This window comes from Acidisoma sp. S159 (genome assembly GCF_009766125.1).
Classification (GTDB): Bacteria; Pseudomonadota; Alphaproteobacteria; order Acetobacterales; family Acetobacteraceae; genus Acidisoma.
The window spans coordinates 195,124-252,514 of sequence record NZ_LMUG01000045.1; the positions used below are offsets into that span (position 1 = coordinate 195,124).

General features: G+C 65.5%; 49 protein-coding genes (2 of these 49 running past the window's edge). 21 read left to right on the forward strand and 28 right to left on the reverse strand.

Going from position 1 to position 57,391, the window contains the following annotated elements; genetic code table 11:
- The 17 genes from ispG to ftsE form a co-directional block, all read right to left on the reverse strand.
- On the reverse strand, positions 1-638 hold the 5' portion of the coding sequence (gene ispG / locus GSQ92_RS14095) for a flavodoxin-dependent (E)-4-hydroxy-3-methylbut-2-enyl-diphosphate synthase (protein WP_158803846.1). 487 nt of this gene lie to the left of the window's left edge; the window shows 638 of its 1,125 coding nt (coding positions 1-638); it begins with the start codon at positions 636-638; its stop codon lies beyond the left edge, outside the window.
- Positions 639-678: 40 nt separating this feature from the next.
- A complete protein-coding gene (locus GSQ92_RS14100) occupies positions 679-1,779 on the reverse strand; it encodes a RodZ domain-containing protein (RefSeq protein ID WP_158803801.1) in 1,101 nt (366 codons plus the stop codon).
- Positions 1,780-1,990: 211 nt separating this feature from the next.
- Positions 1,991-6,157, reverse strand: a complete 4,167-nt coding sequence (gene rpoC / locus GSQ92_RS14105; protein WP_158803802.1) for a DNA-directed RNA polymerase subunit beta' — start codon at positions 6,155-6,157, stop codon at positions 1,991-1,993.
- Between the two features lie 105 nt (positions 6,158-6,262).
- On the reverse strand, positions 6,263-10,471 hold the full coding sequence (gene rpoB / locus GSQ92_RS14110) for a DNA-directed RNA polymerase subunit beta (RefSeq protein WP_159013623.1): 4,209 nt from the start codon (positions 10,469-10,471) through the stop codon (positions 6,263-6,265).
- A 251-nt stretch (positions 10,472-10,722) separates the two neighbouring features.
- Positions 10,723-11,097, reverse strand: coding sequence for a 50S ribosomal protein L7/L12 (rplL, locus tag GSQ92_RS14115; RefSeq protein ID WP_158803804.1), 375 nt, complete (start codon positions 11,095-11,097; stop codon positions 10,723-10,725).
- Between the two features lie 92 nt (positions 11,098-11,189).
- Positions 11,190-11,708: a 50S ribosomal protein L10 gene (gene rplJ / locus GSQ92_RS14120; protein ID WP_158803805.1), complete on the reverse strand. Its 519-nt coding sequence runs from the start codon at positions 11,706-11,708 to the stop codon at positions 11,190-11,192.
- Positions 11,709-12,022: 314 nt separating this feature from the next.
- The gene (gene rplA / locus GSQ92_RS14125) at positions 12,023-12,718 is read right to left on the reverse strand and encodes a 50S ribosomal protein L1 (protein ID WP_158803806.1); all 696 of its coding nucleotides are present in this window, start codon (positions 12,716-12,718) and stop codon (positions 12,023-12,025) included.
- Positions 12,719-12,722: 4 nt separating this feature from the next.
- The gene (rplK, locus tag GSQ92_RS14130) at positions 12,723-13,157 is read right to left on the reverse strand and encodes a 50S ribosomal protein L11 (RefSeq protein ID WP_158803807.1); all 435 of its coding nucleotides are present in this window, start codon (positions 13,155-13,157) and stop codon (positions 12,723-12,725) included.
- A gap of 232 nt (positions 13,158-13,389) precedes the next feature.
- Positions 13,390-15,252, reverse strand: coding sequence for a phosphoenolpyruvate--protein phosphotransferase (ptsP, locus tag GSQ92_RS14135; RefSeq protein WP_158803808.1), 1,863 nt, complete (start codon positions 15,250-15,252; stop codon positions 13,390-13,392).
- Positions 15,239-15,553: an HPr family phosphocarrier protein gene (locus GSQ92_RS14140; protein ID WP_158803809.1), complete on the reverse strand. Its 315-nt coding sequence runs from the start codon at positions 15,551-15,553 to the stop codon at positions 15,239-15,241. The genes ptsP and GSQ92_RS14140 overlap by 14 nt, the downstream gene beginning before the upstream one ends.
- Positions 15,550-15,969 carry a PTS sugar transporter subunit IIA gene (locus GSQ92_RS14145; RefSeq protein WP_158803810.1) on the reverse strand — a complete coding sequence of 140 codons (420 nt, stop codon included), beginning with the start codon at positions 15,967-15,969 and terminating at the stop codon, positions 15,550-15,552. The genes GSQ92_RS14140 and GSQ92_RS14145 overlap by 4 nt, the downstream gene beginning before the upstream one ends.
- Before the next feature lie 99 nt (positions 15,970-16,068).
- Positions 16,069-16,956, reverse strand: coding sequence for an RNase adapter RapZ (gene rapZ, locus GSQ92_RS14150; RefSeq protein ID WP_158803811.1), 888 nt, complete (start codon positions 16,954-16,956; stop codon positions 16,069-16,071).
- The gene (locus tag GSQ92_RS14155; protein ID WP_158803812.1) at positions 16,953-17,378 is read right to left on the reverse strand and encodes a hypothetical protein; all 426 of its coding nucleotides are present in this window, start codon (positions 17,376-17,378) and stop codon (positions 16,953-16,955) included. Before GSQ92_RS14155 ends, rapZ begins: the two co-directional genes overlap by 4 nt.
- 176 nt (positions 17,379-17,554) lie before the next feature.
- Positions 17,555-18,313 (reverse strand): 1-acyl-sn-glycerol-3-phosphate acyltransferase, encoded by a 759-nt coding sequence (locus GSQ92_RS14160; protein ID WP_158803813.1) that lies wholly within the window; start codon positions 18,311-18,313, stop codon positions 17,555-17,557.
- A complete protein-coding gene (locus GSQ92_RS14165) occupies positions 18,310-19,017 on the reverse strand; it encodes a YdcF family protein (RefSeq protein WP_254065724.1) in 708 nt (235 codons plus the stop codon). Before GSQ92_RS14165 ends, GSQ92_RS14160 begins: the two co-directional genes overlap by 4 nt.
- Positions 19,018-19,019: 2 nt before the next feature.
- Complete coding sequence (locus tag GSQ92_RS14170; RefSeq protein WP_254065722.1) at positions 19,020-19,979, reverse strand: FtsX-like permease family protein; 960 nt, start codon at positions 19,977-19,979, stop codon at positions 19,020-19,022.
- Entirely contained in the window at positions 19,972-20,640 is a 669-nt protein-coding gene (ftsE, locus tag GSQ92_RS14175; RefSeq protein ID WP_158803815.1) for a cell division ATP-binding protein FtsE, read from the reverse strand. The genes GSQ92_RS14170 and ftsE overlap by 8 nt, the downstream gene beginning before the upstream one ends.
- Positions 20,641-20,741: 101 nt before the next feature.
- Between ftsE and GSQ92_RS14180 the strand changes: the two genes are divergently transcribed.
- Positions 20,742-21,662 (forward strand): MJ0042-type zinc finger domain-containing protein, encoded by a 921-nt coding sequence (locus tag GSQ92_RS14180; protein WP_158803816.1) that lies wholly within the window; start codon positions 20,742-20,744, stop codon positions 21,660-21,662.
- Between the two features lie 87 nt (positions 21,663-21,749).
- On the opposite strand, the gene GSQ92_RS14185 is transcribed toward GSQ92_RS14180, so the two are convergent.
- Both GSQ92_RS14185 and GSQ92_RS14190 read right to left on the reverse strand, forming a co-directional pair.
- Positions 21,750-22,634 (reverse strand): 3-hydroxybutyryl-CoA dehydrogenase, encoded by an 885-nt coding sequence (locus tag GSQ92_RS14185; RefSeq protein WP_158803817.1) that lies wholly within the window; start codon positions 22,632-22,634, stop codon positions 21,750-21,752.
- A 13-nt stretch (positions 22,635-22,647) separates the two neighbouring features.
- A complete protein-coding gene (locus GSQ92_RS14190; protein ID WP_158803818.1) occupies positions 22,648-22,836 on the reverse strand; it encodes a twin transmembrane helix small protein in 189 nt (62 codons plus the stop codon).
- 138 nt (positions 22,837-22,974) lie between these two features.
- Between GSQ92_RS14190 and GSQ92_RS31505 the strand changes: the two genes are divergently transcribed.
- From GSQ92_RS31505 to grxC, 4 genes are all read left to right on the forward strand, one after another.
- Positions 22,975-25,470, forward strand: a complete 2,496-nt coding sequence (locus GSQ92_RS31505; RefSeq protein WP_158803819.1) for a mechanosensitive ion channel domain-containing protein — start codon at positions 22,975-22,977, stop codon at positions 25,468-25,470.
- Between the two features lie 209 nt (positions 25,471-25,679).
- Complete coding sequence (locus GSQ92_RS14200) at positions 25,680-28,310, forward strand: MMPL family transporter (protein ID WP_158803820.1); 2,631 nt, start codon at positions 25,680-25,682, stop codon at positions 28,308-28,310.
- A 43-nt stretch (positions 28,311-28,353) separates the two neighbouring features.
- Entirely contained in the window at positions 28,354-29,136 is a 783-nt protein-coding gene (locus tag GSQ92_RS14205; RefSeq protein WP_158803821.1) for a double zinc ribbon domain-containing protein, read from the forward strand.
- An 80-nt stretch (positions 29,137-29,216) separates the two neighbouring features.
- Positions 29,217-29,483: a glutaredoxin 3 gene (gene grxC / locus GSQ92_RS14210; protein ID WP_158803822.1), complete on the forward strand. Its 267-nt coding sequence runs from the start codon at positions 29,217-29,219 to the stop codon at positions 29,481-29,483.
- A gap of 9 nt (positions 29,484-29,492) precedes the next feature.
- On the opposite strand, the gene GSQ92_RS14215 is transcribed toward grxC, so the two are convergent.
- The 4 genes from GSQ92_RS14215 to GSQ92_RS14230 form a co-directional block, all read right to left on the reverse strand.
- Positions 29,493-30,881, reverse strand: a complete 1,389-nt coding sequence (locus GSQ92_RS14215; protein ID WP_158803823.1) for an MFS transporter — start codon at positions 30,879-30,881, stop codon at positions 29,493-29,495.
- Positions 30,882-30,970: 89 nt separating this feature from the next.
- Positions 30,971-31,942, reverse strand: a complete 972-nt coding sequence (locus tag GSQ92_RS14220; RefSeq protein ID WP_158803824.1) for a quinone oxidoreductase — start codon at positions 31,940-31,942, stop codon at positions 30,971-30,973.
- On the reverse strand, positions 31,939-32,448 hold the full coding sequence (locus GSQ92_RS14225; protein WP_174246670.1) for a methylated-DNA--[protein]-cysteine S-methyltransferase: 510 nt from the start codon (positions 32,446-32,448) through the stop codon (positions 31,939-31,941). Before GSQ92_RS14225 ends, GSQ92_RS14220 begins: the two co-directional genes overlap by 4 nt.
- Positions 32,449-32,498: 50 nt before the next feature.
- Positions 32,499-34,568, reverse strand: a complete 2,070-nt coding sequence (locus tag GSQ92_RS14230) for a thioredoxin domain-containing protein (protein WP_158803826.1) — start codon at positions 34,566-34,568, stop codon at positions 32,499-32,501.
- Between the two features lie 91 nt (positions 34,569-34,659).
- Between GSQ92_RS14230 and GSQ92_RS14235 the strand changes: the two genes are divergently transcribed.
- From GSQ92_RS14235 to GSQ92_RS14265, 7 genes are read left to right on the forward strand one after another with little or no spacing between them, the layout of a single operon-like run.
- Positions 34,660-35,004: a ferredoxin gene (locus tag GSQ92_RS14235; RefSeq protein WP_158803827.1), complete on the forward strand. Its 345-nt coding sequence runs from the start codon at positions 34,660-34,662 to the stop codon at positions 35,002-35,004.
- Positions 35,005-35,017: 13 nt separating this feature from the next.
- A complete protein-coding gene (gene mnmE / locus GSQ92_RS14240) occupies positions 35,018-36,331 on the forward strand; it encodes a tRNA uridine-5-carboxymethylaminomethyl(34) synthesis GTPase MnmE (RefSeq protein ID WP_159013624.1) in 1,314 nt (437 codons plus the stop codon).
- Positions 36,332-36,363: 32 nt separating this feature from the next.
- Positions 36,364-38,283, forward strand: a complete 1,920-nt coding sequence (gene mnmG / locus GSQ92_RS14245) for a tRNA uridine-5-carboxymethylaminomethyl(34) synthesis enzyme MnmG (RefSeq protein ID WP_159013625.1) — start codon at positions 36,364-36,366, stop codon at positions 38,281-38,283.
- Entirely contained in the window at positions 38,273-38,884 is a 612-nt protein-coding gene (gene rsmG, locus GSQ92_RS14250) for a 16S rRNA (guanine(527)-N(7))-methyltransferase RsmG (RefSeq protein ID WP_254066625.1), read from the forward strand. The genes mnmG and rsmG overlap by 11 nt, the downstream gene beginning before the upstream one ends.
- On the forward strand, positions 38,881-39,777 hold the full coding sequence (locus tag GSQ92_RS14255; RefSeq protein ID WP_159013626.1) for a ParA family protein: 897 nt from the start codon (positions 38,881-38,883) through the stop codon (positions 39,775-39,777). The genes rsmG and GSQ92_RS14255 overlap by 4 nt, the downstream gene beginning before the upstream one ends.
- Complete coding sequence (locus GSQ92_RS14260; RefSeq protein ID WP_158803831.1) at positions 39,774-40,625, forward strand: ParB/RepB/Spo0J family partition protein; 852 nt, start codon at positions 39,774-39,776, stop codon at positions 40,623-40,625. Before GSQ92_RS14255 ends, GSQ92_RS14260 begins: the two co-directional genes overlap by 4 nt.
- Positions 40,626-40,641: 16 nt before the next feature.
- On the forward strand, positions 40,642-41,139 hold the full coding sequence (locus tag GSQ92_RS14265) for a DUF1178 family protein (RefSeq protein WP_158803832.1): 498 nt from the start codon (positions 40,642-40,644) through the stop codon (positions 41,137-41,139).
- Between the two features lie 106 nt (positions 41,140-41,245).
- Here GSQ92_RS14265 and GSQ92_RS14270 read toward each other — a convergent pair whose 3' ends face one another.
- Genes GSQ92_RS14270 through GSQ92_RS14280 form a run of 3 tightly spaced genes read right to left on the reverse strand, consistent with a single transcriptional unit; the run spans position 41,246 to position 45,825 of the window.
- On the reverse strand, positions 41,246-43,555 hold the full coding sequence (locus tag GSQ92_RS14270) for a putative PEP-binding protein (RefSeq protein ID WP_158803833.1): 2,310 nt from the start codon (positions 43,553-43,555) through the stop codon (positions 41,246-41,248).
- The gene (locus GSQ92_RS14275) at positions 43,533-44,618 is read right to left on the reverse strand and encodes a nitronate monooxygenase family protein (RefSeq protein WP_158803834.1); all 1,086 of its coding nucleotides are present in this window, start codon (positions 44,616-44,618) and stop codon (positions 43,533-43,535) included. Before GSQ92_RS14275 ends, GSQ92_RS14270 begins: the two co-directional genes overlap by 23 nt.
- Positions 44,608-45,825, reverse strand: coding sequence for an aspartate kinase (locus tag GSQ92_RS14280; RefSeq protein WP_158803835.1), 1,218 nt, complete (start codon positions 45,823-45,825; stop codon positions 44,608-44,610). The genes GSQ92_RS14275 and GSQ92_RS14280 overlap by 11 nt, the downstream gene beginning before the upstream one ends.
- Positions 45,826-45,975: 150 nt before the next feature.
- Between GSQ92_RS14280 and ubiG the strand changes: the two genes are divergently transcribed.
- From ubiG to GSQ92_RS14325, 9 genes are all read left to right on the forward strand, one after another.
- Entirely contained in the window at positions 45,976-46,683 is a 708-nt protein-coding gene (gene ubiG, locus GSQ92_RS14285) for a bifunctional 2-polyprenyl-6-hydroxyphenol methylase/3-demethylubiquinol 3-O-methyltransferase UbiG (RefSeq protein ID WP_159013627.1), read from the forward strand.
- A 175-nt stretch (positions 46,684-46,858) separates the two neighbouring features.
- A complete protein-coding gene (locus GSQ92_RS14290; RefSeq protein ID WP_158803837.1) occupies positions 46,859-47,860 on the forward strand; it encodes a dihydroxyacetone kinase subunit DhaK in 1,002 nt (333 codons plus the stop codon).
- Between the two features lie 5 nt (positions 47,861-47,865).
- On the forward strand, positions 47,866-48,525 hold the full coding sequence (gene dhaL / locus GSQ92_RS14295; RefSeq protein ID WP_158803838.1) for a dihydroxyacetone kinase subunit DhaL: 660 nt from the start codon (positions 47,866-47,868) through the stop codon (positions 48,523-48,525).
- Between the two features lie 12 nt (positions 48,526-48,537).
- On the forward strand, positions 48,538-49,644 hold the full coding sequence (locus GSQ92_RS14300; protein WP_216850226.1) for an alcohol dehydrogenase catalytic domain-containing protein: 1,107 nt from the start codon (positions 48,538-48,540) through the stop codon (positions 49,642-49,644).
- A gap of 116 nt (positions 49,645-49,760) precedes the next feature.
- Positions 49,761-51,200, forward strand: coding sequence for an extracellular solute-binding protein (locus GSQ92_RS14305; protein ID WP_158803839.1), 1,440 nt, complete (start codon positions 49,761-49,763; stop codon positions 51,198-51,200).
- Positions 51,201-51,260: 60 nt separating this feature from the next.
- Positions 51,261-52,193, forward strand: a complete 933-nt coding sequence (locus GSQ92_RS14310; protein ID WP_158806136.1) for a carbohydrate ABC transporter permease — start codon at positions 51,261-51,263, stop codon at positions 52,191-52,193.
- Positions 52,194-52,379: 186 nt separating this feature from the next.
- Complete coding sequence (locus tag GSQ92_RS14315) at positions 52,380-53,231, forward strand: carbohydrate ABC transporter permease (RefSeq protein ID WP_158806138.1); 852 nt, start codon at positions 52,380-52,382, stop codon at positions 53,229-53,231.
- 10 nt (positions 53,232-53,241) lie between these two features.
- Entirely contained in the window at positions 53,242-54,324 is a 1,083-nt protein-coding gene (locus GSQ92_RS14320; protein ID WP_158806140.1) for an ABC transporter ATP-binding protein, read from the forward strand.
- 25 nt (positions 54,325-54,349) lie between these two features.
- Entirely contained in the window at positions 54,350-55,465 is a 1,116-nt protein-coding gene (locus tag GSQ92_RS14325) for an ABC transporter ATP-binding protein (RefSeq protein WP_159013628.1), read from the forward strand.
- Positions 55,466-55,625: 160 nt separating this feature from the next.
- On the opposite strand, the gene GSQ92_RS14330 is transcribed toward GSQ92_RS14325, so the two are convergent.
- Both GSQ92_RS14330 and GSQ92_RS14335 read right to left on the reverse strand, forming a co-directional pair.
- Positions 55,626-56,657: an enoyl-CoA hydratase/isomerase family protein gene (locus GSQ92_RS14330; protein ID WP_158806143.1), complete on the reverse strand. Its 1,032-nt coding sequence runs from the start codon at positions 56,655-56,657 to the stop codon at positions 55,626-55,628.
- An 81-nt stretch (positions 56,658-56,738) separates the two neighbouring features.
- Positions 56,739-57,391: the 3' end of a Hint domain-containing protein gene (locus GSQ92_RS14335; RefSeq protein ID WP_159013629.1), read on the reverse strand. 1,297 nt of this gene lie beyond the right edge of the window; 653 of the gene's 1,950 nt are visible here — the last part of the coding sequence; its start codon lies off the right edge, out of view; the stop codon is at positions 56,739-56,741.

A 57,391-nucleotide genomic window follows, 5' to 3' on the forward strand; every position in this document is an offset into this window, starting at 1 on the left:
GCTTCGGTGATGCCGATATGCAGCGGATGGTCACAGACTTCCGAGAGTTGCTGATAGGCCGCGACCGCCAGGAAGACGTCCGACGCCTTCACGCTGATCTTGAACTCGTGGAAGTCGTGGTCTTGCAGAATCTTGGCGTGTTCCAGCGCGCTCTCGACCAGCGCCTCCGGATTGGGTTCGCCGTATTTTTCGAGCAGATGGCGCTCCAGCGAGCCGGCATTGACGCCGATGCGGATCGAGCAGCCATGGTCCCGCGCCGCCTTCACCACCTCGCGCACCCGTTCGGCGCTGCCGATATTGCCGGGGTTGATGCGCAGGCAGGCAGCGCCGGCGACCGCGGCTTCGATAGCGCGGCGATAGTGGAAATGGATGTCTGCGACGATCGGCACATCGACCTGCCGGACAATCTCGTGCAGCGCCTTGGTGCTTTCCTGATCCGGGCAGGACACGCGCACGATGTCCACGCCGGCCTTCTCGGAAAGCCGGATCTGGGCGACGGTGCCATCGACATCCGTCGTCAGCGTATTCGTCATGGTTTGCACGGTGATGGGCGCATCGCCCCCCACCTTCACGCGCCCAACGCTGATTTGCCGGGACTTACGACGCTGAATTTGCTGATAGGGGCGGTAGCTCATAATGCGCTCCGTTGCGGGCTTTGCGAGACGATGACCGCGATAGTCATCCGTTCGTATGTCCCGCTGAATTGGTAACCGAAGGATTAGCGTCAGGTTTCGCTGGCGTGACGTCCGGCGCGGCAGCCGCAGGGCCGAGCTTGGTCTTCAGGCTTGCGGCATCCAGCGGCAGATTGCGGACGACATGACCCTTCAATGGGCCAAGCGGCGTGCCGCCCAGCGCGATCGTCGTGACGGTCGCATTGCCGGTGGTGAGGGTCAGCTCCGGCTGATCCGGCACCGTGTAGCTTTCGCCGGAGTGCAGCACATGCTGATAGATCACTCGCCCCGTGCCGTTCTTGATTTCGATCCAGGCATCGCCGCTGGCCTCGATGACCAGTTGCCCCGCCGAGGCCGAGAGCGCCGCCGAACCATCAGGGGCGGCGGGCGGCGGTGTCGCCTCCGCCAACGCGCCAAGCGCGGTCGGTGGCGTTGAAAGCCGAGCCGCCGGTGGTGGCGCTGGCATAGGCACCGCGGCGGCGGCCGAGGAGGGCGACACATCCGCGTCATTCGGCAGAGGCGGCCCAGGATCCGGCGTGACAACGGGCTTCGGACGTACCGGTGCCGGCTTGACCAGAGCGAACTTCGGCGCCGGCGGTGGCGCCAGAGGCTCCAGATGGGCGGGCAGGGAGTCGATTGAGGAAGCCATGCGTTCGCTGCGGCCGGAGTAGTGATACCAGCCAATATACCCCGCGATCACGATCACGGCACCCACCAAGACGAGCGCCCCAGCAGGGACTCCGCGCTGTGGCGCGGGAGCCGGGAAAACCAGGTCGGTCTTATGAGTGACCTCCTCCCGCTCGGCCTTGAACCGCCGGATCGCCTCGTTGGCGTCGAGGCCCAGCGCGATCGCGTAGGTCCGCACGAAGCCGACCGCATAGGCCGTCCCCGGCAGGTCCTGCAAATCGCCACGTTCGATCGCGTGGATGAAGGCGGGCTTGATCCGCAGCGCGTTGGCGACCCACTCCACCTCATAGCCAAGGCGTTCGCGGGCTTCTCTCAGCTCTGTCCCGATACGGGAGGTGCCGGCGCCGGGGCCACGGAAATCGTCCTCAGATCTGCCCCGATCGTCTGGAACCGAGCGTTTGGGTCTCTGAAAGGCTGCCACTCTCTCTCATTCCGTGCAGCTGCACCAGGAAGCGGGACAACGCGCGCAGATCGGCGTCCCGGGTCAACAGGCAAGTTTCGAGGGTGAGAATGCCCCGTTTTGGCGAGCGCGTCGACTCGCCTCACGCTTATTCTACTGCCGGCCGACCGCGCCAGCGCAGGGTTAATGGGCAAGCCATTCTCCCGGCGCTGGTCTGGTCGTGTCTCCGCCGCTACTCCGCGGCGATTTCCTCGCCGGTGAGCGCGCCCGTGTCGGACCGCAGACTGCGGCCATCGGCACGTCCGGTCGCGATCGCGCGCAGCCGGTTCATCACGCTGCCCGTGCCCGCCGGGATCAGGCGGCCCACGATCACGTTCTCCTTGAGGCCCTGCAAGCTGTCGATCTTGCCGGCGGTCGCCGCCTCGGTCAGCACGCGCGTGGTCTCCTGGAAGGACGCGGCGCTGATGAAGCTGTGGGTCTGCAGGCTGGCCTTGGTGATGCCCTGAAGCACAGGCATCGCCGAAGCCACGCGCTCGCCCGCGGCGATCCGCTTGTTGTTCTCGGCATCGAACTCCGTCCGGTCGACCTGCTCTCCCGTGAGGAAGGTCGTGTCGCCCGGCTCGGTGATCTCAACCTTCTGCAGCATCTGGCGAACGATCACCTCGATGTGCTTGTCGTTGATCTTCACGCCCTGGAGCCGGTACACGTCCTGGATCTCGTTGACGAGATAGTCGGACAGTGCCTCGACACCCAGCACGCGCAGGATGTCATGCGGCACGCGCGGACCGTCGACCAGCGGGTCGCCGAGACGCACGAAGTCGCCTTCCTGCACCGAGACGTGCTTGCCCTTGGGAATGAGATACTCGCTCTCTTCCCCGGTCTCGTCGTTCTTCACGATGACCCGGCGCTTCGCCTTGTAGTCCTTGCCGAATTCCACGCGGCCGTCGTTCTCGGCGATGATCGCGTGATCCTTCGGGCGCCGCGCCTCGAACAGCTCCGCCACGCGCGGCAGGCCGCCCGTGATGTCGCGCGTCTTGCTGCCTTCGCGCGGGATACGCGCCAGCACGTCACCGGCCGCGACCGTCGCGCCATTCTCGATCGAGAGAATGGAGTCCGGCTGCAGGAAGTAGCGCGCCTCGCCACCATTCGGCAGCTTGATGACCTCGCCCTTGGCATCCTTCAGCTGGAGGCGCGGCCGCAGATCGACGTTCTTCGCCGCCTGCTTGTAATCGACCACGATCTTCGAGGTCAGGCCGGTGACTTCGTCCATCCGCTCGACCAGCGTGATACCCTCGATCAGATCGGCGAACTCAACCACGCCGTTCTTCTCGGTGATGATCGGCAGGGTGTAGGGGTCCCACTCCGCCAGCTTCTGGCCGCGCACCACCGGCTGGGTATCGTCCGTGAGCAGCCGCGCGCCGTAAGGCACGCGGAAGCGCGCACGCTCCCGTCCGTTGCTGTCGGCCAGCACGATTTCGCAATTGCGGCTCATCACCACGGGCACGCCCGAGCTGTTGATAACCACGTTGCGGTTACGCACCACAACCGAGCCTTCATGGCTCGCCTCCACGCTCGACTGCTCCGCGCCACGCTGCGCGGCACCGCCGATGTGGAAAGTGCGCATCGTGAGCTGCGTGCCAGGCTCGCCGATGGACTGCGCGGCGATGACGCCCACCGCCTCACCGGCATTGACCCGGGTGCCACGCGCAAGATCGCGCCCGTAGCAATGGCCGCAACAGCCGATCTCGGCCTCGCAGGTCAGCACCGAGCGGATCTTCACCGCCTCGACACCCGACTTTTCGATGAGGTCGGCTTCCTCTTCCTCGATCAGCGTATTGTTCGCCAGCAGCACCTTCGCCGTCACAGGGTCCAGCACATCCTCGCAGGAGAAGCGGCCGAGGATACGTTCGGAAAGCGACGACACCACCTCGCCGCCATCCATGACGGCGCGCACGGTGAGGCCCTTATCGGTACCGCAGTCTTCCTCGACGATGATGCTGTCCTGCGCGACGTCCACCAGACGGCGCGTGAGATAGCCGGAGTTCGCCGTCTTCAACGCGGTATCCGCGAGACCCTTACGGGCGCCGTGGGTCGAGTTGAAGTATTCGAGAACCGACAGGCCTTCCTTGAAGTTGGCGATAATCGGCTGCTCGATGATTTCGCCCGAGGGCTTCGCCATCAAGCCGCGCATGCCCGCGAGCTGGCGCATCTGCGCCGGCGATCCACGCGCGCCGGAATGGCTCATCATCCAGACCGAGTTGGTCGGCGTGCCGATCTCCTGCTTGGAGATCTCCTTCATCATGGCGCTGGCGACGAGGTCGGTGCAGCGCGACCAGGCGTCCACCACCTTGTTGTAGCGCTCGCCGGCCGTGATCAGACCGTCCTGATACTGCTGCTCGAATTCCTTCACCTCGCCCTGGGTGCTCAGGATCAGTTCCGGCTTCTCCTTCGGGATGATCAGGTCATCCTTGCCGAAGGACAGGCCCGCCTTGGCGGCGTTGCTGAAGCCCAGGCCCATCATGCGGTCGGCGAAGATCACGCATTCTTTCTGGCCGCAGTGGCGGTAGACCGCGTCGATCACGTCCGACACGTTCTTCTTCGTCAGCTGCTTGTTGATCAGCGTGAAGGGCACGTTCTGATGCAGCGGCAGGATCTGCTGGATCAGCATACGGCCCGGCGTGGTCACGACAACGCGGCGCACCGGCTCGCCGGGACCTTCCTGCACCAGGATCCGCGCGCGGATCTTGTCATGCATCTGCACGCGCTTGGCGGCCAGCGCATGCTCGATCTCGCCGATCGTCCCGAAAGCCGGGGCGTCGTTGTCCACCGCCACTCGGAATTCCGGCGTCTCCAGCGACAGATAGTACAGGCCGAGCACGATGTCCTGGCTCGGCACGATGATCGGCTTGCCGTTCGCGGGGCTCAGGATGTTGTTCGTCGACATCATAAGCACGCGGGCTTCGAGCTGCGCTTCCACGCTCAGCGGCACATGGACCGCCATCTGGTCGCCGTCGAAATCCGCGTTGAAGGCGGTGCAGACCAGCGGGTGAAGCTGGATCGCCTTGCCTTCGATCAGCACCGGCTCGAAAGCCTGGATGCCGAGGCGATGCAAGGTCGGCGCGCGGTTGAGCATCACGGGATGCTCGCGGATCACCTCTTCCAGAATGTCCCAGACCTCGGGACGCTCTTTCTCGACCATCCGCTTGGCGGCCTTGATGGTCGTCGCGTGACCGTATTTTTCGAGCTTGGCGTAGATGAAGGGCTTGAACAGCTCCAGCGCCATCTTCTTCGGCAGGCCGCACTGGTGCAGCTTCAGCTCCGGACCCACAACGATGACCGAGCGGCCCGAGTAATCGACGCGCTTGCCGAGCAGGTTCTGGCGGAAACGGCCTTGCTTGCCCTTCAGCATGTCGGACAGCGACTTCAGCGGACGCTTATTGGCGCCGGTAATGGCGCGGCCACGGCGGCCGTTGTCAAACAGCGCGTCAACGCTTTCCTGCAACATGCGCTTCTCGTTGCGCACGATGATATCGGGCGCGCGCAGCTCGATGAGGCGCTTCAACCGGTTGTTGCGGTTGATGACGCGGCGGTAGAGATCATTGAGATCCGAGGTTGCGAAGCGGCCGCCATCCAGCGGCACCAGAGGCCGCAGCTCGGGCGGAATCACCGGCACCACGTCGAGGATCATCCAGCCGGGCTTGCTGCCGCTCTCGGCGAAAGCCTCGATGAGCTTAAGACGCTTGACCAGCTTCTTGCGCTTGGCCTCGCTCGTCGTGGTCTTGAGATCGACGCGCAGCCGCGTCTTCTCGGCATCCAAGTCGATGTCGTTGAGAATGCGCTTCACCGCCTCGGCACCGATGCCGGCACGGAAAGCGTCCTCGCCAAACTCGTCCTGCTTCGACATCAGCTGATCTTCGTTCAGCATCTGGTGCAGCTTGAGATCGGTCAGGCCAGGTTCAAGAACGATATAGCTCTCGAAATACAGAACCTTTTCTAGGTCCTTCAGCGTCAGGTCGACCATCAGCCCGATGCGCGAGGGCAGAGACTTCAGGAACCAGATATGGGCGACGGGCGAGGCAAGCTCGATATGGCCCATGCGCTCGCGCCGGACCTTGGCGAGCGTGACTTCCACGCCGCATTTCTCGCAGATGATGCCGCGGAACTTCATGCGCTTGTACTTGCCGCACAGGCACTCGTAGTCCTTGATCGGTCCGAAAATCCGCGCGCAGAAAAGCCCGTCCCGCTCCGGCTTGAAGGTGCGGTAGTTGATGGTCTCGGGCTTCTTGATCTCGCCATAAGACCAGCTCCGCACCTGCTCGGGCGAAGCGATCTGGATCTTGATCTCGTCAAAGGTCATCGGCTGACCGGTTTGACCGAGAATCTTCATAAGTTCGTTCATGCAGATCCTACCTTCAGGCCGCGCCGCACGCCGGGATGAGCCGGCGGCAGGCGGAGTCCACGCATCCAGTCGTCACGGAATCGCGGCCGAAGCCGCGTCCCGTCATCAATTGGTCAGTTGCCCCGTGCGGGTGCGATGCTCTTCGGTGTCGAGTTCGACGTTCAGAACAAGGGATTTCAGCTCCTTGGTCAGCACGTTGAAGCTCTCTGGCACACCGGCCTCGAAGTTGTCCTGATCGCGGACAATCGCCTCGTAGACCTTGGTGCGCCCGGACACGTCGTCCGACTTCACCGTCAGCATCTCCTGCAGCGTATAGGCGGCGCCGTAAGCCTCGAGCGCCCAGACCTCCATCTCGCCGAAGCGCTGCCCGCCGAATTGCGCCTTGCCGCCCAGCGGCTGCTGGGTCACGAGGCTGTACGGGCCGATGGAACGCGCGTGGATCTTGTCGTCCACCAAGTGGTGAAGCTTGAGCATGTAGATGTAGCCGACAGTGACCTTGCGCTCGAAGGGCTCGCCCGTGCGGCCGTCGGTGAGAACCACCTGGCCGGAGGATTCGAGACCCGCGAGGCGCAGCATGTCCTCGATGTCGGCCATCCGCGCGCCGTCGAAAACCGGCGTCGCGATCGGAATGCCCTTCTTGAGGTTGTCGCCAAGCTCCGTCAGCTGCGCCGAGGACATATTCGCGATGTCGTCGCGGAACACCTTGTCGCCATAGATGTCCTTGAGGCGATCCAGCAGCTCCTGCTGATGCGCGCCCGTGCGGCGATACTGCTCAACGAGATCACCGACCTGCTTGCCCAGCGCCGCGCAGGCCCAGCCCAGATGCGTCTCCAGAATCTGGCCGACGTTCATGCGGCTCGGCACGCCCAGCGGATTGAGCACGAGATCGACATGCGTGCCGTCCTCGAGGAACGGCATGTCCTCGATCGGCGTCACGCGGCTGACCACGCCCTTATTGCCATGGCGGCCGGCCATCTTGTCGCCGGGCTGAAGCTTGCGCTTCACGGCCACGAAGACCTTGACCATCTTCATCACGCCGGGCAGCAGCTCGTCGCCGCGCTGCAGCTTGTCGACCTTATTCTCGAAGCGCTGCTGCAGGCGATGCACGCTGGCATCGAACTCCCGCTTCAGCGTCTCGATCTCGGCCATCACGGCGTCGTCCTGCACACCCATGTGGCGCATCGTGCCGCGCGGGTGTTCGGCCAGGACTTCCTCGGTCAGCACGGTGCCGGCCTTGATGCCCTTGAAGCCGCCGGACGCCTTACGCTCCAGCAGCTTCTCCTTCATGCGGTTGAGGAAGCTGCGCTCCTGAATCGCCTTCTCGTCGTCGCGATCCTTGGCCAGACGCTCGACCTCGGCGCGCTCGATCGCCATCGAACGCTCGTCCTTGTCCACGCCACGGCGGCTGAAGACGCGGACATCAACGATGGTGCCGGAAACGCCCGGCGGCAGGCGCAGCGAGGTGTCGCGCACGTCGGAAGCTTTCTCGCCGAAGATGGCGCGAAGCAGCTTCTCCTCCGGCGTCATCGGGCTCTCGCCCTTCGGCGTGACCTTGCCGACCAGGATATCGCCCGGGTTCACTTCCGCGCCGACATAAACGATGCCGGCCTCATCCATGTTCCGCAGCGCTTCCTCGCCGACATTCGGGATGTCGCGCGTGATCTCTTCCTGGCCGAGCTTCGTGTCGCGCGCCATCACTTCGAACTCTTCGATGTGGATGGAGGTGAACACGTCGTCGCGCGCGATGCGCTCCGAGATCAGGATGCTGTCTTCGAAGTTGTAACCATTCCACGGCATGAAGGCGCAGAGCACGTTGCGGCCCAGTGCGAGCTCACCGAGTTCGGTCGAGGGACCGTCCGCGATGATGTCGCCTTCCTGCACGCGGTCGCCCACGCGCACCAGCGGCCGCTGATTGATGCAGGTCGATTGGTTGGAGCGCATGAACTTGCGCAGCCGGTAGATATCGACGCCGCCGGTCGTGCCATCCACGGAAGCCGCCCGCACCACGATACGCGCGCCGTCGATCTGGTCGATCACGCCGCCACGCCGCGCGATGATGGTCGCACCCGAATCCCGCGCCACCGCCGCTTCCATGCCAGTGCCCACGAGCGGAGCATCGGCGCGGATGAGGGGCACGGCCTGCCGCTGCATGTTCGAGCCCATCAGCGCGCGGTTCGCGTCATCATTCTCAAGGAACGGAATGAGCGCGGCGGCCACGGACACGAGCTGGCGCGGTGATACGTCCACCGCCGTCACCTGATCCGGCGGAACCAGGCGGAAGTCGCCCTGATGACGAACGGAAACCAGATCCTCGGCGAAGCGGTTGCCATTCACCGGCACATCCGCCTGGGCGACGATCAGCTTCTCCTCCTCCATGGCAGAGAGGTATTTCCAGCCTTCGCTGATCTCGCCATCCTTCACCAGGCGATACGGCGTCTCGATGAAGCCGTATTTATTCACCTTGGCGTAGGTCGCCAGCGAGTTGATCAAGCCGATATTCGGGCCTTCCGGCGTCTCGATCGGGCAGATGCGGCCGTAATGCGTCGGATGCACGTCGCGCACCTCGAAGCCGGCGCGCTCGCGGGTCAGACCCCCCGGCCCGAGCGCGGAGAGGCGGCGCTTATGCGTCACTTCCGAGAGCGGGTTGGTCTGGTCCATGAATTGGCTGAGCTGCGAGGAGCCGAAGAACTCCCGCACGGCGGCCGCCGCCGGCTTGGCGTTGATCAGATCGTGCGGCATCACCGTGTCGATATCGACCGAACCCATGCGCTCGCGGATGGCGCGCTCCATGCGGAGCAGGCCGACGCGATACTGGTTCTCCATCAGCTCGCCGACGGAACGCACCCGGCGATTGCCGAGATTGTCGATGTCGTCGATCGAGCCGCGGCCGTCCTTCAGCTCGCAGAGGATCTGGACGGTCTTGAGCACGTCCTCCTTGCGCAGAATGCGGACGGTGTCTTCGGCATGCACGCCGAGACGCATGTTCATCTTCACGCGGCCGACGGCCGATAGGTCGTAGCGGTCGGGATCGAAGAACAAGCCACGGAACAGCGCTTCCGCCGTCTCGCTGGTCGGCGGCTCACCGGGGCGCATGACGCGGTAGATGTCGATCAGCGCGTCGTCGCGGTTGCTGTTCTTGTCCACCGAGAGCGTGTTGCGGATCCAGGGACCCTTGCTCTGATCGATCGCGAGGGTCGGCAGGCTTTTGACCCCGGCCTCCTCGAGCGCCGTAAGCTTCGCCTCGGTCAGCTCCTCGCCGGCCTCGACGAAAATCTCGCCGGTGTCGTCATTCACCAGGTCTATCGCCATGTAGCGGCCGAGCAGGTCGAGCCGGCTGGCCAGAACCTCCTTGGTCTTCTCGCCGATGCGGCGGGCGAGCCGCTGCGTCATCTTCTCTTCAGGCTTGGCGACGATCTCGCCGGTCTCGGCATCGACCAGGTTCTCGAACAGCTTCATGCCGCGAAACGCATCGGGGTCGAAGGGACGCGCCCAGCCCTTGGCGCCATGCGTATAGACGACCTGGCCGTAGAAGGTGCTGAGGATCTCCTCGGCGCCCATGCCCTCGATCTCGCCGATATCCACGGTCTCGCCCTTGGCGGCGCGGGCGGCGCGCAGCGCCACGGTCTTCTCGCTGTCGAGCGCATAGAGCAGCGTGCTGACCGGCAGCTTCCGCTTGCGGTCGATGCGGACGTAGACGAGGTCCTTGCTGTCGAACTCGAAGTCGAGCCAGGAGCCGCGATAGGGGATGACGCGCGAGGCGAACAGGAACTTGCCGCTGGAATGCGTCTTACCCTTGTCGTGGTCGAAGAACACGCCCGGGCTGCGATGCATCTGGCTGACGATGACGCGCTCCGTGCCGTTGATCACGAAGGTGCCGTTATCCGTCATCAGGGGCAGGTCGCCCATATAGACGGGCTGCTCCTTGATATCGCGGATCGAGCGGCTGCCGGTGTCCTCGTCCACATCCCAGACGATGAGGCGCAGCACCACCTTCAGCGGCGCGGCAAAGGTCATGCCGCGCTGAATGCATTCCTCGACGTCGTATTTCGGCTCTTCCAGCTCGTAATAGACGAATTCCAGCCGGCCGCGCCCCGCGAAGTCGTCTATCGGAAAGACGGACTTGAAGACCTCCTGCAACCCGGTCAGGGTGCGGCTGTCGGGCGGCACGTTCATCTGGAGAAAAGCTTCGTAGCTCGAACGCTGCACGTCGATGAGATTCGGCATCGGAGCGACTTCGGGAATCCGCCCGAAGCTCTTGCGAATCCGCTTGCGTCCGGTGAAGGAGTTGTTCAAGCCACCTGAAATCGCGTTCATGCCTGCCCTTAGCCCTCGATTTCCCAACCGCCCCGGACAAGTGCCGTGCGGTGTCCGTAGTCCTGCGGCGCCCAGTTTCGGTCTCGCGGGCGCCACGACCGGCCGCGTGCCCCATCGCCTGGCGCACCCTGCCGTCTCTCTCTCAGCTACGCGGTCCTAGAACCGCGGACGGGGTGGAAATCACGTTGATTCCCACCCCTCACGCTCAGTCTTGTGCCACCCGGCGCCCGTGAGGACCCCGGATGGGTCGATTACTTGACCTCGACAGAAGCCCCATTCTCTTCCAGAACCTTGCGGATCTTCTCGGCTTCGTCCTTGGTCACGCCTTCCTTGACGGGCTTCGGCGCGGCCTCGACGAGATCCTTCGCCTCCTTCAGGCCAAGGCCCGTGATGGTGCGAACTTCCTTAATCACGTTGATCTTCTTCTCGCCGACCTTGGCGAGGATCACGGTGAACTCGGTCTGCTCCTCGACCACCGCGGCAGCGGCGGCAGGGGCAGCGGCGGCGGCGGCCACCGGCGCGGCGGCGGAAACGCCCCACTTCTCCTCGAGCAGCTTCGACAGTTCGGCAGCCTCAAGCACAGTGAGGCTGGAGAGCTCGTCCACCAGCTTGGTCAGATCGGCCATGTTTATGTGTTCCTATTATGTAAACTTCGGTCGGTTCAATGCAAGCCGGTTCTTTACCGGCCTGGCATTCCAGAGGATCGGCACGCCTGTTGTCAGGCCGCCTCGTCCTTCCTGGCATAGGCCCCGAAGACCCGCGCGAGATTGCCGGCCGGCGCCTGAACGACGCTCGCGATCCGCGTGGCAGGGGTCTGAATCAGACCCACCAGCGAAGCACGTAGCGCATCAAGCGACGGCAGTTCAGCGAGCGCCTTCACCCCAGTCGCATCAAGCGCCTGGGTTCCGAGCGCGCCGCCGATGACGACGAACTTCTCGTTGGTCTTGGCGAACTCGACAGACACCTTCGCCGCCGCCACAGGGTCCTTTGACCACGCAAGCGCGATCGGTCCCTTCAGCAGGGTCTTGATGCTATCGAATCGGGTCCCATCCAGGGCGAGGTTGGCCAGACGGTTTTTGGTTACCCTGAAGGTCACCCCTTCCGCCCGCATGCGCCGACGCAGATCCGTCACTTCAGCAACCGTCAGCCCATTATTCCGGGTAACGACCACCATCGACGTTTCCGCGAAGACCGCCGCGAGGGAAGCGACGAACTCCTGCTTCTCCGTACGGTCCATACTAACTCCGCCACAAAATCCCTCAGGAACTTCCCGAGGGCCGGGTTACCCATGGGCAGACGGAGCCGAAACTCCGCACCTGCCCGGTTCGCCTGTCCGATCAGCCGGAACCGCCAAAGCCTCGCCTCGGGCGCCGCGCCTCGCGCCGCCCGTTGTGATCCCTGGCTTCCCCGTCTCCCATCCGCGAGCCCTGGCGGCTCCTTAAGCGCGCCGTCCCGTCACCGGGCAGCGAGCACGTCTGGTCTTGGACAGGTTCGGAGGGGTCCCCCCCTCCTGCCCGTCCGGGCCTCGCGACCCGGACGAATTTCTTGCCGCTAGCTGGCGGTGAGGCTTGCCACGTCCACGCTTATGCCGGGCCCCATCGAGGAGCTCAGCGCGGCCTTCTGGACATAGGTGCCCTTGGCGCCCGCAGGCTTCGCGCGCGTCACGGCATCGGCCAGCGCCCGGATATTCTCCAGCAGCTTTTGCTCGTCGAAGCTCGCCTTGCCGATGCCGGCATGGATGATGCCCGCCTTCTCGGCGCGGAACTCAACCTGGCCAGCCTTGGCGGCTGAAACGGCGCCCTTAACGTCCATCGTCACGGTGCCGAGCTTCGGGTTCGGCATCAGGCCACGCGGCCCGAGGATCTTACCGAGGCGGCCGACGAGGGCCATCATGTCCGGCGTCGCGATGCAGCGATCGAAGGCGATCTCGCCGGCCTGGACCTTCTCGGCCAGATCCTCGGCGCCGACGACATCGGCACCAGCGGCCAGTGCTTCCTCGGCCTTGGGGCCGCGCGCGAAGACGCCGATGCGCAGGGTTTTGCCGGTGCCGTTCGGCAGGCTGATGAGACCGCGCACCATCTGGTCCGCATGGCGCGGATCGATGCCGAGGTTCATCGAGAATTCAACCGTCTCGTCGAACTTGGCGCGGGCATTGCCCTTCACCAGCTTGACGGCCTCGGCGAGGGAATAGGTCTTCTCGCGGTCGAAAGCGGCGTAACCGGCGGCGAGGCGCTTGTTCTTGGCCATCGGATCAGCCCTCCACCACCGCAAGGCCCATCGATCGGGCGGAACCGGCGAGCATGCTCACGGCGCCTTCCACATCGTTGGCATTCATATGGATCATCTTCGTGGCCGCGATCTCGCGCAGCTGGCTCATGGTCACGCGGCCGACGGTCGCGCCCTTGCCGGTGGTCGTCGAGCCCTTCTTGATGCCCGCAGCCTTCATCAGGAAATAGGTATTGGGCGGGGTCTTGAGGATGAAGGTGAAGGTGCGGTCGCCATAGGCCGTGATGACGACGGGGATCGGCATGCCGGGCTCCATGCCCTGCGTCGCGGCGTTGAATTCCTTGCAGAACTGCATAATGTTCAGGCCGCGCTGACCGAGCGCTGGGCCGACGGGCGGAGACGGATTGGCCTTCCCGGCCGGTATCTGCAGCTTGACGTAGCCGACGACTTTTTTCGCCATGACCCTCGATCCTGTCTGTGGGACGGATTAAGGACCGCGGTACATGCGAAGCCGGTCGCCCGAGCTTCTCCCGCGTTCCGATGAGACGCGGCTGATAGAGGATCGCCCCGCGCGAGTCCAGCGACACCTCTTGACGAACGCAGGTGAGCAGCCATGCACGTTCCACCGCAATCCCGCCTTCGCCGAGCATGACGAGGCGCTCGGGGGCGCCGGGCAGCTAGGCTGAGGCCCGCTAAGCCGAACGCTCCGCAAAAGCCTCCACCAGCGCGCGGATCTCGGCGGCCTCGGTCTGCTCCATCACCTTCCGCGCCAGGCGGACACAATCGTCGATCGAGACCGTGCGCACGACCAGCTTCACCTTCGGCACCGAACTCGCATTCATGCTGAGGCAGCGGAGACCCAGGCCCATGAGCAGCGGTGCGAGCTTGGGGTTCCCCGCCATCTCGCCGCAGACCGAGACCGGCTTGCGCAGCCGCAGCCCTGCCTCCGCGGTGAACTGCACCAGGCGCAATACGCCCGGATGCAGCGGATCGTAGAGCGACGCCACCTCCGCCCCGGCGCGGTCGGCCGCCATCGCATACATGGTAAGGTCGTTGGTGCCGATCGCGAAGAAATCCGCCTCCAGCGCCAGGGCATCGGCCGAAAGCGCCGCCGCCGGCGTCTCGATCATAATCCCGAGGGGCGGCTGCCGCTCCGGCAGATCAACCTTGCGGCGCCGCAGCCGCTTCAGCACGCGCGTATAGATTTCGCGGGTCGCGCGGACCTCGGCGATATTGGTGACCATCGGCAACAGTATACGTACCGGTCCGACAGCCGCCGCGCGGATGATGGCGGCGAGTTGGGTCTCCAGCAGCTCAGGATGGCGCAGCAGCATGCGCAACCCGCGCAGGCCCAGCGCCGGGTTCAGCCGAGGCGGCCCGTCGCCAATGCCGATGGCGGCCAGCGCCTCGATCTCCTTCTCGCCACCCCAGTCGAGCACACGGATGGTCACCGGATCGCCACCCATCGCCTCGATTACCGCGACATAGGCTTCGGTCTGCTCGTCCTCGCTGGGGATCTTCTGCCGGTTCATGAACAGGAACTCGGTCCGCAGCAGCCCGATGCCATCGACTCCCGCTTGGGCGATGAGCGGCAGTTCCAGCGGCACTTCGAGATTGGCGTGCAGGTCGATGATCTGGCCGTCCGTGGTCTCGGCCGGCAGGCGGCGCAGTTGTGCCAGCTTCTGCCGTTCCCGCGCGAAAGCCGCCGAGGTCCGCCGCGCCGCCGCCATCGTCGCGGCCGACGGATGGATCACCACCTCCCCGTTATTGCCGTCTACCACGAGGGTATCGCCGATATGCACCATCGCCGTGACACCGGCCGCGCCGAGCACCGCGGGAATACCAAGCGCTCGCAGCATCACCCCCGTATGGCCGTCAGCACCGCCCTCCGCCGTCACCACTCCCGCCATCCGGGCCGGGCTGAGCAGAGCGGCATCGGCGGGGCGCAGGTGGTCCACCACCAGAACCGTGCCCTGGGCGAGTTTCGCGAAACTCTGGAAGGGCGTCTCGGTGAGGTTGCGGATGAGGCGGCGACCGATTTCGCGAATTTCGTCCGCCCGGCGCCGCAGCCCGTCGCGGTCTTCGTCGGTGCCTTGCAGCACGGCCTCCGCCAATGACTCAGTCTCGGCGGCGACGGCGGTTTCCGCGGAAAAGAGATGTTCCTGGATCAGGCGGCGCACGGCCCGCAGCAGGCGGGAGGGGCCGATCATGCGGAGATAGGCGTCGATCAGCGGCTCCAGCTCCGTCCTGCCCTCATCGGGCAAGACCGTAAGCTGAGCGCGAAGCTTGCCGAGCTGGCGGCGCGACCGGCTGACCGCATCGTCCAGCCGCGCGATTTCGCCGGCTGTCTCATCCTCCGCCACCATCCGGGGCGGCAGGTCGGGGGTGTGATCCTCGAAGAGATAAGCGGGGCCGATGGCGATGCCTGATCCGACCGCGATGCCGGTCAGGCGATGCTCGACCGACGACCGCTCGCTATGAGGCGCGCCATGATGAGGGGGGCTGGGTTCGGCGGTCCCGGAACCGGCCGGGCGCCGGCTGTCAGTCTTGCTCATGGAAGCCGGCCTCGATCAACGAGGCCACGGCATCCAGTGCTTCCTTGGCGTCCCAACCCTCGGCGGTCACCTCGATGATGCTGCCATGTCCGGCACCGAGCATCATGAGACCCATGATCGAGCGGGCCGCGACAGTCTGGCCGTCGCGCGACACCTCGACCACGGCGCCGAACTGCTCGGCCGTCGTCACCAGCTTGGCGGCGGCTCGGGCATGTAGTCCACGGCGGTTGGGAATGCGTATCTGGCGGCGCAGGATCGGCTCGCCACTTGGGCTCGTCTCCGGCGCGCCGGCCTCGCTCATTTGCCGCTGCCGGCCCGCAAGCCCTGCAGCACATTCGAGGCGCAAGCGATGTATTTTCGTCCCGCGTCCTGGGCACAGACGACGGCGCTGGCGAGGTTCCGCTCACCGCGAACCTTGGCGAGCTTGACCAACATCGGCAGATTCACGCCTGCAATAACTTCGACATCTCGGCGGTCCATAAGAGAGATCGCAAGGTTACTCGGAGTGCCGCCGAACATGTCGGTCAGCAACACGACGCCATCCCCGGCATCCACCCTGTCGATCGACGCCCTTATGTCGCGGCGCCGGTCCTCCATGTTGTCGTCGGGACCGATACACACGGTCTCCACGCCCCTTTGGGGGCCGACGACATGCTCCATGGCCAAACGCAACTCCTCGGCAAGATGGCCGTGAGTGACGAGCACGAGCCCGATCATGATGGTTTCAGTGGCCTCCCTTGGCCCCTAGAGCGTGACCAATATGGTCATGCTCTCCGTAAATGCGAAATGGATAAGCGAATGCTTCTCCAGCGGCGGTCATGCGGCGGCTGATCCGGCCATCTCTGACTTTTGTTCAAGGCGATCAAGCTCGCGATGCACAATGATGGGCTTCCAGCCGCTCTCCCTCAGAACCCTAGCAAGCGCTTCTATAAGGAATACGGAACGATGGCGGCCGCCGGAGCAGCCAATGGCCAAAGTCACGTATTTTTTGCCTTCCTGCACAAAACGCGGCAGCAGCAGTGAAGCCATGCCGTTAATCGCTTCCTGAAAGGCTGCACAGTCAGGATCCGAGGCTACATATGCTCCGACCGCTGCCTCAAGACCAGTGGAAGCGCGCAGCGTCGGGTCATAGTGAGGATTGCGCAGGAAGCGGGCGTCGAAGACCATATCGGCCTCGGCCGGCAAGCCGCCACGATAGGCGAAGGACATCAACGTCAGGTTAAGGCCCTCGGAGGCAGCCACCCCGAAACGCTCGCCGATGATCTGCCGCAACGCCTGCGGCGCCAGGTTGGAGGTGTCCAGCATCAGGTCCGCGCCGATCCGCAACGGCTCGGTCAGCGCACTTTCCGCCGCGATGCCATCTCGGACCTGGCCGCGTGGGGCCAGCGGATGCCGCCGCCGCGTCTCGGTATAGCGGCGCAGCAGCGCGCCCTCGTTGGCGGTAGCGAATACCAGTTCGGGGGCAAGCTCGGGATTCGCCCGCAGCCGGTCGAGCGCGGCGAGGATCGTTTCCGCCACGAAACCCCTGGTGCGGGCGTCGATGCCGATGGCCAGCGGCCGGTCGGTCTGGGACAGCAGTTCGTCGAGCAGCGAAACCGGGGGATTGTCGATCGTCTCGTAGCCAAGGTCCTCAAAGGCATGGAGGATCGAGGATTTGCCGGCGCCCGAAAGACCGGTCACCACGACGATGCGACGTCCGGTCATGCGGCGAAGGCGCCGACTGTCATGCTCGCACGGCCGAGCAGGCAATCGAAGGCGAGCGCGAGCCGGGCCGCTGCCGAAGCGCCGCGCGGATCGAGCCGGAGGCGCGGCAGGCCGAGCATAGTGTCGCGTTCCGGTCCGGGCAGCCGGGGGACAGACGGCCCGAGTTCAGCGACCAGAACCGGGCGAATTTCCTTGAGAAAGGGCAGGCGCATCAGGCCAAGCCCCGCGACCTCGAGAAGTCCCGCAAGTGTATCGGGTGCGCGGGCCAGACCATCAGCACCAATATCAACCTGATCGTCAGCAACGAGCATGAATCCACGGTCGAGGAGACGGAGGAGGAGGTCCGACTTGCCCGAGCCAGAGGGTCCTGTGAGCAAGATCCCCTTATCCTCGCGCCCGGCACAACTGGCATGCATCAGCATTAGTTACTGAATGTGACGGCTTCGGCTTCGGTTGTGAAGTGAAAAGCCCGGACTGCCAAAGACTTGGCGTTCGCACCGCGTTTCATCCCCATCGTCTCAAGCAGTGAAATGGACCACATTGGGGAGGAAATTTCCTCAAACAAATCAGCTATGTAGCGTGCCAGCCTAGACTCGAATCAGAAAATCTCGCGGCTGTGCTCCACAGGCTTATCCACAGCTTCGGCGAGTTTCGTTTCCAGCCTCTCCCAAGCCTCTTCGATGGCAGTGAGAAGGGCGGAGCGACCCAGATCCGGGGCAATCGGCGCGCCGATCTCGAGCCGGATCACGCCAGGGCGCTTGAGGAAAGACCGGCGGCCCCAATGGCTGCCCGAGTTGGTCGCGACCGGAATGATCGGCGCTTTCGTCGCCGCGGCCAGCGCGGCCACGCCCGGATGCAGCACCCTTGCTTCGCCCGGACGGCCCCGCGTGCCTTCCGGGAAGATGATGATCCGCCGTCCCTCGGCTGCTGCCGCGGCGCCGGCGCGCATGAGATGCCGGATGGCGGCGCCGCCGCCCGTGCGGTCCACCACGATCATGCCGGCTGGTGCCATAAGGGCGCCGAAACCGGGCAGGCTCAGCAACTCGCGCTTCAGCACGTAGCTCGGGCGCGGCAACAGCATCCAGACACAGGTATCGAAGGCGGATTGGTGGATTGATGCGATGACCGCCGGGCCGTCCTTCGGGATGTGCTCGATGCCGGAGACCACAACGCGGATGTCGCAGAGACCGCGGAGCAGCAGCAGGACACTGCGCGCCCAGGCGGCGCCGACGCCGACCAGCCGGTCGGGATGCCCGCGCCTTAGCAGCCAGATGCCCTGCACCGTGAAGGCGGCGGTGACCAGGAAGAACAGGAAGTTGAACAGCAACGACGCCGCCCAGAGGCGCACCTGCCTCATGCGTTTCCGGCCTGCCGCAGGATCTCAACCCCGCGCGACGCATCGAGCTGCGCCAGCAGCCACTTGGTGTATTCGCCGAGCAGCAGCCGCCAGATCTGGACTTTCGCGCCGTCATAGATCGCCGGCGGCTGCACGCGCATCGGGTAGAGCCTGACCCCCGGCATGACGCGTGACAACTCGAGCAGCGCGCGCGGCATGTGATAGCCGGCGGTCACCACGATCAACGAATGGATGCTGTGGCGCTGAGCCCAGGCCGCCGTTTCCTCGGCATTGCCGAGTGTCGTCAGCGCCTGATGGCCGACCGTGACGTGGGTTCCCTCGGGCGGCGGCGCCAGATGGGTGGACCGCGCGACATCGTTCAAACCGACGCCCTCCGGCACGCCGGAAATCAGCAGCCGGTCCGCGCGTTGCTCCGACAGAAGCTGAAACGCGGTCTTCAGCCGCTCCCCGCCGCCGGTCAGCACGACGATGCCGTCGGCATGCACCGGCGGCACCGAGGGCGAGTAGGTATTGAGCAGGAACCACAGGAAGCCGCCGCACCAGCACAGCACGATGGCGCCGAGCAGAACGCCGATCGCCCGCCACAGCAGGTTCCGCCGCCGGGGGGTCGCGGGTTTCGCGGGCTTTACGGGTGGCGGCCTGGCGGCCTTCGCGCGGCTGGGCGGTTTGGCCGAGGCACGCGTGGCTGCCTGACGGTGTGGCATCGTCAAGGCAGCCGCCTCAACCAGCGCCGCACCGTGCCCTCGGCCGTCACGAATCCGATCGCCGCCGCGGCGAAAGGCAGGGCCGGCAGCGCGATCCAGAGCGGCAAAGGCAAGGCAATCAGCGGCTGGTCGGCCGTCGGCACGCTGCCGCCCTCCGCGAAGGGTGCCGCGAGGAAGGCGAGCCACAGCAGAACGGGCAGCGCGGCGGCGGCGCCGCCCGCGCCTCCCAGTCCCGCCAGCCGCATCGCCCGCCGGGCAAAGCTGCGCGCGATATAGGAATCGGTGGCGCCGAGGCCATGGACGATCTCGATCGCCTCCCGCCGCGCCGACAGCCCCGCCCGCGTCGCGACCGCGACGACCGCGATGGCGACGGCCACCACCACCATCAGAGCCACCGCCGCGCAAGCCTGGAGGCTGCGCGCCAGGGCGGAAAGCCGCGTCGCCCAGACATCGGCGCTTTCCACCGCCGTATCGGGCGCGACGGCGGCGAGGCGCTCGTTCAAGGCGGGCGGCGTCGCGCCCGCCGCGACCAGCTGCACAGTGACCACCGCCGGCAAGGGCAGCGCCAGGCTATCGCCCTGCGCGCCGAGCCATGGCCGCAGCAAATCGCCGAGATCCGAAGCGCTCATCGGCGTGGCGTTGCTCACCCCGGCATCCGCGCGGAGAATGGCGAGGACGGCGTCTAGCCGCGTGCCCTTGCCGCCTTGGGCCGGTTCCGTCGGGCTGGGTACCTGCACCGTGAGTTCGGCGGCGGCACCCTGGCGCCAATGCTCGGCGAGCGTTGCCGTCGCCAGGGCGCCGGCGAAGGCGAGGGCGGCCAGGAAGGCCATGGCGGCGACCAGCAGCGGCAGCAGCCGGTCCGAGATCGCGCGGCGGAGCCCGAGATCGTCGAAGCCCGAAGGCCGCAGCCGGCGATCCTGCGCCGCTTGGCGCCTGGCGGAACCGCGCGGCGCCTTAGCCATCCGAGACCAGCCGGCCGTGATCGAGCCGCAGGGCCCGCTCGGGATGCCGGGCGACCAGCGCATCATTATGGGTCGCGACGATTGCCGTGGTGCCGAGGCGGTTGAGCTCATGGAAGAGCTGCATCAGCCGCTCCGCCTGCGCGTCGTCAAGGTTGCCGGTCGGTTCGTCGGCCAGCAGAAGCCGGGGCCGGCCGATCACCGCACGGGCGATCGCTACGCGCTGCTGCTCGCCGCCCGATAATTGATGCGGCCTCGAATCGAGCTTGCCGGCAAGCCCCACCCAGCGCAGCATCTCCGTGACATCGGCCCGGATCTGGCCCTCGGGCCGGCCGGCGATGCGCAATGGCAGGGCGACATTCTCGAAGGCGGTGAGATGGGGCAGCAAGCGGAAATCCTGAAAGACCACACCGATGCGGCGGCGCAGGCGCGGCAGCACGCGACGCTCCGCCCGGCCGATATCGACACCCTGGACAAAGAGCCGGCCACGGCTTGGCCGCACGGCCAGGTAGATCAGCCGGAGCAGGCTGGTCTTGCCCGCGCCGGAAGGTCCCATCAACCAGCGAAAGCCCCCTTCGGGCACCTGAAAGGTGAGGTCGTGCAGAACCTCGACCGGGGTTTGCCCGCGCCCGTATCGCAGCCCAACGTCTTCGAGCCGTATCATCGGGGCGGCCTAGGCATGGCGCGGCGCGGCCACTTTCAGCGAAAGGTTGCAGAACGACCCGGTAACCCAGGTTGCGATCAGGATTGCACGCGGAGCGTCACTTGGCCACAATCCGCCCCCTCGCCCAGGGAGCGCCTTATAATGAAGATGTGTCGCAGCTGATGCGCCTTGTCTGCCCGGAATGCAGCGCAGCCTATGACGCGCCGGACACGCTGTTCAGCCAGTCACGGGACGTCCGGTGCAACCGCTGCGGTTTTCAATGGACCGTGATGGCTTCTCCAGCTGCGGCCCCGGCGGTCATGGAACTAACATCCGAGGTCGCCCCGCCCAAGCAGGCGACCGAACCGGCACCCGCACAGGTTGAACGCGTTGTCGTTCCGCCCGCCCCCGTTCGGGTCGAGGCCGCGCCTGTTAGTGCCGATCTCGTCAAGGCCGAACCGGTCAGGACGGAGCCCGCAAAGACCGAGCCGGTGAGGAGCGGCGTCATCAAGGCCGGCGTCATCAAAGCCGGGGACATCAAGACCGGAGATATTACGGGCGGTGGGGTGGCGCTTGCGCAGATCGAGATCGCCAAGATGCGCCCCGAGGATCTGGCGCGCGAACGGGCGCGCAAATCCTCCGCGAAGGCCGATCAGCGAACCGCCGGCCCCTCGCTTCGGCCGCAGATTGCTGAGGGGTCGCCCGAGCGGGTGGTGACGGATCGGCGAGAACCCGCGCCCTCCGGCCTCCGCGCGGCAGCCGCGGCACCTCGCTTGGCCACCCCGGCGGCAGGACCCTCGACGCGGCGGCTTTTCTCGGAGGTGGCTGAAAGCGGGAACCCGCGCGGCCCGGACGCCGAGGAGCGCCTGCTCTCCGCCGAACTGGACTATCGTTCTCCGAGCCGGTCGAGCGGCGGCTGGGTGCCGGTGGTTTTGCTACTTGCCGTCATCCTCGCGGCCTTCGCCGCCGTCATCCTGTGCAAGGAACAGATCGTGACCGCGCTCCCGGCGCTTGCCGGTCTCTACAGGGCGATCGGGTTTTAACCTTTCCGCGTAGATCAGCACGTATTCAATCTGAACTATGCTCGCCCCACCACGTCATGCTCGGCGAAGGCGTGCCATGACGGATCGTCAGCGCGTCGGGCGGGGCGGATTCTCGGCGTAATCATAGAAGCCGCGCTTCGCTTTACGGCCGACCCAGCCCGCCTCGACATATTTCACCAGCAGCGGGCAGGGGCGATACTTATCCTCCCCTAGCTCGCTATGCAGCACCCGCATGATCGAGAGGCAGGTGTCGAGCCCGATGAAATCGCCTAGTTCCAGCGGCCCCATCGGCTGATTGGTGCCGAGCTTCATCGCCGTGTCGATCGCCGCCACGGATCCCACACCATCCGCCAGCGCGAACACCGCCTCGTTGATCATCGGCACCAGGATGCGGTTGACCAGGAAAGCCGGGTGGTCCTGCGCCACCGCCACCGTTTTGCCCATGCGTTCGGCCAGCGCCTTCACCGTCTCGAAGGTCGCGTCGCTGGTGGCGATGCCCCGGATGACCTCGACCAGCTTCATCACCGGCACGGGGTTCATGAAATGCATGCCGATCACCCGCTCGGGCCGGTCCGTCGCGGCGGCCAGCCGGGTGATCGAGATCGAGGAGGTGTTGGACGCGATCAGCGCCGCCGGCTTGAGATGCGGCACGAGCCCCTTGAGGATCGCGAGCTTGACCTCCTCGCGCTCCGTCGCCGCCTCGATCACCAGATCGCAGCCGCTGAGCCCGGCATTCTCCGTCGCCGTCCGGATGCGCGCGCGGGCCGCGCCCCGCGCCTCCGCCGTCAGTATGCCCTTCTGCTCCTGCCGCCCGAGATTGCGGTCGATCGCCGCCAGGGCGCGCTCCAGCACCTCCGGTGCCACATCCAGCAGCGTGACGCCGAGCCCGGCCACCGCCGAGACTTGCGCGATGCCCTGCCCCATCTGGCCCGCGCCAATGACGCCGATGGTCTCGATCGCCTTTGCCGTCATCGCGTGCTCCCGTTCAGCGCATCATGAGGAGGATGGCGACGATCGCGATCGCCAGGCCTTGCAGCAGAACGCGGAGCTGCATGAGCCGGTTGGACCGGCGCGGATTGCCGCTGCCCTTGATCATGCCGCCGACACCCGCGACCAGCGTCGCGACGACGCCCATCATGGTGAGGATCAGCAGGACCGTCAGAAATGTCTTCACGGCCGGAGCTTAAAGCATAAAGCCAGGGGGCTGGCAGCCCGGTCACGCCTGCCGTAACGAGCGTCACACCCGCGCGGCCAAAATACTGCCGCAGTCGCGGCGCGTCTGTCCGCCATCGTCCTTGGGAACATTACGCTCTTGACCCTGTCGCTTGCCCGTTTCGCGCCCCGCCTCCCGTTCGTTCCGCGTCTGGCGCTGCTGTCCCTCATCCTCTGCCTAGCGGCACTGCCGGGGCGGTCCGCTGGGGCAGCTGACAGCGCCGCACCGCCTGCGATCAGCGCCGACCAGGCCCGCCACGTTCTCTCCGTGCTCCAGGATCCGGCGCGGCGGCGTGACTTCATCGATACGCTGCAAGCGATCGCGGCTGGCTTGCCGCCAAGCGCTGCCGTGGCCTCTGCTCCCCCGGTTCCCGCTGCGGCGAAACCACCCGAGGCTCCGCCCGCTGCAAATTCGGCCGCGCCGGGGCCGCCTGCCGCCAATGTGGCGACCCCCGCACCACCGGCAAAGCCTGGCACGCCACCGGCCGCCGCGCCGCCGGCGCCCGCCAAGAACACCTCGCTCGCCGACCACCTCAAGATCCCCCTGCAAGCGGATAGCCTCGGGGCCGAGCTGCTGGCGGATGCCTCGTCGAAGGTTGCCGCCGTCGCCAATGGCATGCGGCACGGCCTAGATTTTCAGGAGCAAGCGCGCGCCCTTGGCGCCTGGGTCGGGATCACCTGGCGCGATTCCTGGGTGCGGGCGCAGATCCCGCGCCTGTTGTGGGAAATCGCGCTCATTCTCGGCTGCGGCATAGCGGCCGATTACCTCCTCGGCTGGGCGCTGCGCCGTCCGCGCCGTGCCCTGCTGAGCTGGGCGGAAGCCCGGCTGCGCATCGCCCGCGCGTCGCGGGCCGAGGCCGGGGTCGATCTCGAAACCCGGCGGCAGCGTGTGGCTCAGCGGCTGTTCCTCAGGCGCCTCCCGGCGCTCGCCGGCTATTTCGTGCTGGAGTTCCTGCCGACCCAGGCTTTCGCCCTGGTGGTCTTCATTCTGTTCAGCCTCATCATCCCGAATAACCAGGTCGACCGCCTGACAATCGGCGCAATCGCCAATGCCTATCTCGTCACGCGCCTCATCATGTCCGGGCTCCGGGTTCTGCTGACGCCCGATAGCGACGCGCTGCGCTCCTTCCGCCTCACCAGCCCGCAGGCTGTTTCCGTGCTGCAATGGCTGCTGCGGCTGGTAGCGACGGTGACGGTGGGCCACGCCATCATTCGCGTCTGCCTCGTCTTCGGCCTGTCGCTTTCGGCGCAGGCGGCGCTCGTCAAGCTCGTCGTGCTGGTGGTGCATCTTCTGGCACTTGCCATGATCATCCAGGAACGCGCCGCCATCACCGCCTGGCTGCGGCCTCTACCGGGCGCAAAGGGCGCCAGGCTACGCGGTGCCTTCGCCCGGAGCTGGTATCTCGTCGCGGTCTTCTACCTCGTCGCGGTCTGGATCGTCCGGGTGCTAGACATCCCAAATGCCTTCGAGGAAGTGATTCGCTTCATTGTCGTGACCGCCGTCGTGCTCGGCGTCGCTCGCTTCCTCACTTTATCCGGCCAAGGTCTCGTCGGACGGCTGGCGAGCCCGGCGGAGGAGGACGAGCCGCCGCGCTCCACCTTCCGCATCCGGCTCCGCCGCTACGAGGCGCTGCTGCGCGGCGGTGTCGCCGCCATCATCCTGGTCTTCGCCGTCTTTGCTTTGTTGCAAGGCTGGGGCCTCGACCCCTGGGGCTGGCTGACCAGCGGGCCGCTCGGCGGCCGCATCGTCAGCGCCTTGGTCAATGTTATCGCCACTTTCATCGCCGCCCTGGTCGCCTGGGAACTGGCCAATGCGGGTCTCGGCCACCGCATCGACCGGCTGGAGCGGGAGGGCAAGCGCAGCCGCGCGGCGCGTCTCCGCACCCTGCTGCCGATGCTGCGCACCGCTCTCATCGTGGTCTTCGCCATCGTCCTGTTCCTTGTGGCGCTCAGCGAGATCGGGGTGAATATCGCGCCGCTGCTGGCCGGCGCCGGGGTGATCGGCATCGCGGTCGGTTTCGGTTCGCAGAAACTGGTGCAGGACCTCATCAACGGCCTCTTCCTGCTGCTTGAGGATGCGGTGCAGGTCGGGGATGTCGTCTCCCTCGCCGGGCTGACCGGCGTCGTGGAGCATCTCTCGATCCGCAGTATCCGGCTGCGGTCGGAGGACGGGTCGGTCCATCTGGTGCCCTTCAGCGCCGTCAGCAGCGTCACCAACATGACGCGGGACTTCGCCTATGCGGTCGCCAAGCTCACGGTGTCCTACAGCGAGGACCCCGACGAGGTGATGGGCGCGCTGCGCGACATCGTGGCTGAGATGCGCCGCGAGCCGACCTGGCAGCCGCTGATCCTCACGGATATCGAGATGCAGGGCGTCGATAATTTCGGCGAGCGCGGCCTCACCATCAACTGCCGCATCCGCACCGGCCCGTTCAGCCGAGGCGCCGTGGCGCGCGAATTCAACCGCCGCATCCAGATCCGCTTCGCCGCGATGGGCGTAGAAATGTCGGCCCCCCGCCGCCCGGTCGAGGCGACGCCAGCGGCTCCGGAGCGGGAAGCAGCTCCCGCTGGCATTCGCGTTGCGCCGGCGGGTTGAGTTGGCGAGCAGAGACCGGCGTCACGTCATCTTCGCGAAAGCCGGGCATGACGATAGCGGCAGCGAACCAGGCCGATTCCGCGCGTCCAACTGGAAACGATTTCTAAAGGCTTCACGCCTCTGGTGCGATCCAGTATTGCGGGCGCCGCTTACCATTGACGTCGGCGTGATCGGCGCCGGCACTACGCCGGGCGAGGATTGGGTCGATTATGTGGGTGCAGACGAAGCTTGCGGCGACCGCGCGATTCAGCAGCCGCCGCGCACCTTTGGTGGTTCTCCTCGCCCTGCTCGTGGCGATCGGCTGCGCGATGTTCACCGCGCGGCACCTCAGGATCGACACCGACACGGATAACCTCTTCTCGCCTCGCCTGCCGTGGCGCCATGCGCAGATCGCGATGGACAAGCTCTTCCCGCAATATAACGACCTGATCGTCGGCGTGGTGCAGGGTGCCACCCCCGAGGAGGCGGATGCGGCCGCCAGCGCCATCGCCAAGGCGGCCGCCGCCGACCCCGCACATTTCAGGACCGTGCGCCGGCCGGATGCGTTGCCCTTTTTCAAGACCGAGGGGCTGCTGTTTCTGTCGCTCGCTGACCTCAACGCCTTGCTGAACAATCTCATCCAGGCGCAGCCCTTCATCGGGCAACTCGCGGCCGACCCTTCGATGCGCGGCCTTCTCACCGCGATTGGCCTGATCGGCCAGGGCGCGGCGGCGGGGCAGGTCAATATCTCGCCCTATGACACCGCCTTGAATGGCTTCCATAACGGCCTCGTCGCGGCCTCAGGCGGCAAGCCGGAGCCGCTGTCCTGGCAGCGGCTGCTCGGCGGCGGCCTCAGTGATCGCGCCGGGCCCTATCGCTTCGTGCTCATCCAGCCGGTGCAGGATTATAACAATATCGAGCCCGGCGCCGCCGCCACCGACGCGCTCCGCCGCATCGCCGCGTCCGTGCCCGATATCCGCGACGGCCGCGCCTCCCTCCAGCTCACCGGCCAGATCGCCCTCGCCGACCAGCAATTCGCCTCCCTGACCCAGGGCATCGTCATCGACAGCGTGGTGACGCTCATCCTCATCATACTGTGGTTGGTGCTCGCGGTGCGCCGCGTCCGCTACATCGTGGCAATTCTGCTCACGCTGGTGCTGGGACTTTTCGTCACCACCGGCTTCGCGGCGCTAGCTATCGGCACGCTCAACCTGATCTCCGTCGCCTTTGCCGTGCTGTTCGTCGGCCTCGCGATCGACTTCGCGATCCAGATTTGCGTGCGCTACCGCGATGAGCGCCGGACCGACGTCGATACCGCCACCGCGCTCGCGGTGACCATGACCAAGGCGGGAACCTCGGTGCTACTCGCGGCACTCGCGACCTCGGCTGGCTTCCTCGCCTTCGTGCCGACCAATTTCATCGGCGTCGCCGAACTCGGTCTCATCGCCGGCGTCGGCATGCTGATCGCCTTCGCCTGTTCGGTGACGTTCCTGCCTGCGATGATCACCCTGCTGCGCCTGCCCGCGGAATCCGGCGAGGTCGGTTTTGGCTCCCTCGCCCCAGCGGACACCCTGCTGCGGCGCCACCATCGCGTGGTCCTCGGCGTCTTCGCGGCCCTGGCGGTGATCGCCGTCATCCTGCTGCCGCGGTTGAACTTCGATAGCGATCCGCTCGACACCCAGGACCCGCATAGCGAGGCGATGCGCACGCTGCGGGAACTCATCAACAACCCTGTCACCAACCCTTATTCGATTGACGTCATCGCGCCCTCGGTCGCCGCCGCCGCCCCGCTCACCGACCGGCTCGGCAAGCTCCCGCTGGTTCACGAGGCGATCAGCGTGACGAGCTTCGTGCCCTCGGATCAGCAGGCCAAGCTCGAAACCATCGCCGACACCGCGCAGATCCTGGCGCCCACCCTGAGCCCCGGTCCCGCCGCGCCGGTGACGCCGGGCGATATCCGCATCGCGGCGCGAACCGCCCAGAAGGAAATCGAGGCGGCCCGCAGCCATCTGCCGCCGACCAGTCCGCTGCTGCGGATCGGCGACGACCTGACCAAGCTCGCCGGCGAGTCGGATGCCCAGCTCATGGCGACGAATACGGCTCTCATCCGCTTCCTGCCGACCGAACTCGACAGCCTGCGCACCGCGCTCTCGGCGCAGCCGGTCACCTTCGCGACCCTGCCGCAGGACCTCAAGCAGGACTGGGTGACGCCGGACGGCCAGGCGCGCATCCAGATTCTGCCGCAGCCTAACGCGCGCAACAGCGCCGGGCTGCGTGCCTTCGTCCAGCAAGTGACGGCCGTGGCGCCGGGCGCCGGCGGTGCTGCGGTCACGGTGATCCGCAGCGCTCAAACCATTGTCGGCGCCTTCCGAGAGGCGGCAGTGCTGGCGCTGTTTGCGATCGCGGCGATCCTGTTCATCATGCTGCGGCGCCCGGTCGACGTGCTGATGATCCTGGCGCCGCTGGTGCTGTCGTCGCTGATGACGGTGATCGTCATCGTGCTGCTGCCGCTGCCGCTGAACTTCGCCAATGTCATCGCCTTGCCTCTGCTGCAGGGCGTCGGTGTTTCCTTCAACCTTTATTTCGTGATGAACTGGGCGCGTGGGGACCGGAGTTTCCTCGCCTCCTCCACCGCGCGGGCGATCCTGTTCTCGGCCCTCACGACCGGCACGGCTTTCGGATCGCTCGCTTTTTCGCATCACCCTGGAACGGCGAGCATGGGCAAGCTGTTGCTCATCAGCCTGGGCTGCACCCTGGTGGCGACCTTCGTTTTCGAGACGGCTCTGCTCTACGCCGTGCCGCCGCCGGGCGCCCCGCGTAAGCGCGATACGAAATCTGAGGAATATATCAGAGAATCTTAAGATCGCCGGTGATTTCGTTGCGGGATCGTATTATACCGTACGGATGGGCATCAATCAGTCGCAATACCTCCCCAGCCGCGTTCTAGGCGGCCTACGTCATGCGGCCACCGCGGGGCTCGACCTTTTGCTGCCGCCGCAATGTCCGATCTGCGGCAAGCTCGTCGATGGGATGGGCCGGCTATGCGCGAACTGCTTCGGGCAGACGCATTTTATTTCCGCGCCGTTTTGCAGTTGCTGCGGCGTTCCCTTCGCGACCGCCGGCGAAGGCGGCGCGCTCGCTCTCTGCCCAGGCTGCCTATCGCATCCCCCCGCTTTCCGCAGCGCCCGCGCGGCGCTGAGTTACGACGAACAGGCGCGCCGCCTCATCCTGCCGTTCAAGCATGCGGATCGGACAGAACTCGCCCCCGTCCTTGCCGCCATGATGGCGCGCGCGGGAGCGGAGCTGCTGGCCGAAACCGACGTGCTGGTGCCGGTGCCGCTCCACCGCACCCGATTGCGCCATCGGCGCTACAACCAGTCGGCCCTGCTCGCCGTCGCCCTCGCGCGGCGCTGCGGCAGGCCCTGGCTCGCCGATGCCCTGAGGCGCCAGCGGCCGACACCCGCGCTCGGCGAATTGGGCGCGGCCGCGCGGGCCGAGGCGGTGGCCGGCGCCTTCACCGGCGCACCTGGACGAATGGTCTTCGGCGGCCGAAAGGTTCTCCTCATCGACGATGTCATGACCTCCGGGGCGACCGCGTCCGCCTGCGCCACGGCGCTGCTGGCGGCGGGTGCGGCGCGGGTTGATGTTCTCGTGGCGGCCCGGGTCCCCGATCCGCGCGGGGGCTGACCCGCTTCCGTTGCCGACGCGTCCCTCTTGCCGATTTCCGCCGGTTATCCGATGTCCATCTCTCACAGCGAGAGGCGACCATGGCCGACGTCGAAATCTACACCCAGCCCTATTGCCCGTTTTGCAGTCGCGCCGTGGCTCTCCTGACCTCGAAGAAGGTCTCGTTCCGCGAGATTGACGCAGCCCACGGCACCCGCGAGCGTGAAGAGGCGAGCCGTCGCTCCGGCGGCCGCACCACCATGCCGCAGATCTTCATCGACGGCCGGCATATCGGCGGCTGTGACGATCTCGTCGCCCTGGACCGTCGCGGCGGCCTGGATGAGCTTCTGGGCGTTTCGGCGAGTTAGCGCGCGGCGCTACCGCGGCCCGGTCGCATGATGGCCTGACATCTCGCTGCCGGCTGAGCGTGGCAGGCGCAAAGCCAGCGGCGCAGCCGGCAGCATGATGGCCGCAACAAAGAGGAACGCCACCGAATAGTCGGCGAGGCCGGGATGGGCGCGCCCGCCGAGTGCTGCTGCCCCTGCAAGAACCGCCGCGCCGACCGTAACGCCCAGGGTCAAGGAAAGCTGCTGCAGAGTGCTATAGAGGCTGGTCGCCTGGCTCATGCGGGCAGCCGGGATATCGGCATAGGCGATGGTGTTGTAGGCGGTGAACTGCAACGACCGGAAAAACCCACCCGCCAGCAGCGCGGCATAGAGTGCGGGCGCCGGCCAGGCCGGCCGGAACGCCGCGACCAGCGCCACAAAGACCACCGCGATCCCGCCATTCGCCGCGAGAACCGTGCGAAACCCGTAGCGATGCAGCAGTGGCCGCGCGACCGGCTTCATGATCAGCGCGCCCGCCGCGCTGACGAAGGTGATCAGCCCGCTCCGCAGCGGCGACAGCCCGAAGCCAAGTTGCAGCATGAGCGGCAGCAGGAAGGGCAGCGCGCCGATCCCGATGCGGAACAGCGAGCCGGACAGCACGGAGAGCGCGAAAGTCGGAATCCGCAACAGGCCGAGATCGAGCAACGGATGCGGATGGCTCCGCGCATGCAGCAGATAGCCGAGGCCGGCGATCAGCCCCATCGCCATCAGGCCCGCGGCCGGCAGCGGTGGCAGGGCGCCTTTCCCGAACGAGGAACCGCCGATGATCAGCCCGACCATCGTGGCGCTGGCCAGCACCTGCCCCCAAAGGTCGAAATGGCCCGGCGCGCCCGGACCGTCGGCTCGGATGAACAGCGACACCATGGTCACGCCGGCAATTCCAATCGGCACATTGATGCCGAAAATCCAATGCCAGGACAGCGTGGTGACGAGGAGCCCGCCTAGCGGAGGGCCGATCACGGGACCCAGCAAGGCCGGAACCGTCAGCCAGGACATTGCCTGTAGCAGCTCCGATTTCCGCACCGATCGCAGCAGCAGCAGCCGGCCGACCGGCACCATCATCGCCCCGCCGATACCTTGCAGCACCCGCGCGGCCACCAACTCACCGAGCCCGCTCGCGGCACCGCAGAGAACCGAGGCAAGGGTGAAGACGACGATCGCCGCCCGGAAGACCTCGCGCGCGCCGAGGCGGTCGGCGATCCACCCGCTTGCCGGGATGAAGGCGGCGAGGCTGACGAGATACGAAGTCACGACGATATTCATGCTGACGGGCGAGACATCGAAAGACCGCGCCATCGCCGGCAGTGCCGTCGTTACGACCGTCGAGTCGAGGTTCTGCATGAACAGCGCGCTGGCGACGATGAGTGCCACCATCCGCATCCCTGGTCCTGAGACTAAGCTATCGCTGTCGGTGTCGCGCCCCGGGGCAGGCGGTGGCTGGCTGTTCAGGGGCAAGCCGGCGCGGCCGCTCAAGGCAGCAGGATGGTGCTGCCTGTCGTGCTGCGGGATTCGAGGGCGCGATGGGCGTCGGCCGCGTCCTTAAGGGCGAAGCGCTGGCCGATCCGCACCTTGACCGCGCCACTACGGATCGCCCCGAAAACGGCGGTCGCGGCTTGGTCGAGGTCCTCCCGCTTCGCGGTATAGGTCGCCAGGCTCGGTCGGGTGAGAAAAAGGCTGCCCTTGGCGCCCAGAGTCGCGATTTCCAGCGGCGGAACCGGGCCGGAGGCGCTGCCATAGCTCACCATCATGCCGAGCGGCGCCAGACAGTCGAGGCTCGCGAGAAAGGTGTCCCGCCCCACGCTGTCATAGACCACGGGCACCATCGCGCCTTCCGTCATCGCCTTGACGCGGGCGGGCAGGTCCTCAGTGGTCAGGATGATATCGGTCGCGCCATGCGCTCGAGCAAGTTCGCCTTTCTCGGCCGTCGAGACGACGCCGATGACATTCGCGCCGAGATAGCGCGCCCATTCGCAAAGAACGAGCCCGACGCCGCCCGCCGCGGCATGCACCAGGATCGTGACCCCCGGGGTCACGCGAAAGGTGCGATGGATCAGGTAGTAGGAGGTCATGCCCGCCATCATCATGGCTGCGCCATCGTCGAAGCTGATGTCGTCCGGTAGCCGAACCAGGCGGTCCGCCGGCATGACCCGCCGCTCAGCGTAGGCGCCAAGCGGGGGCGACGAATAGGCGACGCGATCCCCGGCGGCGAGAGACGTGACGCCCGCGCCCACCGCAAGAACGGTACCAGCCGCCTCGATGCCGGGCGTGGCAGGCAAGGGCATCTTGTAGAGGCCGCTGCGAAAATAGACGTCGATGAAGTTGAGACCGATGGCGACGTGTTTGATCAGAACCTGGCCGGGTCCCGCCTCCGGCGTGGGCACCTGTTCCCAGACCAGCACTTCGGGGCCACCGGCCTCGTGCATACGGATGGCATAGCTCATGTAGGCATCCTAGTAGCCGCCGCAAGCTGGGCGGAAATACGCGGCGCCGGCACCGCCACCCCCTCCAGCGCCAGAAGATGGCGCTTCGTCTCAAGCCCCTCGCCGGCACTGTAGCCACCGATCGCGACGCGGCCGGCGACCGCCGAGAGCACGCGGTGGCAGGGGATGAGGATCGGGATAGGGTTATTGGCCATGGCGCCACCGATCGATCGCGCGGAGCCGCCGGACCGTATTGCCAACTCCCGGTAGCTCAAGGTCTCACCCCATGCGAGGCGGCGCAACTCTTCCCAGACGCGGCGGCGATAAGGCGTGCCATGGGGCGCGACCGGCAGGCTCATCTTGAGCCTTTCGCCATCGAAATAACGCTGCAGCCAGTCCCGCGCCGTCAGCAGCAGTGGCGTTGCCGTTTGGTCTCTGCCCCAGCCCCAATCGAGCGCGACGATGGCACCATCCTCTTCGGAAAGGGTGATCGCGCCGATCGGCGTGTGCAGCGACAGTTGCGGCAAAGCCCGATCCTCGCGGTGGCTTGTCATGCCAATCCTCCGTGCCGCGCCTGTCAAGCGGCATCACGGGGCGTAGACGGATGGAGCAGAGCAGCGAGAGCGGCGGCGGTATCGACCGGCAGTGAGCAGACGCCGCCTCGGCACAGGACCGCGCTCGGAACGCTTCGGCCTTTCAGGGCGGCGGAGGCGGCGTCCGGCGAGCGACCAGGCTTGTCACTTGGCGAGATATGCAGAACGAGAAGGGATGGATCGCCGGTTTTCGCGGCGGCCATGAGGAAAGGCGCGGCCTCAGCCGGGTCACGCGCGGTCACGACGACGAGCCCGCCATGTTCGAGAGTGTCGGCGGCCTGGAGCAGCCCCGGCATATTCGGGAAGCGCGCCGGCGTGCCGCTGAAGGCACGGATGAGGCGGTCGCAGCGGTCGCGAAAGCGAGGCTCGCCGGTCAGGTGGAACAGTCGGGCGAGCGCATCCGCGAAGAGACCGCTCCCCGAGGGCACCGCCTGGTCTAGCGCACCACGGGGGCGTCCCGCGGCCGCTGGCAGGTCGGTGGCATCCGCTGCCGTGGTGAAGACCGAACCATCCTCGCTGCCGAACCACCGGTCGATGACTGCGACAAGGTTTTCGGCTTCCTCCAGGAACCGTGCGTCGCCACCTGCCTGGTAGAGCGCGAGCGCGGCACCGGCCATGGCACTCTGATCGTCGAGAAGTCCGGCAGCTCCCGGTTGGTTTTGTCTCCAACTATGGAGATATCGGCCATCGGACTGCCTCATGTGGCGTTGGAGAAAGGCGTAACTGGCTTCGGCGAGGTCCAGCCAGTCGGGCTCGTCGAAGACCCTTGCGGCGCGGCAAAGGCCGGTGATCGCGAGCGCGTTCCAATCGGTTAGAACCTTGTCGTCGAGTGCCGGCCGAGGCCTTCTGGCGCGGAGGCGGAACAGGGTTTTGCGGGATGCGGCGAGGCTGGCCGCCTCGACGGGATCGGAAATGGCGCGCAGGCGGCGGAGGATTGTGTGGCCCTCCCAGTTGCCGCCTGGGGTGACGTCATAGACAGCTTTCAGCATCGGGCTCGCCACACCAAGCGCCGCGTCGATCTCAGCCTCGCGCCAGACATAGAAGGTACCCTCATGGCCTTCGGAATCGGCATCCTCGGAAGCCGCGAAAGCGCGACCTCCCGCCTCATCCGCGATGGCCATGTCGCGTGTGAGCCAGGCGACGATCCCCCCAGCGGCTTCGCGATAGGCAGGGTCTGGACGGTCGGCCTCGGCGAGTGCCAGCAATTCGAGGAGCTGACCGTTGTCATAAAGCATCTTTTCAAAATGCGGCGCGAGCCATTCGGCATCGGTCGAATAACGCGCGAAGCCACCGCCGAGGTGGTCGTGGATGCCGCCATCGGCCATGCGCCGCAGCAGGAGGTGAAGCGCCGGGCGACCAGCAGCTACAGCGGGGTCTCGGGCGGCGTGGTGCAAGGCGTTCTGCCAGAGGAAACGGAAGATCGGCGGATTGGGGAATTTGGGCGCGCCGCGCATCCCTCCGCCCGTCATATCCACCAGGCCGAGAAGCCGATGCGCGGAGTCGTCGATGAGGCTCTGCGGGATGCCGTCACCAGGATCGCTCGCGACGCTGTTCTGCAAGGCGCGGGACAGGCCCTGGCGATTCTTGGTGACCGCTTCGGCGCCTTCAGCCCAGGCGGCGGCGATGGCCTCCAGCACTTGCGGGAAGGAAGGGCGGCCGTAGCGTGGCGTTGGAGGGAAGTAAGTGCCGCCCCAGAAAGGATCGCCCTCGGGGGTGAGGAACATGGTCAGCGGCCAGCCACCCTGTTCGCCGAGGGCATGCAAGGCCGTCATGTAAATACCGTCGATGTCCGGCCGCTCTTCGCGATCCACCTTCACCGGGACGAACAGCCGGTTCATCAAGGCCGCGATTTCCGGGTTCTCGAAACTTTCATGGGCCATGACATGGCACCAGTGGCAGGCGGCATAGCCTATCGAGAGCAGGATCGGGCGGTTGGTCTCCCGCGCCTCCGCCAGAGCCTTGGCCCCCCAGGGGCGCCAGGCGACCGGATTGTCGGCGTGCTGCAGGAGGTAGGGGGACGTCTCGTGCCGGAGGAGATTCTCGCTGGTGGTCATCGCGCGTTCCCTCCAAGAGGCGGTCTTGCCCCATTGTTGCTGGCGGTGGAGATAGGGTGGCAAGGCGATCGGCGCCACCCGAGGAGAGATCATGACAGAGACCGCCCAAGAGGCGACGCCCTACTTCGAGGCGCATCTTTTCGTTTGTTGCAATCGGCGACCCGAGGGTCATCATCGCGGTTCCTGTGCGGCCCGCGGCTCCGAGAAACTGCGCGATTATATGAAGGCGAGGGTCAAGGAAGCCGGGATCCCGCATAGCCGTGTGAATCTGGCGGGTTGCCTGGATCGCTGTGAAGAAGGGCCGTGCCTTGTGATCTACCCGGCGGGGATCTGGTACCGCATCGAAACGCGCGAGGATGTCGACGCCATCATCGAGCAGCATCTCATCCTTGGTCACCCGGTAGAGGCGCTGCGCTTGCCGGGCAGAGCAGATTGAGCCGGACGCCGCGATGCGGACGATTTTCGCGCCAATGACGCTGGCGGGTCGCTCCGCCGTTTCCGCAATAAGGCTAAGCGGGCCGGGCGCCGGCGAGATCCTCGCTGCGCTGGGTGGCAGCCTGCCGCCGCCGCGGCGCGCGAGCCTGCGCCGGTTACGCGATGCGGCGGGCGAGACGCTGGACCGGGCGATGGTCATCTGGATGCCGGGGCCGCACAGCTATACGGGTGAGGATGCGGCAGAGCTGCATCTGCATGGCGGCCGCGCGGTGCTCGAGGCCGTTGCCGATTCTTTGGCCGCCGCTGGGGCAGCCTTCGCGGAACCGGGCGAGTTCAGCCGCCGCGCCTTCCTCAATGGGCGCCTCGATTTGCTACAGGCTGAAGCGATCAGTGATTTGGTCGAAGCGGAGACCGCCGGGCAACGCCGCCAGGCGCTTCGTCAGCTGGAGGGCGGTCTTGGTCTGATCTACGCGGATTGGTCGGAGCGGCTCGCGACGATCCTCGCGCATCAGGAGGCTTTGATCGATTTCCCGGACGAGGATCTGCCTCCGGAGGTCGAGGCCGCACTGCTGGGGGAAATCAAGGCATTGCGTGAGGCGACCGGGCAGCATCTCGCTACGGCGCTGGCCGGCGAGAGGATGCGGGAAGGTCTCGTCTTCGTGGTGCAGGGCCCGCCCAATGCGGGGAAGTCGACCTTGGTCAATGCGCTGGCCGGCCGTGAGGTAGCGATCGTTGCCGCGAGCCCGGGGACGACGCGTGACGTGCTCGAGGTTTCGATGGTGATTGGTGAGGCGCCGGTCACCCTGATCGATACGGCGGGGTTGCGAGAGACCTCGGACCCAGTTGAGGCGGAGGGTGTGAGGCGCGCGCGCGTCAAGGTCGCTGACGCCGACCTCGTGTTGCGGCTGATCGATCCTTTGACAGCGTCCGCTTCGGCGCTGGAGATACAGAATCGGCTGGCAGTAGAGGGGGCTGGTGCAAGCCTCGTGATTGGCACGAAGAGCGACCTCGCCGTTGCAGCAGGCGCGATTGATCTTGCGGTGAGCGCCCGGACAGGCGACGGCATGGCGGCACTCCGCGAACGGCTGGCACGCATCGCGCGTGCGATGACGACCTCCGCCGGGCCGGCGCCGCTGACAAGGCAGCGACACCGGCTTCTGGTCGCCGAGGCACATGAGAGGCTGTCCTCCGCTCTCAGGGAAACCGCGCCGGAGCTACGTGCTGAAGACTTGCGCGGCGCGCTCCTGGCATTCGGCGGTTTGACCGGAAAGATCGGTGTCGAGCAGCTTCTCGACCGCATCTTTGGCAACTTCTGCATCGGGAAGTAGCGCCGCCGTCTCCGGAGGGCTAAGACCGCGCGATGCGACAAGATGACTCTTCCCCCCGCGCCGGAGTAGGCGAGAGCTATGACGTGATCGTCGTGGGCGGTGGTCATGCCGGCTGCGAGGCGGCGGCGGCGGCGGCCCGCATGGGGGCGCGCACGCTGCTGCTAACCCACCGCATCGAGACGATCGGCGCGCTTTCCTGCAACCCGGCGATAGGCGGCATCGGCAAGGGCCATCTGGTGCGCGAGATCGACGCGCTAGATGGGCTGATGGCGCGCGCGGCGGATATGGCGGGCATTCATTTCAAGGTTCTCAATCGCAGCAAGGGTCCGGCGGTTCGCGGCCCGCGCGCCCAGATGGATCGGGCAGTCTATCGCCAGGCGATGAGTGGCCTGCTGGCGGCGCAGCCTGGATTGACGATCCTGGCCGGGGAGGTCGCTGATCTCAGCCTGTCCTCCGATGGACGTATTGCGGGCATCGTCACGGCGGATGGCCGCTGCTTTCGCTGCGGAGCGGCGGTGCTGACCACGGGCACCTTCCTGAACGGCATGATCCATATCGGCTCCAAACACGCCGCCGGGGGACGTGTTGGCGAGGCCGCGGTATTGCCGCTCGCCAAGCGGCTGCGCGGGCTGGGTCTTCCGATTGGGCGCCTTAAGACCGGCACGCCTCCGCGGTTGAGCCGGGCCAGCATTGATTGGGAGAGGCTGCCGGAGGATAGGAGCGAGGACCCGCCGGAGCCCTTCAGCAGCCTGGCGTTGTCGCTCACCAATACGCTCATCAGCTGTCGGGTGACGGGTACGACGCCGGAGACCCATGCGGTAATCCGCGCACATCTTCATGAATCTGCTGTCTATGGCGGCCATTTGTCAGGTCGTGGCCCGCGCTACTGCCCCTCGGTCGAGGATAAGATCCATCGCTTCCCCGATCGGGAGCGGCATCAGATTTTTCTTGAGCCTGAGGGGCTGCCGGGCAATCCGGATGGCGGAACCGTTTATCCCAACGGGATATCGACGAGCCTGCCCGAGAGTGTTCAGAAGGAAATGCTTCGGACGATTCCCGGTCTTGAACGCGCCGAAATTCAGCGCCCTGGCTATGCCATTGAGTATGACTATGTCGACCCCTTGGCGCTTGACCCAACGCTGGAGCTCCGCGCGCTCCCCGGGCTGTTCCTGGCGGGGCAAATCAACGGCACCACCGGCTATGAAGAGGCGGCGGGACAGGGGGTGCTGGCCGGGCTCAACGCGGCTCGACTTGCGGGCGGTGGAGATACGATCCTGATCGACCGCTCCGTAGCTTATATCGGCGTCATGGTGGATGATCTGACGACCCAGGGCGTCGCCGAGCCGTATCGGATGTTCACCTCGCGCTCCGAATATCGGTTGAGCTTGCGGGCGGATAACGCGGATCTGCGCCTCACGGGGAGAGCCCTGGCCTGGGGCTGCCTCGGGACCGAGCGAGCAACGGCCTTCGCCCGCTATGCGGTGGCCCTCGACGCGGCGAGGGCGATGCTGAGCCAGCAAATCCACTCGCCAACGGCGTTGGCGAGGGTCGGTGTCGCCGTACGGGCCGACGGGCGTGCGCGCAGCCTCTTCGAGATCATGGGCAATCCTGACCTCCCTGCTGAAGCATTGGATCGTGCCTTCCCGGAAATCGCGGCGCTCGGCCCCCGGATCCGCGCGACGATCGAGACTGAGGCGCGATACGCGGTCTATCTGGCGCGGCAATCGGCCGAAATCCATAGCTTCCGCAGGGAGGAGGCGGTCGCGATCCCGCCCGGCCTAGATTTCGCGACACTTGGTGGATTGTCCGCGGAAATGCGCGACAAGCTTGTGCGGGCCCAGCCTGCTTCGCTTGGCGCCGCCTCACGGATCCAAGGTATAACCCCCGCGGCCATGGTGGCGATCCTGGCGGGGTTGCGCCGCGCAGACCCGGTTGTTTCACGTGAAACATAATAGCGTGCCGATGGCGGACTCCTCACTGCGCGCGCGTATCGAGCCCCTCGTCGATCTCGTGGAGCGGTGGAACGATACCGTACGACTCGTAAGTCGCAGGGATATTCCGGAGCTTTGGCGGCGGCATGTCGAGGACTCTCTGCAACTTCTTCCCTTCGTGCCGCCTGAGGTGAGACGAGCCATCGATCTCGGCTCCGGCGCGGGCTTTCCCGGGCTCATTGTCTCGGTCGCATTGGGTCTCCATGTCGATCTAGTGGAAGCTGACCAACGCAAGGCCGCCTTCCTCCGCGAGGCGATCCATCGTCTCGGAGCCGATGCCACCGTGCATGCGGAGCGAATCGAAGGTCTCGCCATCCCGCCCGCGGAGCTCGTTACCGCCCGCGCACTCTCTGCCTTGCCCCAGCTTTGTGGCTACGCAGCCCCCCTCCTCGCCGCTGGAGGCCTATGCCTGTTCCTGAAGGGCGCGGGCGTCGAGGCGGAGATCCAAGCCGCCGAGGCCGCATGGCACATGACGGTCCAAAGCTTTCCGAGCCGTACTGATCCCTCGGGCAGGATACTCGCGATCACCGATCTGCGGTCCAAGAAAGAGCGTGGGGCATGAGTCTTTCCGCGCGGGCGCGCGCCCTGATCGAGGCCGACCGATCCGAGGTCGTAGCCGATGCGAAAACAAAAACTCCCCCGGCCCATCAAGAAACGCGGGTTATCGCCATCGCCAATCAGAAAGGCGGCGTCGGCAAGACGACGACGGCAATCAATCTCGCCACAGCCCTGGCCGCGCGGGGCCGTTCGGTGCTGCTGGTTGATCTCGACCCCCAGGGGAATGCCTCGACAGGTCTTGGCCTGGACCAAGCCGCGCGCCGCCGCGGCATCTTCGCGGTGCTCGCCGAGGGCCTCCCCGCTGTGGAAGCGCTTGTGCCGACCGCCGTGCCAGGGCTCTCGCTCTTGCCGGCCGAAGCCGACCTCGCGGGTGCGGAAATCGCTCTTGTTGGTCTCGACTATCGCGAAAAGCGGCTTCAGAAGGCCTTGGCGGCAGAGGAGAGGCCCTTTACCGACTACGTGATCATCGATTGCCCCCCTAGCCTCGGCCTCCTCACCTTGAACGCGCTCGTCGCCGCGCGTCACGTCCTGATCCCACTGCAATGCGAGTTCTTCGCCCTCGAAGGCGTTAGCCAGATCACCCAGACAATTGAGGGGGTGCGGCGGCGGCTCAACCCGCAACTCGAGCTCCTCGGCATCGTGCTGACGATGTTCGACCGCCGTAACAATCTCTCGGAACTCGTGGCGCAGGATGTTCGCCGGTTCTTTGGGAAACAGGTCTATGAGACCATGATTCCAAGGAATGTCCGGGTGTCCGAGGCACCGAGCCATGGCAAGCCGGTGCTGCTCTATGATCTCAGGTCCCCCGGTGCCCAGGCCTATATACGGCTCGCCGCGGAACTTGCGGAACGGCTGGAGACGACCCAGGAGAAGCCTCGTGATCGAGTCCGGCCATGAATAGACGCCGTGAAGCCCCTCGCCTTGGACGAGGCCTCGCCATGCTGATGGGCGACAGCGCGGCGTCGGCGCCGGACAGCGTCATCCAGGTCATCCCCATCGACCTTCTGGCGCCCGGGCCTTTCCAGCCACGCCGGCAGATCGATCCCGCCGAACTCGCCGAACTCGCGGCGTCCATCCGCGAACAAGGCGTGCTACAACCGGTCCTGGCCCGTCCGACCCCTGGCGAGGACGGCAAGTTCCAGATCATCGCGGGGGAAAGACGCTGGCGTGCCGCGCAACAGGCAGGATTGCACGAAATTCCCGCCCTCGTGCTCGCCCTCGACGATCGTGAAGCGATGACGGCCGCTCTCGTCGAGAACTTGCAGCGCGAGAATCTTAACCCGATCGACGAGGCGGAAGGCTACCGCCGGCTCGTCGAGGATTTCGCCCTTACCCAGGAGGTCGTGGCGGATCGCGTGGGGAAGTCGCGCAGCCATGTCGCCAATACCTTGCGGCTCCTCAAGCTTCCAGCGCCGGTGCATCATGAGTTGCGGCGTGGCACGATCAGCGCTGGTCATGCGCGGGCGCTTCTTCTCCACCCGGATCCGGCGCGAGCAACCCTCGCGGTGATCGCCCAGGGCCTCAACGTGCGGCAGACCGAGGCGCTGAGCAGCCGCAAGGACCCGACACCCGCAGGCGAACCACGTCCCAAAGATCCGGATACGCTCTCGCTCGAACGCGATCTGACCGAAAAGCTCGGACTCGCGGTCGATATCAGGCGGCGTGGAAGGGGTGGCAGCATCGCACTCCGCTACGATACTCTGGAGCAGCTGGAAGGCATCGTCCTGCTGCTGACCCGCGTCTGAGTCGCCCGGAGATATCGTGATCCACTACGCTTTGCAGTGCCCCAACAATCACCGGTTCGACGGCTGGTTCAATAGCAGCGCGGGCTTTGAAACTCAGGCGGCGACCGGCTTGGTCGCCTGCCCGAACTGCGGCGATACAGGGATTACACGAGCACTGATGTCGCCTGCCCTCGCTAACAAGGCAGCGCGGCCTGCGGCACCTCCGTCCAGAGAGCCAGGCTCGGCCGTGACACCAGCGAATGAACCCGTGCACCCGACCTCACAGCCCGTTGCCTTGCCGGAAGGCCGGATGCCGGACGAAATGCGGGCGGCACTGCAGCGGATGCGTCGTGAGATCGAAACCAAATTCGACTATGTCGGCCCAGGTTTTGCTTCCGAGGCGCGACGCATTCAGTCTGGAGAGACGCCACCCCGCGCGATTTATGGTGAGGCAACGTCGGACGAACGGGAATCTTTGGCCGAAGAGGGAATCGCTTTTGCCAGCCTCCCCTGGGTCGAGCGAGCGGATAGCTGAAGGCTGGAGCTTTTAACAATGGAAGTGGTTCGGAAGAAGCTCTAGCTCTCTATTTTTGGCGAGCATCTTCTACCCGACCGAAGAGCAAGGTCGAGCAGATGATGCTCTAGACCGTTATTCCTTTTTCGCGCGCCCAGCTCGCCAATGGCTCGCGCAGACTTGCGGCGCCTGCATGCCGGTCACGAATCGCCTGCAAGACGGAGGTGAAAGCTCGCAGGTCGGCGCGGCGCAGTGTGGCCTTCACCCGCAACAGCGAGGACGGCGCCATCGAGAGCGTGCGGAAACCGATTGCCGCCAAAACCAATGCATCCATCGGGCGTCCCGCGGCCTCGCCGCAGAAGGATAAAGGCACGCCCGCGGCCGAGGCGGCCTGCACAATCGACTCCAATACATCGAGCACCGGCTCGGAGATGAGGTCGTAGCGCCCCGCGAGATTGGGCGTGCCGCGATCGGCGGCGAAGAGGAATTGCAGCAGGTCGTTCGATCCGACCGAGACGAAATCGGCCTCGCGCATTAAAGCTGGAAGCTGCCAGAGCAGGGCTGGGATCTCCAGCATCGTTCCAGCCGAAATGCGCGCGGGCACTACGCTCGCCCGCGCCAATTCAGCGTCCAGCAATGACCGTGCTGCGCGGAACTCGCTGATCGTCGCGACCATCGGAAACATGATGGAGAGCGGACGTCCCTGGGCCGCCTTGATTAGCGCTCGAAGCTGGCGTCGCATTGTAGAGGGCCGGTCGAGGCCGACGCGCAACGACCGCCAGCCCATGGCCGGATTTTCGCTCGTCGGTACATCGGCGCCGGCCAGGAGCTTGTCCCCACCAAGGTCGAGGGTTCTGAACAGCACCGGACGATCGCCCATGTGATCAAGCACGCGGCTGTATTCAGCTATCTGGTTGCGGAAAGAGCGCTCGCTCGGCAGTTCCATGCCTGACGCCTCACCGCTGGACCGCGACTGGCTTGGCTGACTCTGCGCCAATTGAGCGATCTCGGTGCGGTAGAGGCCAATGCCGGCGGCACCCGTCGCTTCAATCTGGGGCAGTTCCAAGGGCAGCCCCAGATTGAGCAGCAGGGACAACGCCACCCCGTCCTTGGTGACCGTTGGCTTCTGCACGAGTGCGGCTGACCCCACCTCGCCCGAGCGGGTGGCGGATACGGCACTCGCATAAGCCTGCCGAACCGAATCCTCAGGACGCAGGATGAAGAGCCCCTCCTCGGTATCGAGGATCGCATCATCCCCATCGCGCGCCGCGTCCATGACGCCCCGCACATCGGACAGCGCCGGTAACCCCATGGAACGCGCGAGGATCGCCGCATGGCCCGCGGCGCTGCCCTCCTCCAGCACGAAAGCGGCAATGCCGCGGCGATGCCAGTCGAGCAGTTCGGCCGGTCCCAGCCGGCGGGCGACGAGAATTGCCCCCACGACATCGCCGCGATTGGCATTCCGCTCTACCCCGCCATCCACCAGGCCGAGTTGCGTCATGAGGCGATTGCCGAGATCCTCGATATCGACAAGCCGCTCCCGCAGGTACGGATCGGCGATGCGGCGCATGCGGTCGCGCAGCTCAGTCATGATCCGCATAACCGCCGCCTCGGCCGAAAGGCCGGTGTCGATCAGCGCCGCGACCCGCTTGAGCCAGCCGCCATCCATGGCGATGAGGCGATAGGCGGCGAGAATGTCGTTGGCGTGGCCATCAGTCGCGCTGCCGATCAGCTCGTCGAGACCACTCTGCACGCGTTCGCTGGCGGCAATCAGGCGCAATTGCTCTTCGGCTGGATCGGCGGCCAGCAATTGGCGCTTCGACAGATAGGCGTCGAGCCGCACCACAGCTCCGATGACGACGCCATCCGCCAGCGCGAGACCCTGGAACCGCCGAGGCAAGGCATCGCCGAACCCCTCGCCCCGAATCTCGATCGCACCCTGCGCCGCCAGCATCTCGGCCAGCAGCATGGCGACCGTCTCCAGCGCCTCCATCTCCAAATCGGTGAATTCGCGCTGCAAGCGGCTTTGGATAGTCAGCACGCCGATGATATGGCCGGATCGCCGTATGGGGAGCGCCACCAGCGAGGCAAATGCCTCCTCGCCCGTCTCCGGGCGGTGCGCGAAAGCGTGATGCTCGCGCGCGTCGGTGAGATTGAGCGCGCTGCCCATGGCGGCGACAAGGCCGACGATACCCTCGCCGACCCGCATCCTGGTGCGGCCTACGGACCCCGGCTCCAGGCCGTAGGTGGCGGCGAGTTCGAGGAGTTCTCCCGGCCGGATCACATAGAGCGAGCAAACCTCGCAGGCCATTTCGACGGCCACGAGGGCGACGAGCTTCGGCAAGGGCGTGGTGCCCTGGGCCAGGCTCTCCCGCAGCCGCGCGAATAACCTGCGCGATGCGGTGATGGCAGTATCAGACCGCGTTGCGTTGTCCATGTCCGGCCAGCACAAACTCGGCTTGGGCCAATAGGCGCGCAATCACCTCGGCGACTGGCAGTTCCTCGCGAACGAGCCCCACGGATTGGCCGGCCATGACGGAACCTTCGTCGATATCGCCGTCGATCACCGCGCGGCGGAGGGCGCCGGCCCAGAAATGTTCGATCGAAAGCTGCGCTTCCTCGCGGGTTGTTTCCCCCGCCTGAAAACGCCGCGAGGTGTCCGCCTGATGCGCCATGAAGCGCCGTGTTCCCGCATTGACGAGGCCCCGCACAGGGATCACCGGAAAGCGCTCATCGAGCTGCACGGAGGGTAGCGCATCCCGTGCATTCGCCCCGAAGAACGCCTTCTTGAAGCGCGGGTGAGCGATGCTCTCATGCGTTGCGGCGAAAAGCGTGCCGAGCTGGGCACCCGCCGCGCCCATTTGCAGAAGGCCAACGATCGCGTCGCCTCGGCAGAGGCCCCCGGCGACGAAGACCGGCACCTGGGTGATCTCCGGTAAGATCTCCTGCGCCAGGACCATGAGCGAGACCGGGCCGATATGCCCGCCCGCCTCGGAGCCCTCGATCACCAGCGCATCCGCACCGAGGCGTACGAGGCGCTTGGCGAGGACCAAGGCCGGGGCGAAGCAGATCAGCCTGGCGCCGCCATCCTTCACCGTCCGCACCGCGCCACCGCTCGGCACACCGCCCGCCAGCACGACATGACCGACACCGGCGCGGATGCAGACAGCGATGAGATCGTCCAGCGCCGGATGCATGGTGATGAGGTTCACGCCAAAAGGCTTGTCCGTCAGCGCCTGCGTCGCTGCGATTTCTTGTTCGAGCAAAGCGGGTGGCATCGAGCCGCAAGCGATCACACCGAAGCCGCCGGCATTCGAGATCGCGGAGACCAGGTTGCGCTCGCTGACCCAGCTCATCGCGCCGCCCATGATGGCATAACGCGTGCCAAGGAAAGCCGCGCCGCGGCTGCACAGAGACGCCAGCGCCGGCGACAATGCGGGCCCGGCCTCGTTCAGCACCGGCGTGACGGCGGCGTCCAGGACGGGGAGATCAGGCGGCATCGAGACCATACGCCGTATGCAGCGAGCGCACCGCGAGTTCCGTGTAGTCAGCCGCGATCAGAATACTTACCTTTATTTCGCTTGTGGAAATGACTTGGATATTGATCCCCTTCTCCGCCAGCGTCTTGAACATCCGGCTCGCGATACCCGCATGGCTGCGCATGCCGATGCCGACGACGCTGATCTTAGCGACGTTTGTATCAGCCAGGATCTCCCAATAGCCGATCTCCTGCCGTGCGTGAGACAACGCCTCCTGAGCGCGCGGCAAATCCGAGCGGCCGACGGTAAAGGTCATGTCCGTCGTGCCATCTTCCGCGACGTTCTGCACGATCATATCGACATTGACGTTGGCCGAAGCGAGCGCGCCGAATACCGCGGCGGCGATGCCCGGACGATCCGGAACCCGGCGTACCGTCAGCTTCGCCTCGTCGCGCGAATAGGCAATCCCGGTAACGACTTCCTTCTCCACGATCTCTTCCTCGTCAACGACCAGCGTGCCCGGACGATCCTCGAAACTCGACAGGACCTGGACCCGCACCTTTTCCTTCATCGCAAGTTCCACGCTGCGTGTCTGCAAAACCTTGGCGCCGACAGAAGCGAGTTCGAGCATTTCCTCGTAGGAGATGCGTGACAGTTTCCGCGCCTTGGCGACGATGCGCGGGTCGGTGGTATAGACGCCGTCAACATCCGTATAGATGTCGCAGCGATCCGCGCCCAGCGCCGCGGCCAATGCGACCGCCGATGTGTCCGATCCGCCACGGCCCAATGTCGTTATGCGATGGTCAGGGCCGAGACCCTGGAACCCCGCGACCACGGCAACCTGGCCGAGACCCATGCGGCGGATAAGCTCGGCGCCGTCGATTGACGCGATGCGCGCCTTGCCATGCGCGCCATCCGTCTGGATTGGCACCTGCCACCCGGCCCAGGACCGTGCCTCGACGCCGAGATCCTGCAAGGCGATGGCGAGCAAGCCCGTGGTGATCTGCTCGCCCGTCGCGAGAACGACGTCGTATTCCCGCGCGTCGTGCAGCGGCGACAGGCTTTGGCACCAGGAGACGAGCTGGTTTGTGGTGCCCGACATAGCGGAGACCACGACGGCGACCTGATGACCGGCCTCGACCTCGCGCTGCACCCGGCGGGCGACGTTGCGGATACGGTCGAGATCGGCGACGGAGGTACCGCCGAACTTCATGACGATGCGGGCCATAAGTCCTTCCAGGATGTGCGCCCATGCCAGTTTGCTTGAGCGATGCGAGATCTAGCCGCCGTGCCACGGGCACGCTTAAGATACCGCCAGCGCCGCAGCGCGGCGGCCTTGCGGCGGCACACATAGCCGCGCGGCCGGACGGGAGCAATCATGCAAGAGAGCGGTACGATTTCTGAGACCGAAATCGCGCAGTTTGACAAATTAGCGGCCGAATGGTGGGCCCCTCGGGGGCCAATGCGCGCATTACACGAAATGAACCCTCTTCGCGCAACCTGGATCGTGGATCGCGTAAACCGCCATGGCATGGTGCCCGGCACGCTGCTCGATGTTGGCTGCGGCGCGGGCTTATTGGCGGAGGCCTTGGCGGCGAAGGGCATTCCGGTGCTCGGCCTGGATGCGGCACCCGCCGCCATCGCCGCGGCTCAAGCCCATGCCGAGGGACGGGACCTGCGTCTGAGCTACCGCCTCGGGCGCGTCGAGGAACTGGTGGCGGAGGGGCAGCGCTTTCCCGTCGTCACGGCGCTGGAGGTGATCGAGCATGTGCCGGACGCTGAGGCCTTCGTCGCGGCGCTTGCGGACCTTGTAGTTCCGGGCGGCCTTCTTTTCGTTTCCACGATGAACCGCAGCCTGCGCGCGCTGCTCACCGCCAAGATCGGCGCGGAATACGTCGTGAGGCTGCTCCCGCGCGGCACGCATGACTGGCGGCGTTTCGTCCCGCCTAAGCGCTTGGCGGCCATGCTTCACACGGCGGGGCTGCGCGTTACCGATAGCGCCGGGCTGAGCTTCGACCCGATGCGCGGCCGATGGCGCGAAAGCCGGGATCTGTCCGTCAATTACATAATGGCGGCCGCGAAATAGACCTCACGCGGCTTTGCGAGCCGCATAGGACGCGCGCAGCGCGGTTTCCGTCTAAATTGCCCCGAGCGATTGACACAGCCCGAACCAGCGCGGGAGAGTCAGACAAAATCCACGATCTGTCTGCCAGGGGAAAACGCATGCCAAGCATAGTCTCAAACGCAACAAGGATCGTGGCGTGAACCGAATCATTAACGACCCCGAGCAGGTGGCCGATGAAGCCATCCATGGCGTGGTCGCGGCTTTCCCCGAGATCCTCGAGAAAACCGACAATCCCCGCGTTCTCCGCGCGACACATCGGCGGGGGACGGGCAAGGTTGGCATTGTGACGGGCGGCGGCTCGGGCCATGAGCCTGCCTTCCTGGGCTTCGTCGGTGCCGGGCTGTGCGATGCGGTCGCCTGCGGCGAGATCTTCGCCTCGCCCACCGCCAAGAGCTTCCACGCGGCGTTCAAGGCGGCCGATGCGGGGGCGGGCGTGGCCTGCCTCTATGGCAACTACGCCGGCGACAACATGAATGTGAAGATGGCGGTGAAGCTCGCCGCCAAGGATGGCGTCGAGGTTCGCACTGTCGTCGCCAATGACGATGTGGCTTCCGCCGCGCGGGCGGAGAAGGAGAAGCGGCGCGGCGTGGCGGGTGAGGTCATGATGTGGAAGGCCGCTGGCGGCCTCGCCGATGAGGGTGGCGATCTGGCCCAGGTCATCGCGGTGGCGCAGAAGGCGATCGACAATACCGGCAGCATCGGCATCGGGCTCTCCGCCTGCACCATCCCGGCCGCGGGCAAGCCCAATTTCACTATCGAGCCCGGCATGATGGAAGTCGGCATCGGCCATCACGGTGAGCCTGGCGTCGCTGTGCTTCCGGTCAAGCCGGCGCGCGAGATGGCAGAGCTTATGCTCGACAAGATCATTGAGGATCTGAGTTTCGGGCGTGGCGATGATGTTGCCGTGCTGGTGTCCGGCCTTGGCGCGACGCCGGTGATGGAGCTCTATCTCCTCTACGGCCATATCGACGAGATGCTGAAGGCACGCGGCATCGGCATTCGTCATCGCTACGTCGGCAACTACTTCACCTCGCTGGAGATGATGGGCGCCTCGATCACTGTGACCCGTCTCGATAGCGAGCTGGACCGGCTGCTCGCCAAGCCGGCGCGGTCGATCGGCCTGACGGTGACGGGATGAAGGACATGGACTCTGTAACGCTGAAGGACGCGGGGCCGATCCTGTTCGACCTCACGGCGATCATCGTGCGCGAACAGGGCCGCCTCAGCGAGATCGACGGCCAGACCGGCGATGGCGACCATGGCGTGAACATGGGCAAAGGCTTCCGCATGGCGGGCGAGCGCTTGCAGGCGAAGCCCGGGTTCACCCTGCCGGAGGGTCTGGAAGCGCTCGGCGACACGCTGCTGAGCGATATCGGCGGCTCCATGGGGCCGCTGTATGGCACGTTCTTCACCGACATGGCCGAGGCTTTGAACGGCAGCGATGTGGTGGACGGGCCGCGTTTCTCGGCCATGCTGAAGGCCGGGCTCGACGCGGTGCAGGGCCTGGGCGAGGCCAAGCCCGGCGACAAGACGCTGGTCGATGTCATCGTGCCGGCGCAACAGGCTTTCGATGCGGCGCAAAGCGGCGGCCAGAGCTTCATTCAGTCGCTTGAGGCGATGAAGAAGGCGGCGGCCGAGGGGCTGGAGGCGACGCGCGGGATGGTCGCCAAGGTCGGCCGCGCCAGCCGGCTGGGGGAGCGCTCTCGCGGCACCCTCGATGCCGGCGCGGCTTCCTGCGAAATGATTTTGTCGACGCTGGCGGACGGGCTGATCGCCCGCCTCACGTCGCAACCCCAGGCATAAGGGACGAGCTCCATGAGCGACACGACACGCCGCAACGATCTGCCCGCGATGATGGACGCAGTCGTTGCCTATGCCCCCGGCGACTATCGCTTCGAGAAAGTCGAAGTGCCGCGCGCCGGTCCTGACGACATCATCATCGAGGTCGAGGCGGTCGGCATCTGCGCGGGCGACATCAAATGCTTCCAGGGCGCGCCATCGTTCTGGGGCGACGACAAGGGCCAGCCGGTCTATGTCAAGGCGCCGATGATTCCGGGCCATGAATTTCTCGGCCGCGCGGTCGAGGTCGGTGCCAATATCGAGCGTGAAGGCCGCTTCAAGGTCGGCGACCGGCTGATCTCCGAGCAGATCGTTCCCTGCGAAAAATGCCGCTACTGCCTGCATGGCGAATACTGGATGTGCGAGGTCCATGACCTCTACGGCTTCCAGAACAACGTCAACGGCGCCATGGCGCGCTACATGCGGTTCCCGAAAACCTCCCGCACCTATCACGTGCCCGAGGGCATGGCGCTGGATGCCGCCGCTCTCATCGAGCCCTTCGCTTGTTCGGTCCATGCCGTGAACCGCGCCAAGATCGAGCTCGATGATTTCGTGGTTCTGGCCGGGGCCGGGACTTTAGGGCTCGGTATGGTCGGCGCGGCGCGGCTGAAGAACCCGACTACGCTGGTGGTGCTGGATACCAAGCAGGACCGGCTGGATATCGCCAAGAAATTCGGCGCGGATATCGTGATGAATCCGCTGGAAGTGGATGTCGTCGCAAAAGTCAAGGAGATGACCGGCGGCTATGGCTGCGATGTCTATATCGAGGCGACGGGCCATCCTTCCAGCGTGCGCCAGGGACTTCAGATGATCCGCAAGCTCGGCCGCTTCGTCGAGTTCAGCGTGTTTGGCGAAGAGGTGACGGCCGATTGGAGCATCATCGGCGACCGCAAGCACCTCGATATCTATGGCGCTCATCTTGGGCCCTATTGCTATCCGTTCACGATTGCCGCAATCGCGGATGGGCGTCTGCCGACCGAAGGGGTGGTGACGCATACGCTGCCGCTAAAGGATTTCCAGAAAGGCTTCGACCTCATGAAGAAGGGCGAGAAGTCGATCAAGACGATCCTGATTCCGTCCTGAAGTTTCGCAGGCCGGGCGGCGACGCTCGGCCTGGTTGTTGCGCCTGCCGTCTTGCTCTGTCGCAAAGGCGCGCGGTTCCGTGCGTCAATTCAAAAAAGCAAATGGGAAGAATGTAGATGAGTAATAAAGAAAAAAGCCTGTTCGATGCTTTCGTGCGGCAGGGCCTGGGGCGGCGCGAGCTTTTCGATCGCGCAGCCAAGCTTGGCCTGGGTGCGGCCGCGACGGGTTCGCTGCTGAACGCGATGCAGAGCCGGGCGCTCGCCGCCGATTACGACTGGATGGCCAATAAGGGCCAGACGCTGCGGCTGCTGCTCAACAAGCATCCCTACGCGGATGCCATGCTGCAGAACCTCAAGCATTTCGAGGAGATGACGGGCCTCAAGGTCACCTACGATATCTTCCCGGAGGATGTGTATTTCGACAAGGTCACCGCCGCGCTTTCGAGCAAATCGACGCAGTATGACGTGTTCATGACGGGTGCTTACCAGACCTGGCAGTATGGCCCGGCTGGCTGGCTGGTGGATCTGAACGAATTCATCAAGGACTCCAGCAAGATGGCGCCCAATTACGATTGGGAAGACATCCTGCCGAACCTGCGCAGTTCGACTGCGTGGAGCGGCAAGCCTGGCGAGCCGCTCGGCACCGCCAATGCGAAGCAGTGGGCGCTGCCCTGGGGCTTCGAGATCAACGACGTCAGCTACAACAAGCAGATTTTCGACGCTCAGAAGATCGATCCGCCGAAGAACCTGCCCGATATGATCGAGAAGGGTGCGCAGATCTCCAAGAACGTGCCCGGCGTCTATGGCGTGGGCACCCGCGGCAGCCGCAGCTGGGCGACGATTCACGCGGGCTACCTCTCGGGCTTCACGAATTACGGCGGGCATGATTTCTCGACCGATGGCGGCACGCTGAAGCCGACCATGAACAGCAAGGAAGGCAAGGACTTCACCAAGCAGTGGGTCGATATGCTGCACAAGGCAGGCCCGAAAAACTGGACGCAGTATACCTGGTACGAAGTCGCCAATGACCTCGGGTCGGGCACCTCGGGCATGATCTATGACGCCGACATCATCGGCTTCTTCCAGCAGACGGGCACCAAGGAAGCTGGCCATATCGGCTACGAGGCCTTCACGCCGAACCCCGATGCCAAGGCGCCGACGCCCAACATCTGGATCTGGTCGCTGGCGATGAGCGCGTTTTCGCAGAAGCGCGATGCGAGCTGGCGCTTCATGCAGTGGGCCAGCGGTACCGAGCAGCTGACTTTCGGCGCGACCAAAGCCAATCAGGTCGATCCGGTGCGGCAGTCGGTGTGGAAAGACCCCGATTTCCAGTCGCGGCTCAAGGCGACCTATCCGGGCTTCCTGGAGGAATTCCAGGGTGCCGCGCCGGGCGCCAAGATTTACTTCACGCCGCAGCCTTTGTTCTTCAACGTCACGACCGATTGGGCGGCGGCGCTGCAGAAGATGTATGCCGGGCAGGTCTCGGTGGATGATGGTCTCGACCAGCTCGCCGCCAATATCACTCAGCAGCTGAGCGACGCCGGCATTACCAACTGATACGCCTGGGAAGGGGTCCGCGGTCGCGGGCCCCTTCGCGTTACTTTCTAAGGACCGCGCATGTCGGCAGCCAATTCTTCCGCGACCTCCACGGCGCCCGCGCCGCTTCGCAGCCGAGGGGCGGGCGCGCTGCCCTATATCCTGAGTCTGCCGGCGCTGCTGGTTTGCGTGGGCATCCTTATCCCATTCCTGACGGCGGTCTTCTATTCGCTCGAGCGCTACAACCTGGCCTTTCCGCAGGCGCGGAAATTCATCTGGTTCGGCAATTACGTGAAGCTTGCCTATAGTTCCGAATTCTGGCGCACGGTCGAGGTGTCGCTGCTCTATACGGTCTTTACGGTTGGGTTCGAGTTGCTGATCGGTCTCGGCATCGCGCTGCTGCTGTGGCGGCGGTCCTTTGTCACGAACCTGCTCAATGTCTTGCTGATCCTGCCGCTGATGGTGGCCCCGGCCATCGCGAGCCTGATGTGGAAGCTTATGACGAACGCCAATTTCGGCGTGCTGAGCTACATCGTCACGGTTCTGGGCTTTCCGAATTTCCGCTGGGCGACCTCGCCTTCGTCGGCGTTGTTCACCGTGGTTCTGGTGGATATCTGGGTATACACGCCGTTCATCGCGATCCTTTTGCTGGCGGGTTTGCGCGGGCTGCCGCGACAGCCTTTCGAGGCGGCGGAACTGGATGGCGTGCCGCAGACCTTCGTCTTCTTTCGCATTCTTCTGCCGATGCTGCTGCCATACGTGCTGACGGCGACGCTGTTCCGCATGCTCGACAGCATCCAGCAATTCGACATCATCTATGCGATGACGCAGGGCGGACCGGGCGACACGCTGATGGTGTTCCAGATCCAGTCCTATTTGCAGGCCTTCACCTTCACCAATATCGGCCGCTCCTCCGCGATCCTGATGGTGCTCTGGGCGATCACCTACGTGCTGAGCAAATACTTCATGAGCACCTGGACGCGTCTGCGCGAACGCGCCCATGGGCTGGCTTAGGGTGTTGGTGATGAGTGGGATCCGTTGTGGCCAGGTTGGCCGTCAGGCTCGGCGCAGGCCGAGCATCCACGCCTTGCCTTCGTCGAGCAAGCAAGGCGTGGATGGCACGCCTTCGCGTGCCATGACGGATGGGGGCTGTGTGCAAACCGTCCGACCAAGACCAGCCTCCTGCGGGACCTCACCATCATGAAGAGCGCCTCCTTCTCCCCCGTGCGCGGCATTCTCATGCTGATCGTCGCGGTGTTCTTTCTGTTTCCGCTGATCTGGATCGTGCTGATGTCGTTTGAGACGAACGGCGATATCCTGCGCAGCCCACCGCGACTCTTCTTCTCGCCGACTCTGCACAACTATGTTTCGCTGATTCTGGGCAAGCTCGGCGGTGGCGTCGGAACGATGACCGTCGACTACATGCGCAATATGATGAACAGCGTGATCCTGAGCGTCTGTTCGGTCGTGGTTTCGCTAATCCTGGGCGTGCCCGCCGCCTATGCCTTCGCCCGCTTCAAGTTTCGTGGCGGCGAGGATATGGCCTTTACCCTGTTGAGCTTTCGCTTCGCGCCGCCGCTGCTCGTGCTGCTGCCGCTGCTGCGCTACTTCCAGGTGATCGGCCTGTACGACACCTATTTCGGTCTCGTCTGGGTCTACCAGCTCATCACTTTGCCGCTGGTTCTCTGGATCGTGCGCGGCTATTTCGAGGATGTCAGCGAGGATATTGAACTCGCCTACCGCCTCGACGGCCATAGCTGGCTCGCGACTTTCTTCAAGATCGCGATTCCCCTGGCCCGCCCCGGCATCGCCGCCGCCGCTCTGCTCGCCTTTATCTATGCGTGGAACAACTTCATTTTCGCGCTGATCCTGGGATCGAGTTCGGTGCAGCCAGTAACGGTCGGCGCGCTCGCTTTCATCACAGCCTCGGGCATCGAATACGGGCAGATCGCGGCGGCGCTGGTGCTGTCGGTGATTCCGACGCTGGTGCTGGCGATCTTCACGCAACGCTATCTCGTCGAGGGCCTCAGCCTCGGCGCCATCAAGGGCTGAGGAAAACTTCATGTCGTTCCTGACAGTCCAGCGCCTGTCCAAGGCTTACAAGAAACAGGAGGTCATCCAAGACCTCAGCTTCACGGTCGACCGGCTGGAGACGCTGGTGGTTTTCGGGCCGTCAGGTGCGGGCAAAACCGTGCTGTTGCGGCTGATCGCGGGCATGATCCGGCCCGATCGCGGCAATATCATTGTCGATGGACGGGACATCACCGATCTCAACCCGGAACATCGCCATCTCGGCATGGCGTTCCAGAATTTCGCGCTCTATCCGCATATGACGGCCTATGAGAATATCGCGAGCCCCTTGCGGTCTCGCCGCATAGCGCAGTCCGAGGTGGACCAGCGGGTGCACGAAGTCGCGAAGCTGCTGCGCATCGATCATGTGGTGAGCCATCTGCCGAAAGCTCTGTCGAACGGGCAGAAGCAGCGCACCGCCCTTGCCCGCAGCCTGATCGCCAAGCCGAACCTTATTCTGCTCGATGATCCGCTGCGCAATGTGGACGCGAAAGTGCGCTACGAGATGCGGCTGGAATTGCCGCAGCTGCTGCGCGCGCGGGAAACCACCGTGGTTTATGTGACGCAGGACTACAAGGAGGCGATGGCGCTGGGCGACCGTATCGCCGTGCTGGTGGATGGCCGGATCGAGCAGATCGCCACGCCGCGCGAGATTTACGAGCGCCCCGCGAATAGCCGCATCGCCCGGTTGTTCGGCGATCCGCCGATCAATCTTCTGCCGGTGAGCACCGTGCCCGGCAGTCAGGGCGCGCAGATTCGCGTTGCCTCGACGGATGTGGCGCTGCCCGGCGGTGCCGGCGCGCGTGATGGCTGCGTGCTGGGGCTGCGGCCAGAGGATGTGGCCGTAGGGTTCGAGGCGCAGCCAGGCGCCATGCCGGTGGAGATCGATGCGGTGACGCCGCTCAATGACCGCGAGGTCATGCTGCTGCGCGCCCGCGACGGCACCGAGATTTTCGCGAGCGCACCGCAGGGCCATATGGCGGGATCGGGGCAGCGCGGCCGGCGCGAAGCCTGGGCGACGCTCGACCTATCGCATTCGCATTTCTTCGATACGGCCGGGGGCGCGCGGTTATGAGCGCTCCGGTGAGGATGCACCGCTGATGGCGACACTCGATCTCGACGATATCTCGAAGATCTATCCGGGCTCGCGTGACCGCGCGGTCGATCACGTCTCGATGAAGATCGAGGATGGCGAGATTATCGCGCTGCTCGGTTCCTCGGGCTGCGGCAAAACCTCCACTTTGCGAATGGTCGCGGGGTTCGAGAGCGTGACCGAGGGGACGGTCAAACTCGGCGACCGCATCGTGAATAATCTCAAGCCGGCCGAGCGGAATATCGCGATGGCCTTCGAGGGCTATGCGCTGTATCCGCCGCTGAAGGTGCGCGACAATATCGCGTTCAGCCTGTTGCGGGACCGTACGCCGCGCGCCGAGATCGACAAACGTGTCGGCGAGATCAGCGACATGCTGGAACTGGGGCCCATGATGGAGCGCTATCCGCCGGGTCTTTCCGGCGGCCAGCAACAGCGTGTCAGCTTGGCGCGGGCGCTTATTCGCAAGGCCGCGATCTATCTGCTCGACGAGCCGATGTCGCAGCTTGAGCCGCAGTTGCGGGCTTTGCTGCGGGCGCGGATCAAGGACCATCTCATCGCCAATAAAATGACGACGGTGATCGTGACGCATGACCAGACGGAGGCCATCGCTTTGGCCGATCGCATCGCTGTCATGGATAACGGGCTGTTGCAGCAATTCGGCACGCCCGAGGATTTGCGCGAGCGGCCGAGCAATCTGTTCGTGGCATCCTTTATCGGGGAGCCGCCGATGAATTTGTTTTCCGCCGAGGTGGCAGGTGGGATTCTTCAGGTTTTCGATAACGAAGGCGCCCCCGCGTTTACGCTGCCGTTGCGGCAGGGAGCTTTGCCGCCCGGTAGCCGCGTGATGATCGGGATGCGGCCGCATAAGCTACGGGTCTCGGAGGATCTGGCCGGGGCGACGCTACGGGGACGGGTGGTGACGAATCATTGGCTGGGCGACCACAGCCATGTCGGCGTGCAGGTCGGCGGCTGTTTCCTGATCGCGGTGGCGGGCCGTCATGTGGTGGCGCCGGTAGGCGCCGAGGTCGGCATCATCGCGCCGGAAGATGCCGTCCATGTCTTCGATGTCGCGAATGGCCAGGCGATCCGGCATGGGCTGCACGATCAGGCGACGGCTGCGTAGCGGGCGGCTGTCAGACTAACGGCGAGGGTTCCACGTCATCTTCGGCGAAGGCCGAAGATCCACGCCTTACTCGCGGCACGAGGCAAGGCGTGGATGCCCGGCCTTCGCCGAGCATGACGAAACGGTTGCAAGGCCGGTCAGTGCCTGGCACTCGCCGCCGTCACTCCTCCTCCGCCAGCAAATCATCGATCACGTCGTCATCGACTTCGTCGATATGCGCCGGCTGCCAGTTTGGCTTGCGGTCCTTGTCGACGATCATGGCGCGCACGCCCTCCTGGAAATCCGGCAAGGTGATGATCTGCGCGACGAGGTTCATCTCCGCTTCGAGGCATGCCGGCAGGTCGCGCCGGCTGCCGCGCTGCAGCAGACCCAGCGACCAGGCGAGCGATGAGGGCGAGGCGCTCGCCATCACATCACGGGCGCGGATCGCCCATGGCGCGCCTTCTGCGGCGAGCCGCTGCATGATCTCCTCCACCGTCTCGGCGGAGAAGCAGCGGTTGATGGCTGCCCGGTCGGCCGCCCAGGTGAAAGGCGGCGGCGCTATGGCATGGGTCGCGAGCACGGCCACGCCATCGAGCGCCAGTTCCTCCGAGAGTGACGCCAGGTCGGCACTCGGAACGAAATGCGTGGCGAGACCGAGATGCACCGCATCGGCGCCCGTCACCCGCTCTCCGGTCAGGCCGAGATAGACTCCGAGGGCGCCCGGCAGGCGCGGCAGGAAGAAGCTCGCCCCGATATCCGGCGCAAGGCCGATGGAGGTTTCCGGCATGGCGAGGACCGCCTGCTCGGTGACGATGCGGTAGGAGCCGTGAACGGAGATGCCGAGGCCGCCGCCCATGCAGATGCCGTCGATCAGCGCTACATAAGGCTTGGGGAAGGCCGCGATGGTCGCGTTGAGCAGATATTCCTCGGCGAAGAAGGTCTGCGCCTCGTCGATGGCGCCTGCCAGGACGAGGGTGCGAACTCGTTTCACGTCGCCGCCGGCACAGAAGGCACGGCCGGCGCCCTGCACGACGACGGCATGGATCGCCGGTTCGTCCCGCCAATTCTCCAAGGTCTCCTGGAGTTGCTGCACCATTGAAAGGTCGAGGGCGTTCAGCGTCCGCGGGCGGTTCAGGAGGATGCGGCCGATGCGTCCGTCCACTTCGGTCTTGATGGCGGGTGCTTCGTCGGCCGGAGTGGTCTCGCTCATCGGGTCGTCCTCGCATCGGTCATGGAGGGGAACCTCGCGCGGTGTGAGGAGGCTGGCAATGGCGCCGCGAGGCGCGTGGGGTCAGTGCGCCGAGATCCTCTCCGGTTCCAGGAGGGATAGACGCGATGCGAGGAGCGACCGCGCGGCATCGACCTCGGGGCCGAGGACGCAAAGCGGCGCGCAGGCCAGCGCGTCCCGAATCATCATGGCATTGGGACCTTCTCCACCGAAAACGGGCTGGAGCTGCGTGAGACCGCTGTTGTTGCCGAAGGATCCGCGATCGCCGACGTCGAGGTAGCTCTCGGCCGGCAGACCCTCCGCCAGCAGCACGGAATGGCGCGGCAATTCGATGTGGTAGTAGGTGATCGTATTGGCATTGACCTGGCGGATCGAGCTGCCGTTCACGAGGTGCTTTACCGGCACGAGTACTTCATTCACCAGGACGGCGTGATCGGGCGATAGCAGCAGGTCGCGGTGGGGTTCGTGCTCGGCGAAGGCATGCGCCGCGACGCGGATTGGCAGGACACGATCGGGCGTCGGATGCGTGTCGCATTGCACGCGGCGATGCCCCGCCCAGGTGATCCTCATAAGTTCGCCGAAAGCCGTCAGTACGCGATCGCCCTCGCGCAGTTTCTCGACGGGCGTCTCGCCGCCCGGTGTTGCAATGCGCGTGCCCGCGGCGAAACAGGGAATGAGCGTGACGGTCGTGTCGCTGCCGGAAACCTGGGTGGTGA

What these genes read in the sequence shown, in the direction of transcription:
- rpoC (WP_158803802.1), bottom strand. Translation starts at nt 6,157, where the DNA reads ATGAACGAACTTATGAAGATTCTCGGTCAAACCGGTCAGCCGATGACC.
- rpoB (WP_159013623.1), bottom strand. Translation starts at nt 10,471, where the DNA reads ATGAACGCGATTTCAGGTGGCTTGAACAACTCCTTCACCGGACGCAAG.
- rplL (WP_158803804.1), bottom strand. Translation starts at nt 11,097, where the DNA reads ATGGCCGATCTGACCAAGCTGGTGGACGAGCTCTCCAGCCTCACTGTG.
- rplJ (WP_158803805.1), bottom strand. Translation starts at nt 11,708, where the DNA reads ATGGACCGTACGGAGAAGCAGGAGTTCGTCGCTTCCCTCGCGGCGGTC.
- rplA (WP_158803806.1), bottom strand. Translation starts at nt 12,718, where the DNA reads ATGGCCAAGAACAAGCGCCTCGCCGCCGGTTACGCCGCTTTCGACCGC.
- rplK (WP_158803807.1), bottom strand. Translation starts at nt 13,157, where the DNA reads ATGGCGAAAAAAGTCGTCGGCTACGTCAAGCTGCAGATACCGGCCGGG.
- ptsP (WP_158803808.1), bottom strand. Translation starts at nt 15,252, where the DNA reads ATGAGCAAGACTGACAGCCGGCGCCCGGCCGGTTCCGGGACCGCCGAA.
- GSQ92_RS14140 (WP_158803809.1), bottom strand. Translation starts at nt 15,553, where the DNA reads ATGAGCGAGGCCGGCGCGCCGGAGACGAGCCCAAGTGGCGAGCCGATC.
- GSQ92_RS14145 (WP_158803810.1), bottom strand. Translation starts at nt 15,969, where the DNA reads ATGATCGGGCTCGTGCTCGTCACTCACGGCCATCTTGCCGAGGAGTTG.
- rapZ (WP_158803811.1), bottom strand. Translation starts at nt 16,956, where the DNA reads ATGACCGGACGTCGCATCGTCGTGGTGACCGGTCTTTCGGGCGCCGGC.
- GSQ92_RS14155 (WP_158803812.1), bottom strand. Translation starts at nt 17,378, where the DNA reads ATGCTGATGCATGCCAGTTGTGCCGGGCGCGAGGATAAGGGGATCTTG.
- GSQ92_RS14160 (WP_158803813.1), bottom strand. Translation starts at nt 18,313, where the DNA reads ATGAGGCAGGTGCGCCTCTGGGCGGCGTCGTTGCTGTTCAACTTCCTG.
- GSQ92_RS14165 (WP_254065724.1), bottom strand. Translation starts at nt 19,017, where the DNA reads ATGCCACACCGTCAGGCAGCCACGCGTGCCTCGGCCAAACCGCCCAGC.
- GSQ92_RS14170 (WP_254065722.1), bottom strand. Translation starts at nt 19,979, where the DNA reads ATGGCTAAGGCGCCGCGCGGTTCCGCCAGGCGCCAAGCGGCGCAGGAT.
- ftsE (WP_158803815.1), bottom strand. Translation starts at nt 20,640, where the DNA reads ATGATACGGCTCGAAGACGTTGGGCTGCGATACGGGCGCGGGCAAACC.
- GSQ92_RS14185 (WP_158803817.1), bottom strand. Translation starts at nt 22,634, where the DNA reads ATGACGGCAAAGGCGATCGAGACCATCGGCGTCATTGGCGCGGGCCAG.
- GSQ92_RS14200 (WP_158803820.1), top strand. Translation starts at nt 25,680, where the DNA reads ATGTGGGTGCAGACGAAGCTTGCGGCGACCGCGCGATTCAGCAGCCGC.
- GSQ92_RS14205 (WP_158803821.1), top strand. Translation starts at nt 28,354, where the DNA reads ATGGGCATCAATCAGTCGCAATACCTCCCCAGCCGCGTTCTAGGCGGC.
- grxC (WP_158803822.1), top strand. Translation starts at nt 29,217, where the DNA reads ATGGCCGACGTCGAAATCTACACCCAGCCCTATTGCCCGTTTTGCAGT.
- GSQ92_RS14215 (WP_158803823.1), bottom strand. Translation starts at nt 30,881, where the DNA reads ATGCGGATGGTGGCACTCATCGTCGCCAGCGCGCTGTTCATGCAGAAC.
- GSQ92_RS14220 (WP_158803824.1), bottom strand. Translation starts at nt 31,942, where the DNA reads ATGAGCTATGCCATCCGTATGCACGAGGCCGGTGGCCCCGAAGTGCTG.
- GSQ92_RS14230 (WP_158803826.1), bottom strand. Translation starts at nt 34,568, where the DNA reads ATGACCACCAGCGAGAATCTCCTCCGGCACGAGACGTCCCCCTACCTC.
- GSQ92_RS14235 (WP_158803827.1), top strand. Translation starts at nt 34,660, where the DNA reads ATGACAGAGACCGCCCAAGAGGCGACGCCCTACTTCGAGGCGCATCTT.
- mnmE (WP_159013624.1), top strand. Translation starts at nt 35,018, where the DNA reads ATGCGGACGATTTTCGCGCCAATGACGCTGGCGGGTCGCTCCGCCGTT.
- mnmG (WP_159013625.1), top strand. Translation starts at nt 36,364, where the DNA reads ATGCGACAAGATGACTCTTCCCCCCGCGCCGGAGTAGGCGAGAGCTAT.
- GSQ92_RS14255 (WP_159013626.1), top strand. Translation starts at nt 38,881, where the DNA reads ATGAGTCTTTCCGCGCGGGCGCGCGCCCTGATCGAGGCCGACCGATCC.
- GSQ92_RS14260 (WP_158803831.1), top strand. Translation starts at nt 39,774, where the DNA reads ATGAATAGACGCCGTGAAGCCCCTCGCCTTGGACGAGGCCTCGCCATG.
- GSQ92_RS14270 (WP_158803833.1), bottom strand. Translation starts at nt 43,555, where the DNA reads ATGGACAACGCAACGCGGTCTGATACTGCCATCACCGCATCGCGCAGG.
- GSQ92_RS14275 (WP_158803834.1), bottom strand. Translation starts at nt 44,618, where the DNA reads ATGCCGCCTGATCTCCCCGTCCTGGACGCCGCCGTCACGCCGGTGCTG.
- GSQ92_RS14280 (WP_158803835.1), bottom strand. Translation starts at nt 45,825, where the DNA reads ATGGCCCGCATCGTCATGAAGTTCGGCGGTACCTCCGTCGCCGATCTC.
- ubiG (WP_159013627.1), top strand. Translation starts at nt 45,976, where the DNA reads ATGCAAGAGAGCGGTACGATTTCTGAGACCGAAATCGCGCAGTTTGAC.
- dhaL (WP_158803838.1), top strand. Translation starts at nt 47,866, where the DNA reads ATGGACTCTGTAACGCTGAAGGACGCGGGGCCGATCCTGTTCGACCTC.
- GSQ92_RS14300 (WP_216850226.1), top strand. Translation starts at nt 48,538, where the DNA reads ATGAGCGACACGACACGCCGCAACGATCTGCCCGCGATGATGGACGCA.
- GSQ92_RS14305 (WP_158803839.1), top strand. Translation starts at nt 49,761, where the DNA reads ATGAGTAATAAAGAAAAAAGCCTGTTCGATGCTTTCGTGCGGCAGGGC.
- GSQ92_RS14310 (WP_158806136.1), top strand. Translation starts at nt 51,261, where the DNA reads ATGTCGGCAGCCAATTCTTCCGCGACCTCCACGGCGCCCGCGCCGCTT.
- GSQ92_RS14315 (WP_158806138.1), top strand. Translation starts at nt 52,380, where the DNA reads ATGAAGAGCGCCTCCTTCTCCCCCGTGCGCGGCATTCTCATGCTGATC.
- GSQ92_RS14320 (WP_158806140.1), top strand. Translation starts at nt 53,242, where the DNA reads ATGTCGTTCCTGACAGTCCAGCGCCTGTCCAAGGCTTACAAGAAACAG.
- GSQ92_RS14325 (WP_159013628.1), top strand. Translation starts at nt 54,350, where the DNA reads ATGGCGACACTCGATCTCGACGATATCTCGAAGATCTATCCGGGCTCG.
- GSQ92_RS14330 (WP_158806143.1), bottom strand. Translation starts at nt 56,657, where the DNA reads ATGAGCGAGACCACTCCGGCCGACGAAGCACCCGCCATCAAGACCGAA.